This is a genomic window from Sandarakinorhabdus limnophila DSM 17366, assembly GCF_000420765.1.
GTDB lineage: Bacteria > Pseudomonadota > Alphaproteobacteria > Sphingomonadales > Sphingomonadaceae > Sandarakinorhabdus > Sandarakinorhabdus limnophila.
In genome coordinates this window covers 55,603-113,273 of the sequence record NZ_ATVO01000010.1, presented here as the reverse complement: position 1 = coordinate 113,273, position 57,671 = coordinate 55,603, and the positions used below count along the sequence as shown (strand labels likewise).

Below are 57,671 nucleotides of genomic sequence, written 5' to 3'. Positions count from 1 at the left end.
GGCCACCGACGGCTATGTCGCGGTGCACGAGGCCGGTGTGGGTGCCCAAGCGATGGCCGCACTCCAGCAGCTGGAGGACCAGAACCGCCTGCCGATCCGGGTCTATGCCCTGCTCTCGCTGCGCGATCCGCCGTTGATGCGGCAGTGGATCGCCAGGGGGCCTGACCGGGACAGCGACAGCATGCTCGTCACGCGCGCGGTCAAGGCCTATTACGACGGCGCACTGGGATCGCGTGGGGCGCGGCTGCTGGACGACTATGCCGACAAGCCGGGCCACCGCGGGATCAGCGGAAGCGGTTATGGCTTTGACCGTGATCTGGCAAAGGCGGCGATGAAGGCCGGCTTCCAGCTGGGGATCCATGCCATCGGCGATGCGGGCAACCGCGAAGTGCTCGATTTCCTTGAGGCGGAGTGCAAGGCCGATCCCAACACCGCACAGGGCCGCCACCGGATCGAACATGCCCAGGTCATCTCGCCCGAAGACCAGCCGCGCTTTGCCCGGCTGGGCGTGATAGCCTCGATGGAGCCGCCCCATGCGGTGGAGGACAAGAGCTGGGCCGAAGATCGTCTGGGCCCGCAGCGCATCCTTGGCGCCTATGCCTGGCGCTCGCTGCGCACAGGCGGCGCGCGATTGACCTTCAATGCCGACAATCCGGGCTCCGACCACAGCATCTTCTATGGCCTCCATGCCGCGATCACCCGCCAGGACAAGCAGCTTCAGCCCCCCGGCGGATGGTATCCGGCAGAGCGGCTGACGGTCGAAGAAGCGATCCGGGGCTATACCAGTTGGTCGGCCTATGCCGCCTTCCGCGAAGACCAGACGGGGATCATTGCCAAGGGCCGATGGGCTGATCTGACAGTGATGGATATTGATCCCTTCGCCCTTGCCGCGACCGCTCCGGAAAAAATCCTGGCTGGCAGGATTCGGGCGACCATCGTCAGCGGCAAGGTGGTTTATCAGCGATAGGCCGATGGCCGCTGTTGTAAGGCAAAGTTCTGCAGTCCGAGCAGGACTTCAAATTTTCATGATGAGGCAGCAGCAACGAACGCAGCACTCGATCCCGACTGCACCCACGGTGCGTCCGGCGCGAAACGGGCCGACAAGCCTGTATCGCAAGGATTGATAGGCCTCGGAGCCCGCCGCGGCGTTGGTGCCGGCCACGGTTTGCGCCTGACTGGCTTCTGCCGCAGACTGACTGAACATCAGGGCGACGCCAAGAAAGCGGATCACCGGCAGCAGCGGCATGTTGTTGTCCCCGAGCCCAAGAATTTTCTGCTGCATGCCAGCAGGCAGCGAAAACGCAACGCGTCTATCCGTCAGCCATAATAACTTCGGGTCCGCCGGCAGATCAGCCCGCCAGCGCGATGGCATCAATCTCGATCCGGTAGCCGTGATGCAGTACCGGTACGGGAACGACTGTTCGGGCCGGCCGATGTTCGCCCATGGCTTGCGCATAGAGCGCATTGAAGACCGGCCAATCGGCGATATCCGTCACATAGACCGTGACCTTGACGATGGCTTGGCGCGATGCGCCGGCCGCCGCCAGCGCTGCAAACAGATTGGCCAGCGCCTGGTTCGCCTGTGTGGCGAAATAGGCCTCTGGCGCGTGGGTGCCACAGGGGAGAACCGGCAATTGGCCCGAGATGAACACGAAGCCACCGGCAGTGACCGCGTGGGAATAATGGCCGCCGGGCGGCGCGGCATCAGCCGGATTCACGCAGCGGATTTGCGGTTCACCAGCCACTGAATCGCTCCCAAGTGTCGACGATGGCGGGTGACCCTGCCACCACTTTATAGCAGCCATGCTGGGCCGCCGTGGCGCAGGCGTGATTGGGCAGGATGCGCAGGCGATCACCAACGCTGAACGTCGGCAGGCCGGTGGTGGCGCCCGGCCGCACGCCGATCACGCCATGTTCCTGGTTGGCCTGCAACACGATCACATCGCCCAGCACCTGGCCATCAAGGCTGCACACCAGGCCATAGCCCTGATCGATGGCCTGGCCCGCCGTGCCGCGATCGCGGGACAGCGCCATCCAGCCGGCATCGACAATCACCAGGCCACGTTCGGGATAGGTGCCGATGACCGTAGTCAGCACCGACAGGGCGATGTCTTCAAGCGGGCAGACGCCGACCCCGTGCATCACCAGATCGCCGAACATGAAGACGCCGGCGCGAAATTCGGTGATGCCATCAAGATTGCGCACGGCATTGCCGGTGGGGGTCGATCCGATGCTGACGATGCGGCAGGCATGGCCGGCCTGTTCCAGTAGGCGCGCAGCCGTTGCGGCGCGTGCGGCTTCCTGATCAGCGAAATGCGCCAGTTCGGCCGGATCAGACAGGGCATAGGAGCCGCCGGCATGGGTAATCACGCCGGCAAAATTTGGGCCCAGTGCAGCGGCGATGGCGATGAGGGCCGCGCCATCATCGAAGCCGACGCCGGCGCGGTGGCCATCAACATCCAGCTCGATCAGGGTCGGCAATTCGCCGCCAGGCGCAGCCGCACAGATCGCAGCGGCCATGGCGACATGGTCGGTGACGACGGTGAGATTGATGCCCTGTTCGCGCAGCGCCTGCACCGGCGCGATCTTCTGCGGTGACAGGCCGACGGCGTAGAGAATGTCGGTGAAGCCAGCCGCGCCGAACAGTTCCGCCTCCTTCAGGGTGGAAACGGTGATGGGGTGGCGGGCGCCTTTGAACAGCATCTCGGCGACTGCGATGCTCTTGGCGGTTTTCAGATGCGGGCGGAACAGCACGCCGGGGGCGACGCCGGCGATATGGCCCTGCATGCGCGCCATGTTGCGGGCGGCAATGGCGCGATCCAGCACCAGCGCCGGGGTGTTTATGGTGGACAGGGTGGCCATCAGACCATCGCCATCAGGCTGGCATTGCCGCCAGCCGCGGTGACGTTGATCGACGTCGATACTTCCTCCACCAGCCAGTCGCGGCGATAGCGGCCGCTTGCATCGACGAGCTGCACGATGGGGATCGGCCCGGCCATTGCGGCGAGCCGCGGCAGCAGTCCGGGCGTTACGGCTTCGACCAGCGCGGCGGCGCAATCGGCGGTTGCGGGCAAATCCGGCAGCCAGGTCAGCCGCTGGCTGACCAGTGCTGGCACGCTGGCAAAGGCGGATGGCGGCCCGCCCGGCCAGACGATGGCGGCGCTGTTGCCGCCTGCGAGCGCTGCGCCGACCTGAACGGCAAGGCCGGCTTCGGTGGCGGGTATCAGCAGCACAAGCCCGCGGGGGTGGAGGGCATAAAGGTTGGTTTCGCCGACCGGTCCGGGCAGTTCCAACTTGAGGCCGGTCAAGGCGCCGGCGATGGCCTCGCGCACCAATGCGGCGCTGGCGTCGAGGCTGGAGGCCTCCAGCCATTCCGCCCAGGCGACCGCAGCCGGGTCGGGCGCGTGGCCACCTGCAAGTCCGGTGTTGGGTTCCGACTGCACCAGCCGTCCGATATAGATCGGCCCACCAGCCTTGGGACCGCTGCCCGACAGGCCGCGCCCGCCAAAGGGCTGCACGCCCACCACCGCGCCAATGATGTTGCGGTTGATATAGATGTTGCCGGCGGCGGCCTTGGCTGTGACGGCTTCGATGGTTTCATCCAGCCGCGTGTGCAGGCCGAAGGTGAGGCCATAGCCGGTGGCGTTGATGGCATCGACCAGCGCGGCCATGGCGTCGCGCGGGAAACGGACGACATGCAAGACAGGCCCGAACACTTCGCGGCCGATCTGGGCGATGCTGTCGATCTCGATGATGGTGGGTGGCACGAAGCTGCCGTGGGCGGCCTCGGCGGGCAGGGGCAGCTGGTGGATGCGGCAACCAAGGCCACGCATGCGTTCGATATGGGCGGTGATGGTGGCCTGCGCTTCGGCGGTGATCACCGGCCCGATATCGATGCGCAGCCGATCAGGATTGCCCAACCGCAGCTCAATGAGCGCACCCTTGAGCATGGCCAATTGCTTGTCGGCAATATCCTCCTGAAGGCACAGGATGCGCAACGCCGAACAGCGCTGGCCGGCAGAATCGAACGCCGACGCGATCACATCGGCGGTGACCTGTTCGGATAGGGCAGAACTGTCGACGATCATCGCGTTTTGGCCGCCGGTTTCGGCGATCAGCGGGATCGGGTGATCGCCATGGCGGGCCAGTTCGGCCTGTATCAGCTTGGCCACTTCGGTGGAGCCGGTGAACATCACGCCGGCAATTTCCGGCCGCGCGACCAATGCTGCGCCGATACTGCCGTCGCCGGGCATAAACAGCAGCGCCTCGGCTGGCACGCCGGCCGCGTGCAGGATGCGCACGGCTTCGGCGGCGATCAGCGGGGTTTCTTCGGCCGGCTTGGCGATAACACCGTTGCCCGCCACCAGCGCCGCGGCGACTTGGCCGATGAAGATGGCCAGCGGGAAATTCCACGGGCTGATGCACAGCACCGGGCCGAGCGGGTTGTGGGTGGTGTCGAGCGTCTGGCGGGCCTGATCGGCATAGTAGCGCAGGAAATCCACCGCTTCGCGCACTTCGGCAATGGCGTTGGCGGCGGATTTGCCGGCTTCGCGAATGATCAGCCCCATCAGCAGCGGCATGTCGTCTTCCAGCCGGTCAGCCGCCGCGTCCAGCATCGCCGCGCGCTGGGTGACCGGAACGGCGGACCATGACGGGACTGCCTGCGCGGCAGATTGGGCAGCCCGATCAACATCGGCCAGTGTTGCAAATGCGACCGTGCCAACGGTATCGCTGCGGCCAGCCGGGTTGCACACCGGCACGTGGCTGGCGCTGGAAATATGCCCCGGAATCAGCGGCGCTGCCGTCCAGTCCCGCTGCACGCTTTCCTGCAGGCGCGCGGCAAGCGCGGCCAGTGCCGGCTCGCTAGCGAGATCGATCCCGCTCGAATTGCACCGCTGGCCATAAATGGCGGCGGGCAGGGCGATGACCGGGTGCGGGCTGCCGCCCAGTGCGCGGGCTTCCTCGACCGGATCGGCAATCAGTTCCTCAATGGAGACAGCCTCATCCCAGATGCGGTGGACGAAGCTGCTGTTGGCGCCGTTTTCCAGCAGGCGCCGCACCAGATAGGCCAGCAATGTTTCGTGGGTGCCCACCGGCGCATAGATGCGGCACGGGCGGTTCAGCTTGTCCGGCCCCACCACCTCTTCATACAGCGCCTCACCCATGCCGTGCAGGCACTGGAATTCGTAACTGCCCACGGCAAAATCCGGGCCGGCCATTGTGTGAATGGCGGCCAGCGTGTGGGCATTGTGGGTGGCGAACTGCGGGAACACCGCATCGCGGGCGCCGAGCAGTTTGGCGGCGCAGGCAAGGTAAGACACATCGGTGTGCAGCTTGCGCGTAAACACCGGGAAATCGCTGAGGCCATCCACCTGGGCGCGCTTGATCTCGCTGTCCCAATAAGCGCCTTTCACCAGCCGCACCATGATCCGCCGGCCGCTGCGGCGGGCCAGATCGATCAGCCAGTCGATCACCAACGGGCAGCGCTTGCCATAGGCCTGTACCACGAAACCCAGGCCGTCCCAGCCCTTCAGCACCGGCGACAACGCCAGCGCTTCCAGCAGATCGAGCGACAGTTCCAGCCGGTCGGCTTCTTCGGCATCGATGTTGAAGCCGATGCCATAGCCCTTGGCAAACTCGGCCAGCGCCGCCACGCGCGGCAGTAGTTCGGCCACCACGCGGTCAAGTTGCGCGCGGGCATAGCGCGGGTGCAGGGCCGACAATTTGATCGAGATGCCGGGGCCATCATACAGGCCGCGCCCGGCTGCCGCCGCGCCGATGGCGTGGATGGCGTGCTCATAATCGGCGAAATAGCGGTTCGCATCGGCCATGGTGGTCGCGGCTTCGCCCAGCATGTCATAACTGTAGGCAAAGCCCTGCGCTTCCAGCCGGCGGGCGCGTTTCAGCGCTTCCTCGATGGTTTCGCCGGTAACGAACTGATCGCCCATCATCTGCATCGCCATGTCGATGCCGCGGCGGATCACCGGTTCGCCGGCGCGCGCGATGAGCCGGGTGAGAACCGCGCCCAGCCCGGTTTCGGCAAAGCTCGCTGTCAGCTTGCCGGTCACCATCAGGCCCCAAGTGGCGGCGTTGACAAACAGCGTCTTGCCGTCGCCCAGATGCGCCTGCCAGTCGCCGCCGGCGATCTTGTCGCGGATCAGCGCGTCGCGGGTTTCATTGTCCGGAATGCGCAGCAGGGCTTCGGCCAGGCACATCAACGCCACGCCTTCCTGGCTGGACAGCGAATATTCCTTCACCAGGCCTTCCACGCCGCCCTGCTGGCCCTTGGCACGCAAGGCTGTGACGAGCGCGCGAGCCGTGGCGGCCACGCTCGGGCGCAAGGCGGCCGGCAGTTCGGCCAGCGGCAGCAGGGCCGCGACCGCCTCGGGCTCCGGCGTGCGGCAGGCGGCGGATATGCGTTGCCGTAACGGCGTGGCGGGAGACAGGGCAGGGGCGAAGGCAGCAAAGGGGGCAGGGCCAGTCATGGCCGCGATATCCCCCAAAGCCGCCCGGCGCACAACAGCGGGTTTGCCTCAACCCCTGGCCGGCCCCAGCGCCACGTCGAGCTCCTTCACGATGGCATCGATGGCGGCGCGCAGTTCGGCGTACCGCTCCGTGGGATGGTTGCCGATCTTGCCATCGAAATCCGCCGTTTGGCTGGCCAGATAGCGCACATGCGTGTCGAGCCCGGGCGGGCTGTAACGCACGGGCGGCGTGAGCAGGCGGGCGGCAATGCGGTTCAGCGCGGCCAGCTTCGCCGGATCAGTCGTGTCCTTCAGCGCGGCGCGCAGGCGGGTGGCGGCTGCGCCGGTATCGGCCGCCAGTTTCCCGACGCGCAGATTATGCTGATATTGCGCCTCCAGATCGGCGTTGGTGACGCCGCTGGCCAGCACGCGCGGATCGGCCACCACGGTCAGCGGCTGGCGCGTCGTCGTGCTGCCGGCCGTCATCACCACTGTATAGTCGCCTGGCGGTACCAGCGGGCCGCGATCATTGCCGCGGCGCAGATCCCAGATCAGGCGGTGCATGCCGGGCGTGGCATCCAGCTTGGTCTGCCACACCGGCCGGTAACGATAGCCCCGCGCCGCCCGCGCGGCCGGGCTGTCGCTGGAGAAGCGGCGCAGTTCCGTACCGCTGGCATCCACGATGCTCAAGGAAACCGCCGTTGTCCCGGCTGGCAGCACATAATCGATCATCGCGCCGGGCGGGCGATATTCGGGGCCTTGGCCGGGATCGGTGCCATAATCGGCCGATGGCGACACGCGCACGGCGGTGACCGGCTTCAGCAGCTGCGGCGCGGTGATCGTCGTTCCCTGCAACTGGCGCAGCACATCGATATTGTCGAGAATGTAGAAACCGCGCCCCTGCGTCGACAGCACCAGATCGCCGTGCGCCAGGCGGATATCGGTTATGGGGGTGGCCGGCAGATCGATCTGGAAGCTCTGCCAATGCGCGCCGCGGTCGAACGAGACATGCATGCCGAATTCGGTGCCGGCGTAGAGCAGCCCCGGCCGCACCGGGTCTTCGCGCACCACGCGCACCGGTTCATCGGCGGCAATGCCCGTGGTGATCCTCACCCACGTCTTGCCATAATCATCGGTGCGATAGGCGTGGGGGCTGAAATCGCCGAGCAGATAACGGTGATAGGCCACATAGGCCGTGCCGGCAGAGCGCACGCCGGGATCGATATTCTGCACCCGCCCGCCCGGCGGCAGGCCCTTGGGCGTGACGTTCACCCAGGTCTTGCCGCCATCGCGGGTGACGTGGATCAGGCCATCGTTCGACCCGGCCCAGATCAAGCCCGGCTGCACCGCGCTTTCGCGGATGGCATAGACGGTGGAATAAACTTCCTCGCCGGTCGCATCGATGGTGATCGGATCGCCCGACGCCATCCGGCCTTCCGGCGGATTGGCGGTGAGATCAGGGCTGATCACCTCCCAATTGACGCCGCCGTCCTTCGACCGGTGCACGTGCTGGGAGCCGTAATAGACGGTGTTGGGCTCAACCGGGGACACTTCCAGCGGCGCGACGCGCTGGAAGCGGAAGCGCAGATCCTTGGGGTTCGCCCCATAGAGCGATTCGCTCCCGATCCAGTATTGCTGCTCGTTGCGGTTGGTGCGCAGATCGAGCCGGCTGAACTGGCCCTTGCAGCCGGCCCACACCATCAGCGGATCATCGATCTTGGGGATGATCGGCCCGGTTTCGCAGCCCGGCCCTTCCATATAGGCTTGGCCGTTGCCCGTCGGCTGCGACGGCAGGATAACCGTCGAATTGTCCTGCTGCGCGCCATAGAGGCGATAGGGAAACTGGTTGTCCACTGCGACCTGATAGATTTCAGCCGTCGGCTGGTTGGATTGCACCGTCCAGGTGCGGCCGCCATCGCGCGAGACATTGGCGCCGCCATCATTGGCCTGCACGATCAGATTGCTGTTCTTCGGGTTGATCCACACATCGTGGTTGTCGCCGTGCGGGGTGGGCTCGTCCTTGAACGTCTTGCCGCCATCGGTGGAGCGGAACCAATCCTCGTTGCCGACAAACACTTGTTCGGCATTGTTCGGGTCCACGCCCAGCGTCGTGTAGTAAAATGGCCGCGTCGTCAGCTTGCCGTCGCCATTAACCAGCGCCCATGTAAGGCCGCGATCCTCGGAACGATAAAGGCCGGCGCCCGGCTTGGCTTCGATCAAAGCATAGAGCCGGTTCGGCGCGGCGGCGGACACGCCGATATTGGCTCTGCCGAACAAGCCAGTGGGCAGGCCGCCGGCCAGCTTTGTCCACGTATCGCCGCCGTCCACGGACTTGTAGAGGCCACCATCCTTGCTGCCCGAGGTGATGGTCCACGGCCGGCGGATGCCGTGCCACATGGCGGCATAAAGGGTTTTCGGATCGTCGGACGCCATCTCCAGATCGGCGGCGCCCAGCGTCTCGTTGATGAAAAGAACCTTGGTCCACGTCTTGCCGCCGTCGCGGGTGCGATAGACGCCGCGATCCTTTCCATAGGCAAAGGGGTTGCCGGTGCTGGCCACGAACACTTCATCAGGGTTGGCCGGGTTGATGCGGATGGTCGAAATCTGGCCAACGTCGCGCAGGCCCATGAACGCCCACGTCTTGGCGCCGTCCACCGATTTCCAGATGCCGCGCCCGATCGAGACGTTGCTGCGGATCTTCGACGAGCCGCTGCCGGCATAGACGATCTGGGGATTGCTGTCGGCCACCGCCACCGCGCCCATGGAGGCGACACCGATCTGGCCATCGCTGGTGTTGGTCCAGCTATTGCCCGAATCCGTGGATTTCCACACGCCGCCGCCGGTGGTGCCCATGTAGAAGGTGTCGGGCTGCGAGGGCACACCGGCGACCGCTGTCACCCGCCCGCCGCGCCACGGGCCCACCTGGCGATAATGCAGCCCCGACCATTGTGCGGGATCCTGTACCTGCGCGGCAACAGGTGCGGGCAGGGCGGCAAGGCTGGCCAGAAGAACGGCCCGGAACAATAACTGCTTCATCTTCATCCCCTGCTCCCTGCCGAACGCCGCAATGGTCCGGCCGCGTGTGTGCTTCTGACTCAAGCCGATGCGGCGGGGATTGGCAAGCGCGGGCGCTTTGGGCCAATCGCCTGTTGCCCTGCCGTTGCCAGACGTCATAGTCAGCGCTGGAAAATCGGGCCACTGATCTTGATTTGTTGATGTCCAAAGGTCCATCAAACATCGTGTGTGGCTTGGAACCCAAGGAAAGACACGCTGGCATGCCGTCCAGTCCCAATCCCAATCCCGGGGCCGAGGTGCTGGAAGTGCGGCCCCTGCAGCGCGCCGGCATGAAGGCGGATTTTTCCTGGACAACAGGGGCAAGCTCTCCTCCGATCTCTATCGTGAACTGACAGGCAAGGCATGACCATCCAGATCCATCCGACCACGCCGTTCGCCGGGCAAAAGCCGGGCACATCGGGCTTGCGCAAGAAAGTGCGGATGTTTGCCCAACCGAATTACGCGGAAAACTTCATTCAATCGGTGTTCGACGTGGTGGACCGCACCGAAGGCGCAACGCTGGTGATCGGCGGCGACGGGCGTTTTCATAACCGCGTGGTGATCGCCCAGGCTATCCGCATGGCGGCTGCCAATGGCTATGGCCGGGTGCTGGTCGGGCGGGGCGGTATCCTGTCCACACCGGCCGCCAGCCATGTCATCCGCAAATATGGCGCCAGCGGCGGCCTGATCCTTTCGGCCAGCCACAATCCGGCCGGGCCAGATGAGGATTTCGGCATCAAGTACAACATCGCCAACGGTGGCCCGGCGCCGGAAGCGGTGACCGAAGCCATCTTTGCCCGCACGCAGACGATTGACCGCTGGCTGTCCGTGCCCGGTGATGTCGATCTGGATCGCATCGGCACCAGTCACGTTGGTGGCATGGCAGTGGAGGTCATCGATCCGGTCGCCGATTATGCCGCGCTGATGGAAAGCCTGTTCGATTTCGCCGCGATCCGCGGCAAGGTCTCTGCCGGCTTCACCATGGCTTTTGACGCGATGAGTGCGGTGACCGGGCCTTATGCGACCGAGATTTTCGAGCGCCGGCTGGGCTTTGCAAAGGGTACTGTGCGCAATGGCACGCCGCTGGAGGATTTTGGCGGCCATCACCCCGATCCCAACCTTGTCCACGCGCACGAGCTGTATGAAGCGATGATGGCGCCGGATGCGCCGGATTTCGGCGCAGCTTCGGATGGCGACGGCGATCGCAACCTGATCATCGGCCGTCACCGCTTCATCACCCCGTCGGATTCGCTGGCGATGCTGGCCGCCAACGCCCATTTGGCACCCGGCTATGCCGCGGGCTTGAAGGGCATTGCCCGTTCCATGCCGACCAGCGCCGCGGCCGACCTTGTGGCCAAGGCGCTGGGCATCCCGTGCTTCGAAACCCCCACGGGCTGGAAATTCTTCGGCAACCTGCTCGATGCCGGCATGGTGACGATCTGCGGCGAGGAAAGCGCCGGCACCGGATCGGATCATGTTCGTGAGAAGGACGGGCTGTGGGCGGTGCTGCTCTGGCTCAACATCCTGGCCGTGAGCGGCATCAGTGTCGACGCGCTGGCGCGTGAACATTGGGCGCGCTTTGGTCGCAACTATTATGCCCGCCACGATTATGAAGCGGTGGAAAGCGAAAGTGCCAACGCCCTGATCGCCGAACTCACCCAGGCTTTGCCCAGCTTGCCAGGCCGCACTGTCGGCCCGCTCACCGTCGCGGAGGCGGATAGCTTCAGTTACACCGATCCGGTCGATGGCTCGGTCAGCGCCAACCAGGGCCTGCGCGTGCTGTTTGTGTGCGGATCGCGCATCGTGTTCCGCCTATCCGGCACCGGCACCGAGGGTGCGACCTTGCGGGTCTATCTGGAAGCCTATCAACCGCCCGATGGCGCCATCGATCGCGAAACGCCCGCGATGCTGGCCGATCTGATCGCGGCAGCAGAGACACTCGCCGGCATCACCCGCCACACGGGACGAGCCCGGCCCGACGTGGTGACATGACGCCCTGTTTCGCGGCTGGCCGCGCCCACGATTGTTACCGGCCCAATTGGGAATCGAATCCGGCGGCCGGCCTGTGGTTCGATCCGGCGAAGTTCCTTTTCGATCCCCATGCTGTCGAACTGGGTCGCCGCTTCGTGCAGGACCCGCAGCTGGCGCAGGACGGCGTGGACACCCCCGGCATCGTGCTGCCAGCCATTGTCCCCGGCCGGCTGCCCCGCGTGCGCCGCCGATCTGCGCGCCTTGCTGGACAGCCTGTTCGCCTCCACCGGCACCATCATGCTCACCGCCGGTGATGAATTCGGCCGCAGCCAGGGCGGCAACAACAATGGCCATGCGCAGGACAATCAGGCCAACTGGATCGATTGGGCAGGCCGCGACCGAGCGTTGGAGGGTCGTGTTGACGGCGCATAGGCTGGCTGGCGCTGAGCCTTTGCCAAAGCCCGGCTTGGCGCAGCCAAGCTAATGATTGCCGCAAACCCCGTGTTTCGGCCGGCTCCGGTGGTTTGCCGCACCGAAATCACCTGTTACCAGTGCTGTAACTCCCCTGGCGGACGGAAGGGATCGACCATGCACAATATCAGCCAGGGATTTTGCCCGGCATGACGGCATTGCCCGATCTTTCCATCGAATTCGTGCAGGCTCTGCTGCCCTTCATTGCGGTCGGCTTCCTGGCGCAGCTGATTGATGGCGCGCTGGGCATGGCCTTTGGCCTGATCACCAATCTGATGCTGGTTGGCATGGTGGGGCTGGCGCCGGCGCGGGCTTCGGCCAATGTGCATCTGGTCGAATGTTTCACCACGGCGGCTTCGGCGATCAGCCACATCATCTATCGCAATGTCGATTGGGGTCTGCTGGCGCGGCTGGCGATACCGGGCATGATCGGCGGGGCGGCCGGCGCCTATGTTCTCTCCAATATTGATGCCAGTCTCGCGCGGCCGTTCGTGATGGCCTATCTGGCCGGCATTGGCGTCTATCTGCTGTGGCGGGCTTGGCGGCTGGACCATGGGCCGCCCCGCCGCGCGCCGCGCCTGGTGCCACCATTGGGCCTCGTGGGCGGTTTTCTGGATGCGGCGGGCGGCGGCGGTTGGGGGCCGATCGTCACGTCTAACCTGTTGATTCAGGGCGCTTCGCCGCGCACCACCATCGGCACGGTGAACACCGCCGAATTCTTGGTGACGATGGCGATTTCGGTCAGCTTTGTCACCCAACTGGGGCCGGAGGCCTTTTCCACGGCCGTGATCGGCCTGGTGATTGGCGGGCTGCTGGCCGCACCGCTGGGCGCCATCATTGCCAGCCGGGTCCCCGCGGGCCGCTTGCTGGTCTTGGTGGGCCTGATGCTGGTGGCCAGCAGCATCTACAGCCTGTGGCTGGCGCTGGCCTGAAAAGGCCGGCATCCGTGGAAACCCCGGCTGGCGCATTGAAGCGATCGCCGCTGTAATATGCCCGTTACTCTGTTTGAGGAGATGGGTATGAACCTGCACCACGATGCTCTGGTTCTGGTTGTTGACGGCCAGAAATATCTGCTGCTCCGCAACAGCGGAGATTTTCGCAATCCAGTTCTGAAAGTGGAAGCAAGCGCCGAACGCAGCGGTGCGCCGACCCGCGATCTGGGCAGCGATCAGCCGGGCCGGGCCTTTTCCAGTGCAAGCGGAACGCCAAGCGCGATGGAACAGACCGATTGGCACCAGCAAGCCGAGGATCGTTTTGCAGCCGAAGCTGCCGGCTTGCTTGCCCGCCGTGCAGGGGGTGACGACGGGGCCGAAATCGTGATCGTGGCACCGCCGCGCACGCTGGCTGAACTGCGCCGCCACTACAGTCGGGAGGTGAGCGCCCGCATCGTCGCCGAAATCGACAAGGATCTGACCGGCCACCCGGTCGACGAGATTGCGGCCATCATTATCCGTTGAGCTTTCGCCAAAGCCGATTGCCTCTTGTTGCCCGGGTGCTAACACGGCGGCAAAAGGGAGACTGAATATGCGTTCTGTGTGGATGATGGCTGCCAGCCTGTCGGCGATGTTGGCTGGGCAGGGCCTTGCGGTAGAAGCGGCGAAGCCGACCACGCCGCCTGGGGTGGAAGCCTATTTCACCGGCCTGAAATGGCGCAACATCGGACCGGCGCGCGGTGGCCGTTCCATTTCGGCCATCGGCAGCGTCAAACGTCCTAACGAATACTGGTTTGCCGCAGCCGGCGGCGGCCTGTGGAAGACGACCGACGGCGGCACCAGCTGGCAGCCGATGACCGACGGCAAGACCGACACCGCGGCCTTTGGCGGGGTGGCGGTGTGTGAGGCCAATCCCGATATCGTTTATGCAACCACCGGCGAAAGCCAGCTGCGCGGCAATGTGCTGCCCGGCAATGGTGTGTGGAAAACCGCAGACGGCGGCAAGACTTGGGCGAAGATCGGTCTGGCCGATGTGCACAACTTCAGCCGCGTGCGGATTGCCCCCAAGGATTGCGACACCGTGTTTGTCGGCGGCTTTGGCCATTATGGCGCTGACAATCCCGATCGCGGCGTGTTTCGCACAAAGGACGGCGGCAAGACGTGGAGCAAGGTGCTGTATCGTGATGCCAAGACCGGCGCCGTGGACATCAGCATCGATCCTTCGAACCCCGATGTGGTATATGCAGCGCTGTGGGAAGCCTGGCGCAAGCCGTGGGGCATGTCGTCGGGCGGGCCGGGCAGCGGCCTTTTCAAGAGCCTTGATGGCGGCACCAGTTGGGCCGAGATCAGCCGGGCGCCCGGCCTGCCGAAGGACGGCCTGCTCGGCAAGATCGGGGTGAGCGTGTCACCGGTCGATCCCAACCGCGTGTACGCCATCATCGAGAATGAGGCGGCCGGCGGCGTCTATGCCAGCAATGATGGCGGCAAGACCTGGGAAAAGCGCAACGACAGCCGCGATCTGCGCCAGCGCGCCTTCTACTATACCCGCATCGTGGCGGACCCGAAGGACAAGGAGCGCGTCTATGTGCTCAACGTCAATTTCCACCGCTCCGATGACGGCGGCAAGACCTTCCCCAAGAAGATCCGCGTGCCGCACGGCGACAACCATGATCTGTGGATCGCGGCTGACGACAACAACCGCATGGTGCAGGCCAATGATGGCGGCGCCAATGTGTCCGTGAACGGCGGCACCAGTTGGACAAAGCAGAATTTCCCGACGGCGCAGATTTACCGTCTCAGCCTGACCGCCCACAAACCTTATTATGCCTGCGGCGGCCAGCAGGACAATTCGACCATCTGCGTGCCGTCGCGCGGCTGGGGCAACCAGAATGTGCTGGGCGGCCTCTATGGTATCGCCGTGGGTGGCGGCGAGAGCGGCTATGTGGCGCCCGATCCGCGCAATCCCGATATCTATTATGCCGGCAGCTATGGCGGCCTGCTCACCCGTTACGACCATCGCACCGGACAGAGCCGCACCATCACCGTTCGGCCGGACAATCCCATGGGCGCGTCGGCCAGCGACATTGCCGAGCGCTTCCAGTGGACCTTCCCGATCCTGTTCGATCCGCATGATGCCGGCACGCTCTATGTCACCTCGCAGCATGTCTGGAAGAGCCGCAATGAAGGTCAGAGCTGGGAAAAGATCAGCCCGGATCTGACCGCGCATGATCCTGCCACGCTGGGCCCATCGGGCGGTCCGATCACGCGCGATCAGACTGGGGTGGAAACCTATGCCACCGTGTTTGCGCTCGCCCCGTCGCGGCTGGAGAAGGGCGTGATCTGGGCCGGGTCTGACGATGGTCTGGTGCACATCACCCGCGATGGCGGCGCCAACTGGGCCAACATCACCCCGCCCAAGCTCCCGAAATTCACCAAGATCACCACCGTGGAAGACAGCCCCCACAGCCCCGGTACCGCCTATGTGGTTGGCCATCGCTTCCTGTTGGATGATTTCAAGCCCATCGCCTGGAAGACCAGCGATTATGGCAAGACGTGGGTGGAAATTGCCACCGGCCTGCCTGCCGACGAAATGGCGCGATCGATCCGGGAGGATGTAAAGCGCCCCGGCCTGCTCTATCTCGGCACCGAACGCGGGGTGTGGGCCAGCTTTGATGGCGGCAGCGCCTGGCACAAACTGCAGGCCAATCTGCCCGTGGTGCAGGTTTCGGATTTGGCGGTGACCGATCATGATCTGGTGATCTCCACGCACGGCCGCAGTTTCTGGGTGATGGATAACATCGACGTGCTGCGCCAGGTGCAGGCCGCTGCCACGCCGGAAACCCGGCTGTTTGCGCCGGCGCCGGCGGTGCGCGCAGTCGATGCCGGCGTTGCCATCGATTATTATCTGAAGGCCGCGCCCAAATCGCTGGGTATCGCGATCTACGGGCCTGATGGCGCCTTGATCCAACGCTTCGAAGGCAAGACCGAAGACCCCAAGAAGGACGAGAAGCCAGCCGGCGGCGATGATGAGGACGGCGGCGACGCGCCCAAGGGGCCGCCGACAGCCGCGATGCAGCCGGGCATGAACCGCTTCACCTGGAACATGCGCCATCCCGGCTTCACCGATTTCGACGGCATGATCCTGTGGACCAGCCGCAACCGCGGTGTGCTGGCGCTGCCCGGTGCCTACAAGGCGCAGCTGATTACCGATGGCAAGCAACAGGAGCAAGGCTTTGCCATCACGCGCGATCCGCGCGTGACGGGCGTGAGCGACGCTGATCTGAAGGCGCGCTATGATCTGGCCCAGGCCGTCACCGCCAAGGTGACAGAGGCCAACAAGGCCGTGCTGCTGGTGCGCAGCTTGCGGGCACAGGCCGAAGCGCAGGCCAAGGCCAAACCGCTGCCGGCACCGGTAACCGCGCTGCTGGCGAAGCTGGCGGCGGTGGAAGCCGAGATCTACCAGGTGACGAACCAGAGCCGGCAGGACCCGCTGAACTATCCTATCAAGCTGAACGACAAGCTGGCCGGCCTGATCGGCGTGATCGACAGCGCAGATGCGGCGCCCACCGATGGCGCGCAGGCGGTGTTTGCCGATCTGTCGGGCCAGCTGGCGCGGCAGTTGCAGGCGCTGGAAACGGCATTGACCGAATTGCCATCCGTCAATGCCGCACTGCAGGCCGCAGGGCTTAAGCCGCTGGACCGGGTGAAGTAGTCGGCGGGGTATTGCCTACTGAGGCGGAGGTCGCACACTGGCCGCCGTACCTTACCCTTGCTTTCCGTCATCGTTAGGCTCTGGCTTAACTGAACGCTCCGAAAATGGCATGGGTGACAAGTCTTGGAGCCGGTATCTGATCTGCGGCTGAGAAATTACAGCTTGGCAGCCGGTTCTGGTTGCCAAGCTGGGTCAGCCGGCGGCTACCACCGCTTGCTCGATGGCGCCAAAAATGCTGCGGTGCTGCTCGTCTAGCATCTCGATGCGTACCACGTCGCCGGGGCTAAGCCATGGCGTTGCCGGTGAGCCCGACAGGATGGTTTCGATCATGCGCTGTTCGGCAATGCAGGCATAGCCAAGGCCACCGTACGCGCAGGGCTTGCCGGGGCCGCCATCGGCATCGCGGTTGGAAACCGTGCCCGAACCGATGATGCTGCCGGCACCGATGGCCCGCGTTTTGGCGAGATGGGCGATTAGCGTGCCGAAATCGAAGGTCATGTCGACATGTGTTTCAACGCGACCGAACGGCTGGCCGTTGAGATCAATGCTGAGCGTGCCGATCAGCTTGCCATCCTGCCAGTGTTCACCCAGCGCCGCCGGCGTCACCAGCACGGGCGACAAGGCCGAAGCGGGTTTGGACTGAACGAAGCCGAAGCCCTTGGCCAGTTCATCGGGGATCAGGCCACGCAGCGAAATATCGTTGACCAGGCCGACCAGGCGAATGGCCTCCAGCGCTTCCTCGCGGCTGGCGCCCTGGCGCACGTCACCGGTGACGACAACGACTTCGGCTTCGAGATCGAGGCCCCAAGCGGGATCGTGGAAGGCGATGGGTTCGCGCGGGCACAGGAACTGGTCGCTGCCGCCCTGATACATCAAAGGATCCTGCCAGAAGCTCGCCGGCAGTTCGGCACCGCGTGCCCGGCGGACCAGTTCGACATGGTTCACATAGGCCGATCCGTCGGCCCATTGGAACGCGCGTGGCAAGGGTGCCGCGGCGGCGCGTTCGTGGAACCGCGCATGCGGAACCGCGTCGTGCGCCAGTGACAGCGCCACCCCTTCCAGCACCAGGGCCGCATGATCCCAATCATCCAGCACCGATTGCAGCGTGGGATACATGGGCGGCGGTGCGGCGCACCAAGCCAGATCATCAGTGACAACGACGAGGCGGCCATCGCGGCCGGATTTCAAGGAGGCAAGCTTCATACCCCGAGGCTGAACCCGTTTGTCGCGGCTTGCAAGCCTTGGCGGAGCGACCACTGGCGGTTAAAGCAGGGCAACAAGAGGAGTTTCAATCATGGCCACCACCGCTGCCACTGATGTTCAGCATTTTGCGCCCAAGTGGCCGAAGTTCGATTGGGAAGACCCGCTGCTGCTGGCCAGCCAGTTGACCGAAGAAGAGACAATGGTGCGCGATGCGTCGCGCGCCTTCTGCGATGCCGAACTGATGCCGGTGGTGAAACTCGCCAACCGCAACGAGACGTTCGATCCGGCGCTGATGAAGAAATTCGGCGCTGCCGGCCTGCTCGGCCCCACCATCAAGGGTTATGGCTGCGCCGGTACTTCGTACGTGGCCTATGGCCTGATCGCGCGCGAGGTGGAGCGGGTGGATTCGGCCTATCGTTCGGCCATGAGTGTGCAGTCGTCCCTCGTGATGTATCCGATCTATGCCTATGGCTCCGAAGCCCAGCGTGAGCGCTATCTTCCGGGCCTGGCCAGCGGCGAACTCATCGGTTGCTTCGGCCTGACCGAGCCTGACGCCGGTTCCGATCCGGCCGGCATGAAGACCCGCGCCAGGAAGGTGCAGGGCGGCTGGCTGCTTTCTGGCGCCAAGATGTGGATCACCAACTCCCCGCTCGCCGATGTCGCGGTGGTGTGGGCCAAGTGCGAGGACGACAAGATCCGCGGCTTCATCGTCGAACGCGGCGATGCTGGCTTTTCCACGCCCAAGATCGAAGGCAAATTCTCCCTGCGGGCCGGTGTCACGGGCGAGATCGTGCTGGCCGATGTGCATCTGCCCGAAGAGCGCATCCTGAAAGGCGTCGAAGGGCTCGCCGGCCCGTTCGGTTGCCTCAACAACGCGCGCTTCGGCATTGCCTGGGGCGCGATGGGGGCCGCCGAATGGTGCTGGCACGCCGCCCGGCAATACACGCTGGATCGCAAGCAGTTCGGTCGGCCGCTGGCAGCAACGCAGCTGATCCAGAAGAAGCTGGCCGACATGCAGACCGAGATCACGCTGGGCCTGTGTGCGGCGCTGGCCGGTGGCCGCCTGATGGATGAAAAGCGCCTGGCACCGGAAGCCATCTCGCTGCTGAAGCGCAACAACTGCGGCAAGGCGCTCGATATCGCCCGGGTGGCGCGCGACATGCACGGCGGCAACGGCGTTTCCGACGAATATGGTGTGATCCGCCACGTGATGAACCTGGAAGCCGTGAACACCTATGAAGGCACGCACGACGTCCACGCGCTTATTCTGGGCCGCGCCCAGACGGGGCTGCAGGCTTTCTTCTAAACCCGGATTGGCAGTGCCGTCGTGCTCTTCACTTCATCGAGGATGATGGAGGAGCGCGCGGTTGCCACTTCCGGCGCGGCCAGGATGCGGTGGGACAGCAACTGGTTGAAGCTGGCCAGATCGCGGGTGGCGACCTTCAGGATCAGGTCGGCCTCCCCGGTCAGCTTGTGGCACTCCATCACTTCATCCAGTTCCATGATGCGGGCACGGAAAGCCTCGGCCGCTTCCGGTGAGTGGCTCTTCATGGTGAGCAGCACATAGGCCATCAGGCCAACGCCGACAGCCGCCGGATCGAGTACGGCGTGGAAACCGCGCACATGGCCAGCCTTTTTCAGTGCAGCCATCCGGCGCGAGCATTGCGAGGCGGACAGGTGGATGGCTTCGCCCATTTCCACCGGGCCAATGTCGCCACGTTGCTGCCAAAGGGCGAGGATCTTGAGGTCGAAGGCATCAAACATGAACGGATAGTGCGGGCTTTTCTCCGTTAGCGCAAGGCTTGTGCGCCGATCTATCCTGCATGACGCCAACATGCACAGACATTGGCGATGGTTTGCGCTACTATAACGGGCGTAATTTTTCATGGGGAGCCGCATTGGCCGATCTGCTCGAAAATCCGCTAGGCCTCAACGGCTTTGAGTTCATCGAATTCTGTGCGCCCACCAAGGGCGTACTGGAACCGGTGTTTGCCGCCATGGGCTTTGCCCAGGTCGCCCGTCACCGTTCCAAGGATGTGCAACTGTGGCGGCAGGGCGGCATCAACCTGATCGCCAATTACGAAAAGCACAGCCCGGCCTGGTATTTCGCCGCCGAACATGGCGCTTCGGCCTGCGGCATGGGCTGGCGGGTGAAGGATGCGGCGAAAGCCTATGCCGAAGCCCTGGAGCGCGGCGCCGAGCCTGTGGAAAGCCGCACCGGGCCGATGGAATTGCGCCTGCCGGGCTTTCGCGGCATTGGTGGGTCGATCATTTATCTCATCGACCGGTACGGCGATGATCTTTCCATCTATGACATTGATTTCGTGTATGAAGACGGCGTTGAGCGCAATCCCGTTGGCGCCGGGCTGCAGGTGATCGATCACCTCACCCACAATGTCTATTGCGGCCGCATGGCGCACTGGGCGGCGTTTTATGAGCGGATCGCTGGTTTCCGCGAGATCCGCTGGTTCGACATCAAGGGTGAATATACCGGCCTGACCAGTAAGGCGATGACCGCGCCTGATGGCAAGATCCGCATTCCGCTGAACGAAGAGGGCAGGGGCGGTGGCGGCCAGATCGAGGAATTCCTGCGCGCCTACAATGGCGAGGGCATCCAGCACATCGCCTTTGCCTGTGATGATCTGCTCGGCGTTTGGGATCGGCTGAAGGCCATCGGCACCCCGTTCATGACGCCGCCGCCTGCGACTTACTATGAGATGCTGGCCGAACGCCTGCCCTGCCATGGCGAACCGGTCGCGGAATTGCAGAGCCGCGGCATCCTGCTGGATGGCACCACGGATTGCTCAAAACGCCTGCTGCTCCAGATCTTTTCCGAGACGATGGTCGGCCCGATGTTCTTCGAGTTCATCGAGCGCAAGGGTGATGAAGGCTTTGGCGAAGGCAATTTCAAGGCGTTGTTCGAAAGCATGGAGCGCAACCAGGTGCGGCGAGGTGTGCTGCAGGTGGAGCCAGCCCAATGACGCCGACCCTCAAGCGCATCCACCATGTCGCCTATCGCTGCCGCGACGCCGCCGAAACCGTGGCCTGGTATGAAAAGACGCTGGGCATGACCTACACCACGGCCTTTGCCGAGGATCATGTGCCGTCCACCGGCGCCTATGATCCCTATATGCACGTTTTCCTTGATTGCGGCGGCGGCAATGTGCTGGCCTTTTTCGAACTGCCGAACCAGCCGGAGATTGGCAAGGACCCCAACACGCCGGCCTGGGTGCAGCACATCGCATTCGAATTGGAGAATGAGGCCGAACTGCTCAGCGCCAAGGAGCATCTGGAGGGGCAGGGCATCGATGTTCTGGGGCCAACCTGGCACGGCATCTTCAAATCGATCTATTTCTTCGATCCCAACGGGCATCGCCTTGAACTGGCCTGCAACATCGGTACCGCGGAACAATATGCCGAACTAAAGGCAGTTGCCCCGGCGATGCTGGCCGAATGGCGCGAAACAAAGCAGGCGCCCAAACATGCCGCTTGGTTGCATCAGCCGCCCGGCGACGACTGAGACACGAACCGGCATTGCAAGGCCGCGCGCAACACGCCAGATAGGCGGCGTATTGCTGCCGGTGCAGTGGAGTAGATCATGAAGATTGCCGTTGTCGGTCTGGGCTATGTCGGCTTGTCGAACGCCGTGCTGCTGGCGCAGAACCATGACGTGACGGCGGTGGACGTGAGCGCGGCGCGGGTCGATCTGGTCAACAACCGCAAGAGCCCGATCGTCGATGCCGAGCTGGAGGATTTCCTCGCCTACAAGCCGCTGCAGCTGGCGGCGACGACCGATCTGGCCGCCGCCGCCCGCGATGCCGAACTGGTGGTGATCGCCACGCCCACCGATTACGATCCCCACACCAATCATTTCGACACGTCGTCGGTGGAAAATGTGGCGCGCGCTGTGCTGGCGGCCAATCCGGCGGCGTCGGTGGTGGTGAAATCCACCATCCCGGTGGGTTTCATCACCCGTCTGCGCCGCAATCTGGGCAGCGACAATGTGTTTTTCTCTCCGGAATTCCTGCGCGAAGGCCGGGCGCTGAACGACAATCTCTACCCATCGCGCATCATCGTGGGCGACACCGGCCTGCGCGGGCGGCAGTTTGCCGATCTGATGCTGGAAGGCGCGGCCAAAAAGGACGTGGCGGTGCTGCTCACCGATCCGGCCGAAGCCGAAGCCATCAAGCTGTTCGCCAACACATATCTCGCCATGCGCGTCGCCTTCTTCAACGAGCTGGACAGCTATGCCATGGCCGCCGGCATGGACGCGCGCCAGATCATTGAAGGCACCGGCCTCGATCCGCGCATCGGGCTGCATTACAACAATCCATCGTTCGGTTATGGCGGCTATTGCCTGCCCAAGGATACTAAGCAGTTGCTGGCTAATTATGGCGCGGTGCCGCAGAATCTGATCGCTGCGATCGTCGATGCCAACCGCACTCGCAAGGATTTCCTGGCGCAGCGCATCTTTGATCGCAAGCCGCGCACTGTGGGCGTCTATCGGCTGGTGATGAAGGCCAACAGTGACAATTTCCGCCAATCCTCGATCCAGGGCATCATGAAGCGCATCAAGGCGCGCGGCATCCCGGTGATCCTCTACGAACCGGCGCTGGCCGAAGATCAGTTCTTCGGATCACGCGTGGTGCGCGATCTTGATGCTTTCAAGGCGGAGGCCGACTTGATCCTGGCTAATCGGATGAGCCCTGATCTGGCCGACGTGGAAAGCAAGCTGTTCACCCGCGATTTGTTCGGGGCGGATTGAGTTTGGCCGAACAGGCCAGTTTGCGCGGGCCGGATTGTGCCACCACACAGCGCGTGACGCCGCTGGTCTTCCCCCCTGCTGCACGGCTTCGATCTATTCGGCATAATACGCGACATTGTTATAGAGCGCCGGCACACCCTTGCAGCCACAGCCAACCCCGGTGGAAACCAGCCCAACCGGCGGGTAAGCGGCCCGCCGCTTTCGTCCTGGCAGCTGTCCTTCTGGGCGCTGGTGCGGGCGCCCAGGCAGAGCACGTAGGTATTGGCGGCGTCGGTCTCCTTCCCATTGAGCGGCAGCTTGAAATAGATTTGGATCTGTTACGTTTAGCTGCCGTGGAGCGCCGGCGTGCCCCGAACGATGCGGGAGCCTTCGTCTTAAGGTGCGGGCGCCGTTTCGAGACGATGCGCGGGCGTCTCCCCCGAAAACTCCCCGATTCTTGCGCGCCGCTATCAGCCAAATCAATCAATGTCGTTAATGAATGGTGATTTTCAGTGCCGCGTGACGATCAAACAAAGGCGCGCATGGGCCAAATGACCACCACCAAGGGGTTGCTGGTAGGCCTGCGCTTTGCGAGTGTAGCGCAAGATCAGGTGGGCAGGAGTGAACATGACAATCGCAGTGGCGCTGCCGGCCGAGGCACAGGAATTTCTGGCGGCCCATCCTGATACGCAGTTTGTCGATATCATCTTCACCGGCCTGTCGGGCACGGCGCGCGGCAAGCGCATCCGGGTGCATGAACTGGCGGCGCTTTATGGTGCCGGGCGGCCGTTGCCGGTGTCGATCCTGGTCGCCGATGTGACGGGGCAGGATTGTTTCGATACCGGGCTGGTTTGGGAAAATGGCGACAGCGATCGCTTTGCCCGTCCGGCGCCTGGCACGTTGGTGCCCACCGCGCCGGGGCAGGCTGCGGTCATCACCTCGTTGTTCGAAGCTGATGGCAGCGTGTGTGAGATTGATTGCCGGGCGGCTTTGGCCCGCGTGGTGGCGCGTTGCCAAGCTGATGGCCTTACCCCGGTGGTGGCCTGCGAGCTGGAATTCTATCTCGTCGATCGCAGCCGCGCCGATGGCCAGCCGCCGCAGCCGGCGCGGATGGGCGGGGCGCGGCCGGCCACCCACGGCACCTATGGCCTGGAAGAACTGGATGATGCCGGGCCGTTCCTGGCCGATCTGTGGGCGGCCGCCGATGCCGCCGGCTTGCCTTTGGAAACCGCGATTTCCGAATATGCGCCGGGGCAGATGGAGCTGACCCTGAGATATCGCGCCGATCCGTTGCGCGTGGCGGACGATGTGGTGCTCTACAAGCGGCTGGTGAAGCAGGTGGCCCGCCGCCACGACATGCTGGCGACGTTCATGGCCAAGCCGTTTGCCGATGCCGCCGGCAATGGCCTGCACCTGCATGTGTCCATTAATGATGCGGCCGGTGCCAATATCTTCGCCAGTCCGCACGGCAGCCCCAATGCGCCGCTGCTGCATGCCATCGGTGGGCTGAAGGCGGCGCTGGCCGAAAGCTTTGCGATCTTTGCGCCCAACGCCAACAGCTATCGCCGGTTCAAGGCGGGCAGTTTCGCGCCCGTCGCGGCGAGCTGGGGCATGGACAATCGCACCACCAGTTTCCGCATCACCGCCGGGCCGGATGCCGCCCGCCATATCGAACATCGCATCGCCGGGGCCGACGCCAATCCCTATCTGGCGCTCGCCGCATTGCTGGCCGGTGTGCATCACGGGTTGACCCAGCAGATCGATCCCGGCCCGCCGGTGATCGGCGATGGCTATGCGGCGGCCGAGGCGCAGCCGGCGCTGCCGGGCGACTGGTTTGCCGCCGTGCGCGCGCTGGAAGCCGGGCGCATCCTGCCCGAATATCTGGGTGCTGCCACGCTTGCCATGTTTGCCAGCGTCAAGCGCACCGAGCAGGAGCGGTACATGGCGGTGGTGCCGGCGCTCGATTACGATTGGGTGCTGGCGAATGCCTGACTCTGGGCCTGATCTGAGCCGCCGCAGCTTTGGTGGGCTGGCGGCGGCGCTGGTGCTGGATGGCTGTTCGCGCGCCTTCCCCAAGGGGGCCAATGGCGAGGAGCAGCGGCTGAACTTCTACAATTGGGATACCTATATCGGCGAGACGACGCTGGGCGATTTCAGCAAAGCCACCGGCGTCGACGTGCGCATGAGCCATTATGCCAATAACGACGAACTGTTTGCGCGGCTGCGGGCCGGCAATCCCGGTTTCGATGTGATCGTGCCCTCCAACGAGTTCGTCACACGGCTGCAGATTTCGGGGATGCTCAGCCCGCTCGATCACGCACGCATTCCCAACCGGGCCAATCTGGCGCCGGAATTCGTCGATGTGCCTTATGATCCGGGCCGGCGCTGGTCGATGCCCTACACCTGGCTGGCGCTGGGCATCGGTTACCGCAAAAGCCAAGTGGATGGCGTGCCTGATAGCTGGAAATGGGTGCTCGATTCAGATCGCTATTCGGGCCGCATCGGGCTGCTGGCGGAAGGCGATGATCTGATCCGGCTGGGGGCAAAATATCTCGGCCACTCCGTCAACGCCGTGACGCCGGCGATCATGGAGCAGGTGACGCAGATGCTGATCCGCCAGAAGCGTCACGTGAAATTGTTCCACCATGACGAAGGCCAGGATCTGCTGGCCAGCGGCGAGATTGATCTGGTGGTGGAATATAATGGCGACATCGCGCAGGTGATGGCCGACGATGATGATCTGGCGTTCGTGATCCCGCGCGAAGGCACGTTGATCAATTCGGATTGTCTGTGCGTGCCAACCGGCGCGCCGCGGCCGGACAATGCCCATCGTTTCATCAATTATCTGCTGGATGCGCAGGTGGGCGCTGATATCGCCAACAGCATCCGTTTCCCCACGCCCAATGCGGCGGCGCTGGCGCTGATGCCGGAGGAATATCGCACCAACCAGGTGATCTTCCCCAGCGGCCCGGCCATGGCGAAGAGCGGATATGGCCGTTTCCAGGGCATCGGCCATATCCGCGCCGTGGAAGAGGCGATCACGCGGGTGATGGCGGCATGATGTTGCAACGGCCTTCCCAGGCGCCTGGCGTGTTTGCCGCCGTGGGTGTGCCGCCGGTGGTGTGGCTGTTCGCGCTGTTCCTGGCGCCGCTGGCGGTGATCTGGACGTATAGTTTCGGCGAGAACCGCACGCTGGTTGATATCGCCATCACCGGCAGTTGGGGCAATTACGCCCGCGCGCTGAAGCCGCTGTATCTGGCGATATTGCTGAAATCCATGGGCTTTGCCGCGCTCACCACCGTGCTGTGTTTCATCCTGGGCCTGCCGGTTGCGCTGGCCATCACCTTTGCCAGCCGGCGCGCCAAGCTGTTGCTGCTGGTGGCGATCATGTTGCCGTTCTGGACGAACCTCTTGATCCGCACCTATGCGCTGATGGCCATCCTTCGCACCGAAGGACTGATCAACAGCGGGCTTGGTGCCCTGTGGGGCATCGTGCCGGGTCTGCCGCCGTTCGAGCCGTTGCCGCTGATCAACAACAATTTCGCCGTGGTCATCGGCCTTGTCTATGTCCACCTGCCGTTCATGGTGCTGCCGCTTTATGCCGCGCTGGATCGGCTGGATCGCTCGTTGATCGAGGCCAGCCTGGATCTGGGCGCCGGCCATCTCGCCACGCTGTGGCGGGTGGTGGTGCCGCTGGCGCTGCCCGGCATCGTTTCGGGCATCATCATCACCTTCATTCCGGCGCTGGGCGCCTATCTCACCCCCGATCTGCTCGGCGGCACCAACAGCCAGATGATCGCCAACGTGATCGAGCGCCAGTTCCGTTCCGCCAATGATTGGCCGTTCGGCGCGGCGCTGTCGTTCCTGCTGATGTATCTCACCTTTGCGGCGCTGATGGTGCAGGCGATCATCAGCCGCCGCAGCGCCGAACGCGAGGCTGCGCGATGAAGGGCCCGCTTGATTATCTGGCGCGTTGGCCGCTGCGGCTGTGGCTGGCGATGGTCGGCGCGTTTCTCTATCTGCCGCTGCTGGCGCTGGTGGTGTTTTCCTTCAACGACAGCCGGCGCATCACCGTTTGGCGCGGCTTCTCGCTGCGCTGGTATGCCGAATTGTTCGACGATGGCGAACTGGTGGCGGCGTTCGGCAATTCGCTGGTGATTGCAGCTAGCTCCACCCTGATCAGCCTGATCCTCGGCACACTGGCCGCCCTGCTGCTGTGGCGCTTTCGCTTTGCCGGCAAGGCCCCGCTGGAGGCGCTGTTGGGCCTGCCGATCGTGGTGCCGGAAATCTGCCTGGGCGTGGCCTTCCTGGTGTTCTTCACCGCCATCGTGCCATGGCCCACCGAACTGCCGTGGCCGTTGAACCTCGGCGCCATCATCATCGCGCATGCCACGTTTTCGTTCAGTTTCGTGGCGCTGGTGGTGCGGGCGCGGCTGGCCAGTTTCGATGGCGCCCTGGCCGAAGCCGCCCGCGATTTGGGCGCCGGCGAATGGCTGATCTTCCGCGATATCATGGTGCCGCACATGGTGCCGGGGCTGGTGGCGGGCGCGCTGCTGGCCTTCACCCTCAGCCTCGATGATTTCGTCATCACCTTCTTCACCTCCGGGCCGGACACGATCACCTTCCCGATCAAGGTTTATTCGATGGTGCGTTTCTCGGTCACCCCGGCGGTCAATGCCGCCTCCACCCTGCTCATCCTGCTCACCGCTGGCCTCACTGCGCTGGCCTTGTGGTTGCAGGGGGCGGATATCGCCAAGCAGGCCGCATGACCAAGGGATCGCCCATCATCCGCTTCGAAGGCGTCACCAAGCGGTACGGCAAAGTGGTGGCGGTGGACGCTGTCGACCTGGAGGTGCGGGAGGGCGAGTTTTTCGCGCTGCTGGGCCCATCGGGCTGCGGCAAGACCACCTTGCTGCGCATGCTGGCCGGGTTCGAAGTGCCATCGGAAGGCCGCATCCTGATCGACGGTCAGGATGTGACGCAGGTTGGGCCCAACAAGCGCCCGGTCAACATGGTGTTCCAGAATTACGCCGTGTTCCCGCATATGAGCGTGGCCGACAATGTGGGTTATGGCCTGAAGGTGGATGGCGTGCCCAGCGGCGAGCGCACGATGCGCGTGGAAGAGGCGCTGGCGCTGGTCAAGCTTGACGGGCTGGGCAGCCGCCGGCCCGATCAATTGTCGGGCGGGCAGCGGCAGCGGGTGGCGCTGGCGCGGGCATTGGTGAAACGGCCGCGCGTGCTGCTGCTGGATGAGCCATTGTCGGCGCTGGATGCGAAACTGCGCGAGGCGATGCGCACCGAATTGTGCCAGTTGCAGGCGCAGGTGGGCATCACCTTCGTGATGGTGACACATGATCAGGACGAGGCGCTGGCGCTGGCCGATCGCTGCGCCGTGATGAACCGTGGCCTGTTGCAGCAGGTGGCCAGCCCGTCTGACCTGTATGAGTTCCCCGCCAGCCGCTTTGTCGCCGATTTCATCGGTTCGGTGAACATGCTGGAAGGGCGACTTGTGGTGGACGAGCCCGATCACGCCGAAGTGGCGGTGGCGGGCATCGCACAGCCGATATTCCTTGATCACGGCGTGACCGGTGCGGCCGGCACCACTTTGTGGCTGGCGCTGCGCCCGGAAAAGATCGAGCTGCACAAGGCCACGCCAGCGCCGCCGGCTCTGGGCGACGCACCCGCCGGTCGAAACGCCGTGGCCGGCACCATCACCCACGTCGCCTATCTCGGCAGCGAGAGCCTGTATGAAGTGAAGCTGCCTGATGGCCAGAAACTGAAGGCGCTGCGTTCCAACCTGACGCGCTGGGATCAGGAAGATTTCGCGCTGGGCGAACAGGTCTGGCTGGCCTGGCATGCCTGTTCGCCCGCGGTGCTGCTGTCATGAGCCGGCCGGTTTTGGGCATCATCTGCTGCACGCGGCAAGTGGGCGTGGAGCCAGCGCAGGCGGTGATGAGCCGTTATGTGACGGCGGCCATGCGCCATGCCGATTGTGCCGCGCTGCTGGTGCCAGCGATGCCCGATCTGATGACGGCGGAAGAGGTGATCGACCGGCTGGACGGCGTGCTGCTCACCGGCAGCCCGTCGAACGTGCAGCCCATGCTTTATGGCGAGGCGCATGGGGGCGATCCGCCGTTCGACCCCGGCCGCGATGCGATGATGGCGGCGCTGGTGCAGGCCGTGCTGGCGCGGGGCAAGCCGCTGTTCGGCATCTGCCGCGGGCTGCAGGAAATCAACGTCGCGCTGGGCGGTACGCTGTCCCGCGAGTTGCGGGATCACCACGCGCCCGACGAGGTCGGTTTCGTGGAGATGTTCGATCATCGCCATGATGTAGCGCTCACCCCCGGCGGCTTGCTGGCGCGCGCGCACGGGCGGATGGCGCTGCATGTCAACAGCGTCCACTACCAGGGCATTGCCCGGCTGGGTGACGGCCTCGCTGTCGAAGCTGTGGCGTCCGACGGCATGGTGGAGGCGGTGTCCGCCCGCATCGGCGCTGCCCCCGTACTGGCTGTGCAATGGCACCCGGAATGGACGGCCGACAGCGATGCTGATGCCGCCACCTTCTTTCATATTCTTGGGCGCGCCCTGCGCGGCCAGCACCCGGAGACGATGCCATGACCCGCAATTACGACATCGCCGAACTCAAGCGGCTGGATGTCGCCCATCACCTGCCGCCGCAACAGGATTGGCAGGCGGTGGAGGATATGGGCGGCAGCCGCATCATCGTGCGCGGTGAAGGCTGCACCATCATCGACGGTGACGGCGTGCGCCTGCTCGATGGCATGGCCGGGCTGTGGTGCGTGAATGTTGGCTATGGCCGCACCGAACTGGCCGAAGCCGCCTATAATCAAATGCTTGAGCTGCCCTATTACAACAGCTTCTTCAAGACGGTGGCGCCGCCGACGGTGGAACTGGCGGCGAAACTGTCAGGGCTGCTGGGCGGCCATTTTTCCCACATCTTCTTCAATTCATCCGGCAGCGAGGCGATCGATACGCTGATCCGCACCGCGCGGCATTATTGGCAGGTGAAGGGCGAGCCGCAGCGACAGGTGATCATCAGCCGCGTCAACGGCTATCACGGCTCCACCATCGCCGGCATGAGCCTGGGCGGCATGGCGCCGATGCACGCGCAAGGTGGCCCGCTGTTGCCCGGCTTCGTGCACGTGATGCAGCCCTACAAGTTCGCAGACGGTTTTGATGAGAGCGAGGACGCGTTCGCCGCCCGCGCCGCGAAGGCGGTGGAAGATGCCATCCTCGCCGCCGGGCCGGAGAATGTCGCGGCCTTCATTGGCGAACCGGTGCAGGGCGCCGGCGGTGTCATCATCCCGCCCGCCGGCTACTGGCCGCGCGTTGAAGCCATCTGCCGCAAATATGGCATCTTGCTCTGCTGTGACGAGGTGATCTGCGGGTTCGGCCGGCTCGGCCAATGGTTTGGGCATCAGCATTATGGCATCACGCCCGATCTGGTGACGATGGCGAAGGGGCTTTCGTCCGGTTATCTCCCGATTTCGGCGGTGGGTGTCGCCGATTTCATCGTGGCGGCGATCAAGTCCAACCCGGATGATTTCGTCCACGGCTACACGTATTCGGGCCACCCGACGGCCGCAGCGGTGGCACTGAAGAACCTGGAGATCATCGAGCGCGAGGATCTCGTCCGCCGCACCCGGGAAGACACCGGGCCTTATTTGGCGCAGCGGCTGGCCGAACTGTCCAAGCATCCGCTGGTGGGCGAAGCGCGCAGCCTGGGCCTGATCGGTGCGGTGGAAATCGTCGCGGAACCCGGCACCAATCGGCGTTTTGGCGGGGGCGGCAAGGCCGGAATCGTGGTACGGGATATCTGTATCGCCAAGGGCTTGATGGTGCGCGGCGTGAAGGATTCGATCGTGATGAGCCCGCCGCTGATCATCACCCATGCCGAGATCGATCGGATGATCGGCATCATCGCCGCCGCGCTGGACGAGGCTGAACCGGTGTTGCGCGCACTGTAGAGGAACGGACATGGCCGATATTGGTGACTGGGTTCGCGACAACGGCATTTCCGAAGTGGAATGCCTGGTGCCCGACATGAACGGCGTGCTGCGTGGCAAGGTGTTCCCGGCCGCCAAGCTGGTGCAGTTTTCCCGCAACAACGCGCTGCGCCTGCCATCGTCGATCTTCTCGCTGACGATCACCGGCGAATATGCCGATGTCGATGAACATGTGGAGGCGTTTACCGATCCCGACATGGTGTTGCGCCTTGATCCCACGACGCTGTGCGTGGCGCCGGGCTTCAAGACACCCACCGCCTATGTTTTCGCCGATGCGCATCACGCCGATGGCACGCCGTGGGCCTCCTCGCCGCGGCATCTGCTGAAACGGGTGGTGGCCTTGTGTGAAGAACGCGGCTGGAAGCCGTTGATGGCGCCGGAACTGGAATTCTATCTCACTGCGCCCAATCCCGATCCCGATATCCCGCTCACCCCACCGGCGGGCCGTTCGGGCCGCGCCGAAACCTCGTCGCAGCCTTATGGCCTGGAAGCCATCACCGAGCATGAAGACCTGATCGAGGCGATCTACGAATATGCCGAGGCCGCCGAGCTGAACCTCGACACGATGATCCACGAAGCCGGCACTGCCCAGCTGGAGATCAACTTCGTGCACGGCGATCCGGTGCGGGTGGCCGATCAGGTGATGCTGTTCAAACGCATCGTGCGGCAGGTGGCACTGAAACACGGCGTTTATGCCACCTTCATGGCCAAGCCGATGGAACATCAGCCGGGCAGCGCCATGCACCTGCACACATCGGTGGTGGATGTGACTGATGGCCATAATCTGTTTGCCAACGCCAATGGCAGCGATGCGCCGCTGTTCCGCCATTTCGTTGGCGGGCTGCAGGGCTATCTGCCGGCGCTGGCGCCGATGTTCGCGCCGAATGTCAACAGTTTCCGCCGTATGCGGCCGGATCATGGCGCGCCGATCAACGTGCAATGGGGCAGCGACAACCGCAGCTGCGGCCTGCGCGTGCCGATCACCGATCGCCACAACCGCCGCGTTGAAAACCGCCTGCCCGGCGCCGATGCCAACCCCTATCTGGCCATGGCCGCCACGCTGGTTGCCGGCTATCTGGGCATGACCGAGGAACTGGAACCGTCGCCCAAAACCTCGGGCAACGCCTATAATTTCGAACGCACCCTGCCGCGCAGCCTGGAAGAAGCGCTGGAACGCTTCAACGATTGTGATCCGGTGCGGGCGCTGCTGGGTGACTATTTCTTCCGCAGCTTCACCTCCATCAAGGCCGCGGAGCTGGAGGCCTTCCAGGGCGTGATCAGCAGTTGGGAACGTGACCATTTGCTGCTCAAGGTGTGAACGACAGCCTCGCCTTCGACCAGAGTTGGTATGCCGCGACGGCCCACGCCGCGCCGGCCCACGCTGCGCTGGCTAGCGATTGCCAAGCCGATGTCGCCATCATCGGCGGCGGTGCCACCGGGCTTTCGGCGGCGCTGCACCTGGCCCAGCAAGGCGCCAGCGTCATGCTGCTGGAAGCGGGCCGCATCGGCCACGGCGCATCGGGCCGCAACGGCGGGCAGATCATTCCGGGCCTGCGGCTGGGCGCTGCCGATCTGGTGGCGCGTTTCGGCGCGGAGCAGGGCGGCGCGCTGTTCCACCTCGCCCTGTCGGCCCGCGATCTGGTGGTCGATCTGGTGGCGCGGCACGGCATTGCTTGCGATCTGGAGCTCACCGGCCACCTCACTACCGCCGTGCGCCCAAGCGACCTCGATGATTTCGCCCACGAGGCCGACGCAGCGGCAAAGCTCGGCTATCACGGCCTGTCGGTTCTGGATGCGCCGGCGGCACAAGCGGCCGTGGCCAGCCCCAGCCACGGCGGGCTGCTCGATGCCGGCGGCGGCCATTTCCACACGCTGAATCACACGCTCGGCCTCGCCCGTGCGGCGGCTGTGGCCGGCGCGCAGCTGCATGAACACAGCGCGGTAACGCGGCTGGAGCGGCGGGCAGGGGGCGTGGTGCTGCACACTTCGGCGGGCCGTGTCACCGCCGCCCAGGCCATCGTCGCCGGCGATGCGCTACTCGGGCCGCTCAACGCCCGTGTGCACAGCCGCATCATGCCGGTGGCCAATTATATCGTCACCACTGACGTGCTGCCCGATGGCGGCGCCGGCCTGATCCCCGGCAACCAGGCGGTGAGCGACAGCCGCTTTGTCGTCAATTATTTCCGCCGCACCCCTGATGGCCGGCTGATGTTCGGCGGCGGCGAACGTTATAGCCCGCGTCCGCCGGCCGACATGGCAGCTTTCGTGCGGCCGTTCCTGGAACGCAGCTTCCCGATGCTGGCCGGCGTTGGCATCGCTCACGCCTGGGGCGGCCTCGTCTCCATCACCCGCAGCCGCCTTCCCGACATCGGCCGCGATGGCCCCGTGCTATGGGCGCACGGCTATTCCGGGCAGGGCGCGGTGCTCTCCACCCTGGGCGGCGCCCTGCTCGCCGAAGCCGCGCTGGGCGACGAATCTCGCTTCACCCCGTTCGCTGCCGTGGCCCCCTCGGGCTTCCCCGGCGGCGCGCTGTTGCGCGGCCCGCTGCACGTGCTCGGCATGCTCTGGTACGCCTTGCGCGATCGCACCGGGTGACGTCGGATTGGCAATGGAAATGGTGGACGCACCAAGGTTCGAACCTGGGATCCGCTGACCTCAAGCTCGATCATGCGTTGGTTACAGGGGCGGCAGATCGATCCTGGCTGCCTGGACGCATGACGACAACATCTTGAGGCCGCACGCGAAACGGGGCGGTCACATCCCAGCCCTGTTGCCATCACATCAACCATCAGCCATCAATGCCAAGGGTTCTGCTTCTGAACGGTAACAATCAGGGGTGCACGCCAATCAGCGCCACGTTTTCAGGCTGGGCGCTTATAAAAAATCACGGACGCAGCAGGGTAAAATGGCCGAAAACAAATTCGACATCATCGTATACGGGGCCACCAGCTTCGTCGGCCAGATCATTACGCGCTATATGCACGAGCAGTTCGCCGATGGATCGATCGTTTGGGCAATCGCCGGGCGGTCACGCAGCAAGCTGCAGCAGCTCAGCGATACAATCGGGCTGTCGGGGGTCGAGCTTATTGTGGCCGACGCGGCTGACGAAAACGCGTTGCTGCAAATGTGTGCCCGCACCAAGGTCGTGATGTCCACCGTCGGGCCGTACGCGCTTTATGGTGACCTGCTGGTGAAGTTGTGCGCCACGACCGGCACCCATTATTGCGACCTCACGGGCGAACCGCAGTGGATCCGCAAGATGCAGTCACGCCATGCGGCCGATGCAAAGGCCAGCGGCGCGCGGATCGTGCATTGCTGCGGTTTCGACAGCATCCCCTCCGATCTGGGCGTCCATTTCTTGCAACGCCATGCGTTGGAACGGTTCGGCCAACCCTGCGATCGGATCAACATGCGTGTTGTCAGCATCAAGGGCGGCGCGTCGGGCGGCACGATCGCGAGCATGATCAACATGGTCAAGGAAGCGGTTGGCGACGCAGATCTGCGGCGCGAGCTGAAAGACCCCTATAGCCTTTGCCCGCCTGGCCATGGCTTCTCGGTCACACAGCCGGATGTGAAGATCGCCTATGATGATGTCTACGGCGGCTGGGTTGCCCCCTTCGTCATGGCGGGCATCAACACGCGGGTGGTGCATCGGTCCAACGCCTTGAGCAACAAAAGCTATGGTGCTGCATTCCAGTACGAGGAAGCGGTGGTGACGGGTCAGGGCGCGAAAGGCAAGCGGATGGCCCGAACGGCAACTTGGGGCGTGAATGCCCTTATGGTCGGTTTGGCTGTGCCGCCTGTGCGTTGGCTGCTTCAGACCATGGTACTGCCAAAGCCGGGTGAAGGACCCAGCGAACAGGCGCAATTGGAGGGCGGCTTTGATCTTGTTTTCCTCGGGTCGACCGCAAAGGGCGACACGATAGGGTGCCGGGTCACAGGGGACCGCGATCCCGGCTACGGATCAACTGCCAAGATGTTGTCCCAAGCCGCCGCTTGCCTTGCCAAAGACGTGCCTGCCGAGGTGGCGGGTGGCTTCTGGACGCCAGCGACGATTATTGGGGATAGGCTGATCGAACGGCTGCAGGCGCATGCCGGACTTACGTTCGAGCTGTTGCCCTAGGCGGGCAGATCGCCCTCAGTGAGGGCCGATCACTTGCGCCGGCGGTTGTAGCGCGGTTCGGTGATGCCGATCCGGCGACACGCATCGGCACCAGTTCTGCCCAGTGCCAGCCCGATCTCCGCTGCACGCAGCCTGCCGACGATCGCCTCTGGCGTGTGTTTCCTCGCCATCCCATTCCTTGTTCGTGGCCGAGCCTTTTCCAGATTTTGGCCCAATCAAAACGGGGCAGGGCAGGATCACGCACGAAAAAATCGGTTCACTGCGACCAAGTCAGAGCGAGCAAATCTGCTGGTAAGCAGCCAAGGGTTTGTGAGAGCGCCATTATCACCCTCAGAGAGGGGTTCTCCTGTCCTCTTTCAATCCCGCTTAAATATCGGACATCCACACCTACGCGGCATCCAAGCTCCTCTTGCGTAACTCGCAGCGCCTTTCGTCGCGAACGCACGTTTGCGCCCAATACGGCGGACCAGTCTCTTTCTTTGGACACCCCCAACAGCGCGCCCTGTTGCCGACTGTAAAACAAAGAACTATAATGACCATTAAGGCTGAAATTCGTTAGCATTGAGTTAAAAAAAGGGCATTATCAACATGACGAAACGTTTGGATAAGACTTCAATCCGACTTTATGCCGTCATTGCGCTGACGAGCGTACTGGGTACGGGCGTACCTTTATCCGCGCAGCAGATGCCTCTGCCGAGCGACCAGCCAGCGTCAACCTCGCGATCGTCGTCGCAACAAGTGGTTATTCCATCGAACACTGAAGTGATCCTTCGAATGAGCGACGAACTCTCGTCAAAGGGTGACCAAATCAAGGTTGGCCACACATTCAGACTGACTGTCGCATACGATGTCCGGATTAACGGCGTAACTGCTATTCCTAGCGGCACGCCCGCGATTGGAGAAGTGACCATGCGGACTGGTAAGGGCGTATTCGGAAAGTCTGGAAAAATGGAAATTGCGCTTCGGCGTATCGACCTTAATGGGCAGATCATCCCCATTGACGGAAAATTTCGTCAGGAAGGGGAAGGAAACACTGTTGCAGCGCTCGGCGCTGTATTCTTTGCCGCGGGCTTGATGTTCGTTACAGGCAAGAGTGCTGTGATTCCGAGGGGTAGGGAATTGACGGGTTATACGCAGTCGGCTGTCACCGTGCAGTAAAATAATATTGGCTAGAATGGCATCCGAAACAAAGGTCACGTGCCTATGGCGCGAAAACAAAAAATAAAATCGGATATAGTAAGGAATCTCGGATACCATCTCAGCGGAATGATGGGGGGCAAGGTGGGGTTCGGCTTTGGCAGCTATTTGAAGGGGGTGGTGGCGCGACTGCAGTCGCGCCACCTTGCTTGATACATTCGCTTTGTGCGCCAACCGCGCAATGCTCAATGTCCGTCAAATATCCCTTCTACCGGGCTGTAAGCCAATACGGCATGCCAATCACCCCGGGCCAAGCCTGACGTGAACTCTCACTGCCTCGCCGATCGTCAAAACTTGGGGTGGATAATCTCCCCAAGTCCTCTTCACCAAGGTTGAAAATGTCCCAGTCGCACGCATTCGGGCCCCGGCCTTTGCGCTTTCAGTTGAGTTTTGGCGTTGTCACGCTTCTGATGTTTTCGCTCTTCGCCGTGGCGCCACTGCTGGGCATCCTTGTGTACAGCTATCAGGAAAATGAACGCTCGGCGCTCGCCAACCTAGAGCGGCAGGTCAACCGCAACATGGCTGAAACACAGCAGGCATCAGTCGAACTGATTGATTCCGTTGCCCGCAACATGGCGATTGTCGCCGCGGTTACTGCTGCCAATCCCCGGCAATTCCGCGCAGACAGCGCCAACAACCTGCTGTGGCATGCCCTGATCGACGCAGACCATATCGACGCCATCTACACAAGTTTCGAGGATGGCTATCACCGGGTGGTCTCGCGGATCGACGCCGACAGACGCCGATCGGACCCGTTGATCCCCGGCAATGCAAACTGGCACGCCGGTTATATCGACGCCTATGCCCCCGGTGCCGCCCGCGTCCGCCACCGAACATTCTATGCAGCCTGGGGTGAAGGTACGGGCAACGCCTATACCGAGCCAACCAAACTCGATCTGCGCCAATTGCCCCACTACATGGCAGCCAAGGCAACTGGCCGGTTTGCCCTTGGCGAGCCGGCCATCAATCCCGACACAGGCTCTCTGGTCATGTCACTTGGCACGCCGGTTTTTTCAGGCGGCGCCTTCGTCGGCTTTGTGGGCACAAACATCACGCTCGCCAACATCTCCGCCTATCTCGACGAACATCGGCTGAGCGCCAACAGCATCACCCTGATCTATGATCAATCGGGCCGGCTTATCGCCGCGTCCCACCGTGACCTTATGGTGCCCCGCAACGCCGCGAAGGAGGCGCTGCCAAGCCTGAACGACATCGCTGATCCCACGCTTACGCAGGCCATCGGCCTCAGAGACCAAGCCGTTCAACATCCCCATTTGTTCACTGATAAATCCGGTCAGCAGTTCATCGTTGCTGGCAAGCCATTCCCGTCACAGTTCGGCAAGGACTGGGAGATACTGACGATCTCTCCGACGGACGATTTCATTGGCGGGTTAAAGGAAACCAATCGTGACATTGCTGCCATCATTATCCTGATCATTGCGATTGAGCTGTTGTTGATCGGCCTGGTGAGCCGCAACATTTCCCGCCGGGTTTCCGCGATTACGGGGGAGTTCAAGGACATCGGCCAGTTCAATCTCTCCAGCACGGTGCCTTTGCGATCCATTGTGCGCGAAATCGCCAGTCTCAATCTGTCCATCGAGTCCATGAAGGCGAGCCTGCGTTCCTTTGGTCACTATGTGCCCAAGGATCTGGTGCGAAGCCTGCTAGCCGACGGCCAAGAGGCAACACTTGGCGGCGAACGCCGCCGCCTCAGTCTCCATTTTTCCGACATCGCAAACTTCACGGCGATTTCGGAGGGGCTCTCGCCAGAAGATCTGGTGGAGGCCATGAAAGAATATTTCGAGCTCATGACCAGCGCCATCATTGATGAGGGCGGCACTGTCGACAAGTTCATGGGCGACGGCATCATGGCCTTGTACAACGCGCCATCGGCGCTGCCGGATCATGCCGTTCGCGCCTGCCAGTCTGCCCTTAATGCCCAGCACCGCCTGTCGCAGTTCGCCGGGCAGCGGGTTGAGTTTCGCGCGCGGATCGGACTTGGCATTGGCGACGTCGTCGTCGGCAATATGGGCACGCAGGAGCGCTTTGCCTACACCGCGCTGGGTGATGCCGTGAACCTCGCCAGCCGGCTGGAGGGACTGAACAAGGTTTATGGCACGTCGATCATGGCATCCGAAGAACTGCGCGATGAAACCGGCAATATCTTTGAATGGCGCCGCCTCGACCGGGTTGCCGTAAAAGGCCGGCAGCAGGGAACTGTCGTTTATGAACTTCTGGGGCGCACTGGAGAAGTGGACGCCAGCAGGCTTCAGGCGCGCGATGCCTATGAACAGGGCCTTGCCTGCCTTTGGGCCGGCTCCGTTGAGGCAGCGAGCCAGCATTTTCAGGCGGCAGCGGCCCTGCGCCCGGGAGACCTTGCAGCCGACACGCTCCTGGAACGCGCCGAGCGTTATACTCTTGCCCCGCCAGAGGCCGGCTGGAGCGGTACTGAGGTGATGCAGCAGAAATAGTGGCGAGCAATGGCTGGGTTGATCCGCGTCGTGTTTGCCGGTGCCTCCAACTGCTGGGAAGGCGGAACCCTTAAGCGCAATTTGACCTGAGAATGTCAGTATTCAGAGTGTTTGTGCCCTCGCATGCCCATTGTTGTCCCCGCGAAGCCAAACTCGGAAACGCGTTCTCCAGCGGATCAAGCACGTCTCGCTTGATCTGACCTGACTTGCCCCCTGCTTCTCCAACCACGCGCAGCCTCGCACAATGTCCCTGATAAGGGCTAGATGTGCAGGCGCGCCGGCAGAGGTACCGCGACCGCCAGCGATCCGTAGCAATCGGAGGGGCTGAGCATACCAATGAAGAGGCGGGCCGACAAAGGCCAGCACCTAGACGAATACTGCCGGGAGATGCTGCGGCACTGGCCAAAAGCGATGCTACTGGCTGGCTGTAACTAACTGGGCGAGGCGACGGCTAGGCATTACGCCATTGCCTGCATCCACGGGCTATCCTAGAAAATATGCGCACTAATTGTCAGCTTCACCGTGATGACTTGCTTTCAGATGGCAGGGTTGTGCATGAGCTCAAAGCCCGCTTTTGGCGCTATAAAATATGGTTTCTACTCCGTTTCAGCCCAGCTCGTACCTTTCTTTCTGTTGTAAAATAAACGAATAATAGAAATTTTGCAAAGATCAAAATCTTCCCATTCGGAAGTATCCCCGTCATCATAGACAACTTTTAAATCCCAATTACAGGATTTATCTGACCGCGAAAAACGGATAGTGACGGTTTCTTCATTTGCCAATTCATCTTCACCGAGAACGTCTTCTTCCCAGGTCGACGCCTTGCCTGGTGAAACGTAAACTTCAGATATTTTGTAGCCAGTGCGGTTTTCTAATGAGAAGTTCTGCTTGCCATCAGCCAACCCTGGCGAAGGCAGAATCGCTGCCACGCCAAAAATGCAAAACATGATAAGTTTGGCAATGCGCATTTATCTCTCCATTGGCCTGCCCTAACCGTAGAGGCGCCGGCTGTAGAAGATGCTCCCATATCCTCCGGCACCACATCGCTAGGCCTACATCCCGCAAGCTCCCCGCCGATGACGTCCACGATATGCTCATCCGCTAGTATTTAATTTGCCATAGCTCTTCCCACTCGTCAAACCCGAGGACGCGAAGAAGCGCTGCGCTGCAGATCGCCGCGCTTTTCGATGCGCAGCTGCCAAACGTGGCAATGTTGCCCGGTGCGTTACCCAGAGCGCCCGATCTTGTTGATATGCCCAATGGCGCATCCAAGTGCTCGACTGCGGTTCAGTAACCATACTCTGGACCCTCTGGCCTCTCTGGCCTCTCTCCTTAACATATGCACTGAAAGTAATCAGATAACTCAGGCTGGTCTGTATAGGAAAAGGGGTCAGAGAGACCAGAGGGTCCAAATTTGGGCGGTTCGGCGTGCAAAGAGGATTTCGATCGATTTGGGGACGGCGACATGGGCGGCGTCGGTGCTGGGCGACGCAGCAGCAGCCCAACCTCGGACGAGTGTAATCGCGTCTCAGCGCTTGAATATCAGCAGGGCTACCGTGTTTGCTGCCCAGCGCCGCGAGCGTCGGGTCCACGCGGATCGCCTCCAGCGCAAACTTGGCCTTGAAGTCCGCGCTGTGGCGCTATCTCGTGGGCTTCATTCCCGTCCATCCCTCTGATCGGGAGCAGCCGAACACCGTGTCCGGTTTTCCGGGACCACCTCATTCATCCAGCGGGGATTACGGCCGGGTGATGCCGAGCTGGTCCAGCGTCCCATTGGCGGGAGAGGTGCGACTGCTCGAAGATCCAGATGACCTCAAGCTTACCGGATGCGGGATATCGGCTTGTAAGGCAGTGCCGCTCGTGGCTATGTTGGCTATGGCTAGCCTCTTACGTTCTATCAGCTTCAAGATTTTTGGCATGGCCGTGCTGCTGCTCGTAATGCTGGCGGCAGCCTCGGTCTGGTCGGCATCGTCGAGCCAGTCCGTGCAGCGCCAGTTGGAGACATTGAGCCGTTCGCTCTTTCCGCTGGTCGGCGCGCTGAACGACCTGCGCGATATCACCCGTCAGCAGGGGGTGACCGCGAAATTTAGCACCACAACGCCTGATGCCACCGCAGTTGCGGCCTGCGAAGTGGACGCCCGTTCCGAGGCCAGCGCTGGTAAGATTGTCGGCTTCCGGGCTGAAGCGGCCCGGGCGCTGGGAGCGCGCATCTCAGCTCTTGAACGCGACCGGATGAAGCTGCAGCGGCTGGAGCCGATGATCGCCGAGCTGCGGTTCCAGCATCTCCGCTTGTCGCGCCTCACGCTGGCGGCCTGCCGGCTTGAAGCCACCCCAGTGGAACTAGCTTACGTTCAGGCGCAGGCCGATGACGTGATGCGCCTGTCGGCCGCCGTTGATACAGAGGTGAAAGCCTATGTGACCGAGATCGGCCTTGCCGTCACCGCCAATCAGGAACAGGCCATGCGCGCCAATATCCTGATGATCGCGGTTGCCACGCTGCTCGGCATGCCACTGGCCTGGTTGGTAGCCCGCGGCCTGACCCGCCCCATTTTGCGCCTTCAGGCCGGTGCCCGGGCGGTCCGCGATGGCCAGCTAGATCAGGCTAACGTCACAGTCACCACGCGGGATGAGATCGGTGATGTTTCCCGCGCCTTCAACGCCATGGTGATCGAACTGAAGGAAAAGGACCGCATCAAGGAGACCTTTGGCCAGTTCATCGATCCGCGGGTTGTCTCTGGGCTAATCGAGGGCGGCGCAAGCGCAACCGGCGGTGAAAAAAAGCTTGCCACCATCTACTTTTCCGATTTGGTCGGCTTCACTGGGCTTGGCGAGCGGCTGGCCCCCAGCAGCGTTGTTGCCTTGCTCAATGCCTTTTTCAGCGATATGACCGGTCCAATTCGCGAGCATAACGGGATCGTCGACAAGTATATCGGCGATGCGATCATGGCCTTCTGGGCGCCGCCCTTTGCCGATCCGGCTACCCAAGCCCGCGCCGCCTGCACTGCGCTGCTGGCCCAGCGGGCGCTGTTGCATGCCTTTCAGGCCCGCGTGCCCGATATAGTAGGCCTGCGCCGTGATGTGCCGCGCATTGATTTCCGCGCCGCGCTGGCGACCGGTGAGGTGGTGGTAGGCAGCGTGGGGCCAAACAACGCCCGCAGTTTCACGGTGATCGGCGATGCGGTAAATTTCTGTTCGCGGCTTGAAGCGACCAACAAAATTTACGGCACGAAGATGCTGATCGATGGCGCCACCGCCGACATGGCCGGCGTGACCATTGCCACCCGCGAGATCGACACCATCATGGTGAGCGGCAAGAGCGAGCCGATGGTGATCCATCAGCTGGCGGGCTTTGCCGATAGCCTGCCGGCCGACCGGGCCGATCTGTTCGGCTTCTATGCCGAGGCGCTTGCCCATTATCGCGCCGGTAACTGGAGCGCGGCCGAAGCCGGCTTTGCCCGCGCTCTGGCGCTGCTGCCCGATGATGGCCCCTCTATCGCCCTGCTGGCCCGTTGCCGGCAGCTAATGGCCGCACCGCCGGCCAGTTGGGACGGTGTGTGGCGGCTGGCCACCAAATGACCGCTCAGCCGCCGCGAAGGGAGCTGTTTCGCTCGGGATGGCCCCGCAACAAGAGGATCAGAAAGCCGATGCCGCGGGATACGCTCTTCATTCTGCCGATGAGCTTTGTTTCAGAGGGCCAGAACCAGTTCTGCCCGGAGTGCTCGGAACTGTGGGGGCGGCCAGCGCCCTGCCGTGCAGGTCTATGTGATGCTGACTGAAAAAAACGATTGACGAACGCATCTGGTCGGCCGTTCACGAAAAACGTGCCATGTCCTGTATTGTGCAATGGAGAAGTTGAAGAATGGACAAGGTTGATTGGCGGTCGCTGGCTGCCGCGCTCACGTCCATGCCGGAGGACGAAGTCAAGCGCCTGCTGGATGTCGAGATGGCGACGCGCCGTCGCGTCGGGATCGTGCGGCGTCTGCACCAGCGGTACACCATGCTGCGTAGCGCGCGGGAACGTGCCGAACTGATGGCGAGGCTGGGCGTATGACGGACGCAGTCAATCCCGACCACTACAAGGTCGGCGGCATCGAGACGATTGACTACCTACAGGCCAAGCTGACGCCAGAGGAGTTTGCCGGCTACTGCCTTGAGGGAATGTAAGAAAACCCGTTGATGCCCCTCCCGAACATCATCTCAGGCAAAACCCAGCGCTGCACAGCCAAGTGCAAGGCGCGCGGGGATCAGTGCCGCAACCCAGCCGCGTTCGGAATGGCTGTTTGCCGATACCATGGCGCACGCAAGCCGGGCACGATCAGGCGAGGCGCCAGCCACCCGCAGTATAGGCATGGCGGGGAAACGCTAGCGGCCAAGGCCGAGCGCAGTAGGAGACTTGCGGAACTGCGGAAACTTGAGGCACTGTCATTCGCGTTGGGGTTGGCCGTTGGGCCGCGATGGCGTGGGCGGAAACCAAACAGCCTCCTGCAAACCCGGCGCGATCCAATCCATTAAAGCGTCCGGTAGTACCCGACACCGACTTTGTCGCGTATGGTGTTGACTCCACAACAGGCAGCTTATTCTAGCCCTTCAGATCATATTGTATTAATTCGCTAATTGAGGAGCCAACAGGGTGAGCTCAAACACGGTGGAGGAGGAGATCGGCTTGCGTCTCTTTGCCCACTCAGTTGCCGGCCGCGATAACGAGCACTGGGAGCCATTGTCAGTTCACTTGGCCGCAGTTGGTTCGCGTGCGGCCGATTTTGCGTCTCATTTTGGCGCGGCGTCCATGGCTCATGTCATGGGTGCCATGCATGATATCGGCAAGTGTTCAGCCGCATATCAAGCCTATATTCGCCAGCCGGTTGGCGCCGGCGCAGCGAGAGGGCCCGATCACAGCACCGCCGGCGCCAAAGAGGTTGTGCAACTTTTCGGCAATGGGCCTATCGGGCGCCTGATGGCGTATGGCATTGCTGCCCACCATGGCGGTTTGATGGATGGTGCGGATCTTTCCGGCCGGTTGGACAAACAGGTCGAAGATTATACCGGCTGGCAAGAGGAAGCTGGCTCCTTGCCGTTACTGGCGCAACTCCTGTCGATGCCAATTGGCCGTGGTGTAAATGGGATCGACAGGTCATTCAGTCTCGCTTTCCTGGGACGGATGGCATTTTCCTGCTTGGTGGATGCGGACTTCCTAGAAACCGAACGCTTCTACGCCGAAGCGCATGGGAGTGAACCACCCCGCCGGGGAGGTGTTATCATGGCACAGCATCGCGACACGCTTCGCGCCTTCCTCAAGGATCATCGTCGCGTTGATACGGAGCTCAATCGACTGCGCTCGGCCATTCTTGATCACGCGAATGCCAAGGCCGCGCTCTCACCGGGATTGTTCACCCTGACCGTGCCGACCGGGGGCGGGAAGACCCTCACTTCGTTGAGTTTTGCCTTGGAGCACGCTGCTGCCCATGGGTTGCGGCGTGTGGTTTATGTCATCCCGTTCACGTCGATTATCGAACAAACCGCGGCTGTTTTTCGCGATAAGGTGGGATTGGGCGCGGGTGCTGTTCTGGAGCATCACTCCAGTTTTGACTGGGACCAGAATCCACCATCAACTGGCAATGACACCGAAGCAGAGGGTGTCCAGGGCCTCGCCAAACTGAGGCGCGATGCCGAAAACTGGGACGCCCCGGTCGTTGTCACGACGGCGGTCCAATTCTTTGAAAGTCTGTTTGCCGCGCGCCCGTCACGATGCCGTAAGCTCCATAATCTGGCGAAAAGCGTGATCGTCCTGGACGAGGTTCAATCTATCCCGGTTCATCTTCTTCGACCATGCATGGCGGCCATGGACGAGTTGGCCAAGAACTATGGAGCAACGGTCATACTCTGCACTGCCACGCAGCCTGCCTTGCGCCGTGATGACAAGGCGTTGCCGCAGAGCGAGCAGATGAAGCGCACCGGAGAGCGAGAGGGGTTGGACATACCGCCCGAACGCGAATTGGCGCTCGAACCTGTCGAGTTGTACCAGAAGCTGAAGCGCGTCAGGGTGGAGTGGCTGCGCCAGCCCATTGATGATGATGTAATCGTGGCTCGGTTCGCCGAGCAGCGCCAGATGCTCTGCATCGTCAATAGCCGCGCCCATGCGCGGGAGCTGTTTGCCAAGCTGCGCGCCGAGGGGTTTGAGGGATGTCGCCATCTCACCACCTTGATGTGCGCCCTGCATCGACGAGAGGTCCTGGCTAAAGTGCGTGAGGACTTGGCGGCTGGACGACCGGTGCGCCTTGTGTCGACCAGTTTAATCGAAGCCGGCGTCGACGTGGATTTTCCAGAAGTGTGGCGTGCGGCAGCCGGCTTGGCCAGCATTGCTCAAGCGGCCGGGCGCTGCAATCGCGAGGGTCGACAGGCTGGCCTCGGCCGCGTGGTCGTGTTCGAGACCGCTGGTCGTAAGACACCTCCTACGATTGAAGCTTTTTATGGACCTGCGCGCGAGGTGATGCGACGCGACATTGACGACGTGTTGGGGTTGGACGCTATTCGCGACTATCACGAAGCCCTGTACTGGCAGCAAGGCTATGAAGCCCTGGATGCCGCGCGACTGCCTGAAGGCGAGAAGTTTGCTGTTGTCCCTGCTCTACGGCACACAGCCCGGACGGCCGACTTTCCTTACGCCCGCATTGCCTCGGCATTTCGATTGATCGACGAGACGATGGATCCGGTCATCATTCCATACGATGACATCGCCAGGGATGCTGTTCGGGCTTTGACATTTTCGCCGGTGCCGCCCGCGGGTGTGCAACGCCGCTTGCAGCAGTATGTAGTGTCAGTCCCCCCCCATGTCCGTGATGCGCTGTTGGCAAACGGGCAAGCGCAAGTGATCCGTCCGGCCGATTATGGTGACCGGTTTATCGTCCTGTTGGAGGGCCACCCAGGAACAGTGCCTACAACATACGACCCAGATATTGGCTTAAAAATGGACGATTTTTCTTCAATCCGGTCGCCAGAGAACAACATATTCTGTTGACTGGGCAATGGTTCCGACGTCTTTTTGACGAACCGGGGAAACCCTGTTGTGCATTCACTGAACCAGAGGATGGGTTGTGGCTGTTCGTTTGCATGTTTGGGGCGAGCGTGCCTGTTTCACCAGGCCCGAGATGAAGGTGGAGCGCGTTAGCTACGACGTTATCACCCCCTCGGCAGCGCGCGGCATTCTGGAGGCGATCCACTGGAAACCCGCCGTCCGTTGGCATGTCGATCGCATCCATATCCTGAAGCCCATTCGCTTTCAGTCCATCCGGCGTAACGAGGTGGGTGCGAAGGTGAATGTAAGCGCTGCTTCGGCCGCCATGAAACGTGGCGATACCGAAGGCCTTGGCCTGTTGGTTGATGAAAACCGACAACAGCGAGCCGCCTTGATCCTGGTCGATGTCGCCTATGTCATCGAGGCCCATTTCTCGATGACGGATCGGGCCGGGCCGGATGATAGCCCGGCCAAGCACGCCGCGATGTTCCAGCGCCGGGCAGCGCAGGGGCAGTGCTTTCATCGTCCGTGCCTTGGCACCCGTGAGTTCGCGGCGGAGTTTGCGTTGCTCGCCGAAGGCGATCCGTTGCCAGCGAGTAAACTCCCCGCTGGTCGTCGCGATGCTGACCTTGGCTGGATGTTGCACGACATCGATTTCACGGACGGACGAAACGAGTCCCGGTTTTTCCGGGCGGAGATGCGCAATGGCGTGATCGATGTGCCGCCGTTCTGGGCGGACGACGTTGCTCGATGAGCGTTCTTCACGCCTTGGATGCCTATTACCGGCGCCTCGACGAACGCGGAGAGGTGGCTGCCCCTGGGTGGAGCCCTGAAAAATTTGGTTGGTGTATTGTCCTCGACCCCGCGGGTCAGGTTGTTGACGTGCAGGATTTGCGCGACGTTTCGGGGAAGAAGCCGGCCCCCAAGCAATATCGTGTGCCAGCTTCGTTTCCGCGGCCGGGCACGACGCCACGTGCATTTTTTTTATGGGACAATACAAAATTTTCACTTGGCGTTACGCGGACTGAAGAAAAGAATAAATGGCAATACACTAATGTTCATTGGAACGCATTTCGTTCCTTGCATATTGATCGTCTTTTCGATTCTAATGATGTAGGACTTACTTCACTTCGACGTTTTATCGAGGGTTGGCGCCCCGAGTATTTTGGTAGATCTCCTTTTCATACCGATATGCTCGATGCCAACGTGATGTTCCGGCTTGATGGCGATCTGTGTTTTTTGCACGAACGCGCCGCCGCCAAAGCGTTGATAGAAGCAGAGGATCCCCAGGAACCATTGGCGGCAGTTTCCTGCCTCGTCACCGGGGAAGTCGGTCCCCCTGCGCGCCTTCATCCCACGATCAAGGGCGTTGAAGGTGCCCAGTCGTCGGGCGCCGTGTTGGTTTCATTTAACGACCCTGCGTTTAGGTCATATGGTAAGGAGCAGGGGGAGAATGCACCCACGACGGAAGGGGCGGCTTTTCGCTATGGCGCTGTCCTCAATCACCTGCTTACGCGGGATGGGCCGAACCGGTTGAAGCGTCCTGTCGGTGATGCAACCGTTGTGTTTTGGGCGGATGCCAGCAACGCCGCTGCGGAGAATGCTGCGGATGCCCTGTTTGCGCAATGGCTCGACAGCGATGTATCCGATGAAGACCAGGCGCTGAAGATGCGCCAGCAGTTGGAGGCAGTTGCCAAGGGCAAGCCGCTCGGCGATTTGCACGCTGACATTGTCTACGGCACGCGGTTCCATGTTCTTGGCCTTTCCCCCAACGCGTCCCGTTTGTCTGTTCGGTTCTGGATGACTGACACACTGGACGCTTTCGCCCAGCGTCTTGCGTACCACCACCGGGATCTGGCCATTGAGCCGTTGCCGAGGGGCTGGGGCGCTGCCCCATCGGTCAACCGTCTTCTAGTCAACACCACGGCCTTGCAGCGTGAATACAAAAATATCCCGCCGCTCTTGGCCGGGGAAATGATGCGGGCAGTGCTCACAGGCGGGCGTTATCCGTTCAGCCTGTTTAGCGCCGCCCTGATCCGCCTGCGCGCAGGTGATGACCCCGCCTCAGGTTGGCATGCGGCCGTGATCCGGGCGGTGCTGGTCCGCCTTGGCCGCCGAAATCCCGAGCTTCCCGAACAAGGAGAGACGCCGATGAGTTTGAAGAGGGACCACGCCAATGCGGGCTACCAATTGGGCCGGCTGTTCGCCGTTTATGAGCTTGCCCAGCGGGCTGCCCTAGGCCGGGTGAATGCCTCCATTCGCGATCGCTATTTTGCGGCGGCGTCCGCCACGCCGGCGAGCGTCTTCCCGCTCGTTGTCCGCGGTGCGCAGAACCACTTGGCGAAAGTGCGCAAGAACAGGCCTGGCTGGGCGGCGCTCATTGAGCGGGAGCTGGAAGAGATCAATGGCCGCTTCGATCCGCGGCCCGAGGGAACGCTGCCGCGCTCGCTAAGACTGCAGGACCAGGGCGAGTTCGTGGTCGGATACTACCACCAGCGAAGCGCCAAGCTGAGCAGTGACAAGGGCGAGATTATTTCGTCCGATGACCTGAATGAAACCACTGGCAACCACGAGGCCGAATGATGAGCACCCCCGTTTGCAACCGCTATGAATTTGTCCTGTATTTCGACGTTGCCAATGGGAACCCCAACGGCGACCCGGACGCGGGGAACATGCCGCGTCTCGATCCGGAAACGAACCTCGGGCTCGTGTCTGACGTGGCGTTGAAGCGTAAGATCCGCAACTTTGTTGCGACGGCCAAGGGCGATCTGCCTAGCTTCGAGATCTACATGAGCGAGGGCGCCACGCTCAACAACCAGCACAAGAAGGCGTGGGGCGCGGTTCTGCCCGAGGTGACCAAGGACGAGGATTTCAAGAAGCTGCCCAAGGACCAGCAGAAGTCCCGGGAACTGACCGCCTGGATGTGCGGCAATTTCTGGGACATCCGCACCTTTGGGGCCGTGATGACGACCGGCGTCAATGCCGGCCAAGTGCGCGGACCGGTGCAGTTGACGTTCGCGCGTTCGGTTGAGCCCATCCTCCCGCTGGAAATCTCGATCACCCGTATGGCCGCGACCACTGAGAAGGACGCTGATGAAAAGGGTGGACGGACGATGGGCCGCAAGCACATCGTTCCCTACGGCCTTTATCGAGCCCATGGTTTCATCTCGGCGCCGTTGGCGAGCCACGCGACGAAGGGCACCGGGTTCTCCGAGGACGACCTCGAATTGCTCTGGCAATCCCTCGAAATGATGTTCGAGCATGACCGTTCGGCCGCTCGCGGTGAGATGGCCACGCGCAAGCTGATCGTGTTCCGTCATGAGAGTGCGCTTGGCAATGCCCAGGCCCAGTCGTTGTTCGAGCGGGTCAAGACCTGGCGCGTTCATGAAGGGGCGCGTCAGCCGGTCGGCAGTCATGCCACTGACAATTGGCCGCCGGCGCGAAAGTGGGCCGATTATGCGGTCACCATCGATCGCGAGGGGCTGCACGCCGGTGTCGAGATCATCGAACGCTGCTGAGCCTAAGGCTATGAAGCTGCCACCGGATCCAACTGCGGAGGATGCGCTGGTTCCGGTGTCGGCCTTACAACATTACCTCTTTTGCCCACGGCAATGCGCCTTGATCCATATCGAGCAAGTGTGGACGGAAGATGGGGCCACAGCGGAAGGCCGGTTGGTTCATCAACGGGTCGATGGCGGTCGTCCGGATCGGCGTGGTGGAATCCGGACTGTGCGCGGGCTAGTTTTGCGTTCGCTTGAATACGGATTGGCGGGCAAGGCCGATGCCGTCGAGTTTCATGGCACTACGCCTTGTCCGGTTGAATACAAGCGCGGCCGCCCCAAGAACCATCGGGCTGATGAGGTCCAGTTGTGTGCGCAGGCCCTGTGCCTCGAGGAGATGTTTGGCGTGCCTGTGCTCGAGGGTGCGCTGTTTTATGGCGTGACCCGAAAGCGCATCTTAGTGGTGTTTGATACGGAGCTTCGGGGTCTGACAGTGCAGATGGCGGCTGCGTGTCGGAAAATGATCGCATTCGGCAAGACGCCACCGCCACAGGCCAAGCCTGCATGCCAGCGCTGTTCGCTGGCCGAGACGTGTTCGCCGACGCGACTGGAGAAGCCACCATCCGTGCAGAATTGGCTGTTGAGCCAAATCGGTTCCGCGTCCGAACAGCCGCTCATGTAGTTTGGGGTCGCCAAGCCGTGCGTCGTCATCTCAACACGATATATGTGACCAGTGAGAATGCTTGGCTCCGCAAGGATGGCGCCAACATTGTTATCGAGGTTAATGGCGCTGAGCGAGGCCGGGTTCCGATGCACTTGGTTGAGGGGGTTGTGTCTTTTGGTCGTCCCGGTGCGTCTCCGGCATTGATGGAGGCCTGTGCCCAGGCGGGCATTGCGCTGTCATTTCTGAGCCCTCAGGGCAAGTTCCTTGCACGCGTGGAAGGGCCGCGCACGGGAAATGTCCTGCTGCGGCGCGCGCAATATCGCGCTGCGGATAATCCCCAGATCGCTGTGCCGGTGGTTCGGGGGATCGTGACCGCCAAGGCGGCTAACCAGCGCACAGTGTTGCAACGCGCCTTGCGTGATCATGGGGACACCATGCCGTCGGCATCGCGCTCAGCGCTTGAGCAAGCTGAAAATCATCTTGGTTATGTGGCCCGGCGGGCCGCCTTGATCAGCGACCTCGACACGCTGCGGGGTCATGAAGGCGATGCCGCGAAACTCTATTTCAGCGCCTTTGATGGCATGATCCAGCGCAACAGGGACGTCTTTTCCTTCCAAGGCCGCTCTCGCCGGCCGCCGCTAGACCGGGTCAATGCCTTGCTCTCGTTCCTCTATGCCATGCTGGGGCATGACTGCCGCTCGGCGTTGGAAGGCGTCGGTCTTGATCCCCAAGTTGGGCTTTTCCATGCGGATCGGCCTGGCCGTGCGAGTTTGGCGCTTGATCTCATGGAGGAACTGCGCCCCGTGATGGCAGATCGGATGGCATTGTCCCTGGTGAACCGCGGCCAAGTGCAGGCGTCGGACTTCCTGATTGATGAAGGCGGCGCGGTATCATTGACCGAAGATGGCCGAAAGACGGTATTGGTGGCGTGGCAGGAGCGCAAGAAGCGGGTATTGCGCCATCCGTTTCTGGGAGAAACCATGCCCTTGGGTCTCGTGCCCCATATCCAGGCGCTGTTGCTTTCGCGGCATCTGCGTGGCGATCTTGATGGTTACCCACCGTTTTTGTGGAAATAACGGATGCTCATGCTCGTCACGTATGATGTGAACACCGAAGACGCGGCAGGGCGCCGGCGCTTACGTAGGATCGCCAACGCATGCAAAGATTTCGGTCAGCGCGTGCAGAATTCGGTTTTTGAATGTGAGGTTGATCCTGCGCAGTGGACCAAGCTTCGCGCTCGCTTGATGGATAAGATTGACGCTGAGCGGGACTCCCTTCGCTTTTATCGGTTGGGGGCTGAAGGGCAGCGGCGGGTTGAGCATGTCGGCGCTAAGATGCCGATGGACTTGGCTGGCCCGTTGTTGTTTTGATGATAGCGGGTCTCCCGCGAACCTAAGGCTGTTGGTTAAATCCCGTGATGTTCGCGCTGTTGAATAGTGATGGCAAAACAACGCACTATCGTTTCTTGGTATCGGTTGGTTGACAGAAACCCGTCTGGGTCAAGGCGGTTCGCGCAGCAGGCTGGATTTACTGTTCATTCTCATTGTCTTAAACGCCACCTGTCGCCCCCATGCGGGGGCGTGGATCGAAACGACACCAGTGAGCGCAGCCGGCAGTTCTTGAACGTCGCCCCCATGCGGGGGCGTGGATCGAAACCAGTCGCCCACCGGCTTGCCTTCGGTCAGCATCGTCGCCCCCATGCGGGGGCGTGGATCGAAACTACTGGCTCTTCGCCGACGGGCGCCGCGAGCCTGTCGCCCCCATGCGGGGGCGTGGATCGAAACGTGGCAGAGCATGGCAGCGCATCCGGCGCGAGGTGGTCGCCCCCATGCGGGGGCGTGGATCGAAACATGATGAACGACGCAACCGTGGGCGTGCTGCGCAAGTCGCCCCCATGCGGGGGCGTGGATCGAAACATCATGGCGTCAAGCGCGGCATTCAGCGAGTCCAGTCGCCCCCATGCGGGGGCGTGGATCGAAACGTGTAGTGGATTGTGTGGTGTGGTGTCAGATTAACGTCGCCCCCATGCGGGGGCGTGGATCGAAACCGGCACGAGATCAACAAGGAATACGCATGACCCGGTCGCCCCCATGCGGGGGCGTGGATCGAAACAAGGGCCACTCCATGTACAACGAGTTGCACGGCCTGTCGCCCCCATGCGGGGGCGTGGATCGAAACTTGTCCAGCACGTCCGCGATGGTGTCGTGCAGCAGTCGCCCCCATGCGGGGGCGTGGATCGAAACGTGTATCAGCAACGCAGGAGGGAGACCCGCACCCGTCGCCCCCATGCGGGGGCGTGGATCGAAACGTGATCGATCTCAAATACGGCATGGGCGTCCGCGGTCGCCCCCATGCGGGGGCGTGGATCGAAACAGCGAGGCGCTACGCAAACACCGCCGACCCGTCTGTCGCCCCCATGCGGGGGCGTGGATCGAAACTTCCACGAGAAGCGCAACAACGTGATGTTGTTGGAGTCGCCCCCATACGGGGGCGCGGATCGAAACGACGACGAGGTGCAGGCGACGACCGTGGCCGCCAGTCGCCCCCATACGGGGGCGTGGATCGAAACGAGGGGATGCACTACCTGTCCACCCGCAACGCCAGTCGCCCCAATGCGGGGGCGTGGGTCAAAACCCAAATTACGGGTCGCTCATCAGGAGGTATCTGGCAGCCCCTTCCTGCAGACAATACCATCTTATTGTGCTGCCGCGAGGACAGATTGGGTGGGTAAGTCCGTAAGACAAGACTGGCGCGGCTCGCGACACAGGTCACTGACCCTGCGCAATTACGCAAAAACAAACACCGAGCTCTAATCCCTGCTCGATGAAATCAAAGGATCACGTCAAAATGACTGCGGCGGCGCGACACTTGAAGGCGTTGCCGCGGATTATCTGCAAAGCGAACTGGAGCGGGTAGAGCGGACCCTAGCTCCGGATCAGGGCAGAGCGGGCCAATCTGGCATCGTCTCTGGCAGCAAGTTGCGTAGGGCTACGGGTGCAAGAACCTCGACGTGACGGCCCCAAGTCATCAAGTGCCACGCCATCTCGAGCAGGCCGCCAGCATGGAAGCGCACGATCAGGCTTCCATCGTCGCAAGCTTCAAGGGCTTGGCTCTGATGGAACTGAAACTGCCGAGCGATGGGTGCCGCTTCAGCGCTGAAACGCCAGACGACATCGACAGGTGCTTCTTCGTAAACACCAAACGAGTGCGCGACGAATTGTGCGAGGTTGAATTCAGGATCACGGTCGAAGCTTTCCGGTAGCAGGCGTAGCTTCGAGATCTGGGGTAGCGAAAAGAACCGGACGCCCGGATTATCCGAACCCGGCTCAGCAGCTTCATCCTTGAGTGCAACGAGATAGTGGCGATGACCATATAAAAAGCCCAATGGGCGCACCGTGCGAATATCGTCCTTGCCGTTCATCCGACCCCTGTAAGAGAAGGACACCTTTCGGCACGACTTTATGGCGGTTCGCATGGTGGCAAACAACGACGAGGCGATCGCAGGCCGTGGGCCGGGCCGCATTGCAATGCCCTCGGCCTCCGCAAGCGCGCCTAGATCGGGATCGATCTTGCGCATGAGTTCTGCAGCCAGCGTCGCGCGGATTTTTGAAGCTACCCCTCGCAGCTCGTCTGCCTGATCAAGCAGGTTCTCCCGCACTAATATCGATGCAGCATTGTCGAGTGAGGTAAGGTCATCCGCGGTGATGCCGCCTAGCGGCTGCGTGACGTTGCCAGCCAGCCGCCAACGTTTGGCACGATCATTTGACGGAACTTGGTCGGCCTGCGGGAATGCAGCGATCACGGCGTCGCGCATCCGGATCGCGGTGCGCCGACTGACTTCGAAGCGTTCTTCGATGTCACTCAATGTCATTCCACCGCGCGCCGCCTGCATCTCGAGCGCTAGCTGGATCAATCGGTCTGCACGACCGTAGCGCAAAGACATAAAATTCCCCGGCAATCGCGTTACATTTTGTGCAGAAATGCCGAGCCCGGAGCAAGCAGGAATGGGATTGCCAGAATGCCTGTTCTCGTTTTGAGCATGCCAAAAGGGGACATGGTAAATATGTTCCTAAGCCATCCAGAGAAATGTTCGTGAAATGTTCTGTTACGATATGACCCCAATTGGCACGGATTACCGGTACTTGATTACCCGTCGGCGGGCGATTTTTTCAAGGTTGCGCTGGCAACCGTAGTGTCTTGGGCGCGCGTGCCGTAACCCGGTCGAGGTTATAGCGCTTTTTCTCAAGCATTTCGGGAGTTTGGCTTTCCGGTGTCGGGATCCGCACCGTCCGCAGGGCGCCCGTGCCTAAAGTTCACGCCCTACTTTACACCACTAAAGTTCAAGCTGACTGCCCGCCTTTTCGTTTTGCGGCTTGGTCTGTCGGTTTGCCGGCGAGGTCAAAATGAATTCAGTCGATATGTTATTGGCGGCTATGCGTTCGCTGGCCGAAGCAATGATCTCCCTGCGCGGTCACGTCAGCTTCAACCATGACCAGAACGCTGCGCTGGAACGGGTCTGCGAACTGATTGTGCTGATTGAGATAGGCGACGACACGAGGGCAGCCCCTTAGCGGGTGTCAGCCATGCGCGATGCTGCTCGGCAGTAAAACCGCGCCTCTTAAAGCGCTCTATCGACATGCAGCCGCCAGGACCCATAGAGAGCCTTCCATTTGGGCCCATGCAGAGCCACTATGGTCAGTCTTCGATATGCCTGACCGGCCCTGCGCGCAGCCAGCGCCGGTAGGGCCCGCTGTATAGGCAGATGATCCGCACCCGCTGGCCGCGTAGCGGGGCGAGCCAGCCGCGCTTGTTGGGAGGCACGTCGTACTGAAGCGACTGGCCAACTCGGTGCAGCGTGTAGTTGCGGGCATCGCCCTCGAACTCGATGTAGCCATGGGCTTTGCACAGCGCGTCCAGTTCCTCGCGCAGGCGCCGCTTCTTACGCGTCCACGTTGGCTGGGCGTTGAACAGCCTCAGTTTGGCGCTCACGAGATCGTCAACCCGGTCTGGGCGCATGGCGTGCGCCGGGATCACTGACCCGCCCCTCGCGGGCATCTCCATTAGCCACTGCATCTCGCCGCCCTTGACCCCTGACGATCTCCCGCGATATGTTTGCCCTGCATCAAGAGAGGGTTCAACCCTCGCCAACCTGCCTGCTCGGGTAAGGTGGCATTCGCTAAGGCGAGATGTGGCGGGTAACGCAAGCCAACGAGCCTGTTTTCCTGCAACGTCGTGTCGAGCCCTTCTTGCGGTGCGTTTCGCAAGGAGAAGGCCCATGTCACTTACTCGTCGTTCGTTCCTGCTGGGTGCAGGAACCATCATCACCGCCTCATTTGTCAAAGAGGTGGCGACCGCCGTCGCCGACACCCGCAGCCCGTGGCTGATCACGCCGCCCCAGGCTGCAAAGGCGATCTACTACGAGCCTGTCGAAGATCATTGGCGGCTCCATCTGGGCCAGCCAGCCTTCGAGATCCCCAAGCCGCATCTGCTGATCGACAACCTGCGCTGGCATGGCCATGTGCTCGACACGCAGGAGCAGATCGACGTCCTTTGCGACGAAGAAGGCTGGACCGAGGAAGAGCTGTTTCGGCCGATGGATGGCTACTCGTGGGAAGACCAGTGGGAGCACAACCTGTCGCCCGAAGCCCAAGCCTACACGTTCCTGCAGAAGCACGACCTCTTCCCTGCAGACGGCAAGGGGCGGCGTGAGGGGCAGGTGATCTTCGAGTCTTTCCCCAACCCGATGAGTTCAGCGCGCTGGGTTGAGGTGTACGATCCGCTGTCGCTGTCGCTGCTGCAGGCGCGCCTGAACGAGCTCAGCCTGAACACGGAGGTGCGGGCATATGCGTGATCATCGCTTTGGTAGACGCCCCGCCAGCGTATTGGAGGCCGTCCATGGTTAAAGTCACGTTGCCTAATGGCATCTGCTATCACAGGCCGCCGTACACCCGGAAGGAGCAGCGAGAAATGTCGCTCCGCATGAACGGCGGCGTTGTCAGCTTCAGTAGGCTGAGCCCGCGCCCGCAAGCCGCATCGTCACCAGAGCCGGCAGGGCTTCAGGCTCCACCGAAAGGTCCATCCGAATGATCCGGTTCGCACTGCCAAAGTGGCTGTCGTCCAAGCCGGCTTCGGCCGGCGTGTCCGTCAAAGAGTTACCAGACACTGTCGATGACCCATCAGACGAACCGCTCGTGCTCGAACCGCCAGAACAAAAGGCCGGGGTGAGCCCGACCACTGATCGGGCGCTGGTCAGGGCAATTATCGAGGCTTCCGTAGATCAGGCAAGCGGACCTTCCAGCGGACAGGCGGCTTATCATATGCGGCAGATCCTGAAGCACGGTCTGACCGAAGACCTGACCACTTTTGTCGACTTCATGTGGGCGCAGACGGGCCAAGAACCGACCGAAGCGTCGATCCGCGAGATGCTGCCGCACGTGCGCAGGTTCTGTGGAGAAGGTATCAAGGCCGAGGGCGGGAGCAACCTGATGAACTTCGGTCGGCGCTACATGACCGATGAGCGGTGCGAGCAGTTGCTGTGTTCGGTGCAGACGAACTAAGATTTGGCTATCTAATGCCTGTGCCCCATCCCTGCCACCTAAAGAGCAGATCAATATGCAGGAAGGAAGCGTGGGTCCCATATCTGGGATAAGGGGGGTACCCCCGGGGTGGGGTCTGACTGGGCAGGGATTTGAAGGGGGTGGGGGGCGGCCGAGCTAGCCACCGTCTGCTTCGCGGTTCGTTTGCCGAGAACAGGGATCGACCCAAGCGTGACACCTTAGTGAAACCTTTGGAGCAGCGGGAGTGCCTGCAAGGCTAGAAAAATCCAGCTAAGTTCTTAATAATATTGGTGGACGCACCAGGGCTCGAACCTGGGACCCGCTGATTAAGAGTCAGCTGCTCTACCGACTGAGCTATACGTCCAAACGCTCTTGAAGCGTGTGATCGGGCGGCGAAACCGTCCGGTCGGGAGCGGGCGAGTAGCAGGGGGGTGGGGGGTTGTAAACCGGTTTTTTTGGGTTTGCTCAATCGAACCGGGGGCGGTTGGCGCGGGCGATGCCCATCACCACGCCCAACAGGATCATCACCGTCATCATCGCACTGCCGCCCCAGCTGATCAGCGGCAGCGGGATACCCACAACCGGTGCCAGACCCATCACCATCATCATGTTGATGGCCAGATAGAAGAACAGGGTGGCAGTGAGGCCAAGGCTGAGCAGGCGCTGGAACTGACTGCGGGCCGAAATGGCGGTGCGGATGCCCCAGGCCAGCACCAGGCCGTAGAGAATGATGACGAACAGCCCGCCCATCAGGCCCCATTCTTCGGCCATGGTGGCGAAGGCAAAATCGGTGTGGAGTTCGGGCAGATAATCGAGGTGGCTCTGGGTGCCGTTCAGGAAGCCCTTGCCGGAAAGGCCGCCCGAACCGATGGCGATCTTGCTTTGGGTGATGTGATAGCCCGCGCCGCGCGGATCGCTTTCGGGATCGAGGAAGATCAGCACGCGTTTGCGCTGGTAATCATGCAGCATGGACCATGCCACCGGCAGCATCGCCGCCACCGCCGCGGCCGCCGTGCCGAACAGCCACAGGCGCACACCGGCCAGGAACAGCACCACAACGCCACCAAACAGGATCGACAAGGCCGTGCCCAGATCAGGCTGCAGCATTACCAGGCCCACCGGCATGGCGATCAGCGCCAGCGCCGGGATCAGCACATCCGGCCGGCTTTCATAGCCCTTGGGCACATATTGATAGTAGCGCGCCAGCACCAGCACGATGGCCAGCTTCATCATTTCCGATGGCTGGAACTGCATGATGCCCAGATTAAGCCAGCGCTGGCTGCCGCCGCGCACGGCGCCGGCCACTTCCACGCCCACCAGCGCCACCAGCAGCGTGATATAGATCGGCCAGGCCCAGCCCAGCCAGCGTTCGGGCGGCACCAGCGCCAGCGCCAGCGCGCCGATCAGCAGGATGGCAAAGCGCACCCCCTGTTTCAGCGCCCACGGGTCAAGCGAGCCGCCAGCGGCCGAATAGAGCACGACCAGGCCAAAGCCGGCGATGGCGCAGATGATCAGCACCATGCCCCACGGCAGGCGGGCCAGTTCGCGGCGCCAGGGTCCGTTGAGCAG

The 57,671-nt window shown here is 62.4% G+C and carries 48 protein-coding genes, 1 tRNA gene, 1 pseudogene, 1 CRISPR repeat array and 1 riboswitch (2 of these 52 only partly in view); of the genes and pseudogenes, 36 read left to right on the top strand and 14 right to left on the bottom strand.

What is annotated here, in order from left to right; translation table 11 throughout:
- Positions 1 to 967, top strand: the 3' portion of a protein-coding gene (locus G566_RS14485; RefSeq protein ID WP_169522868.1) for an amidohydrolase. Its footprint begins 779 nt before the window's first position; the window shows 967 of its 1,746 coding nt (coding positions 780–1,746); its start codon lies beyond the left edge, outside the window; it ends in the stop codon at positions 965 to 967.
- Between the two features lie 48 nt (positions 968 to 1,015).
- Here G566_RS14485 and G566_RS0112850 read toward each other — a convergent pair whose 3' ends face one another.
- The 5 genes from G566_RS0112850 to G566_RS0112830 form a co-directional block, all read right to left on the bottom strand.
- On the bottom strand, positions 1,016 to 1,282 hold the full coding sequence (locus tag G566_RS0112850; protein WP_022681076.1) for a hypothetical protein: 267 nt from the start codon (positions 1,280 to 1,282) through the stop codon (positions 1,016 to 1,018).
- A 67-nt stretch (positions 1,283 to 1,349) separates the two neighbouring features.
- Entirely contained in the window at positions 1,350 to 1,745 is a 396-nt protein-coding gene (locus tag G566_RS0112845) for a RidA family protein (protein ID WP_022681075.1), read from the bottom strand.
- The gene (locus tag G566_RS0112840) at positions 1,735 to 2,862 is read right to left on the bottom strand and encodes an alanine racemase (RefSeq protein ID WP_022681074.1); all 1,128 of its coding nucleotides are present in this window, start codon (positions 2,860 to 2,862) and stop codon (positions 1,735 to 1,737) included. The genes G566_RS0112845 and G566_RS0112840 overlap by 11 nt, the downstream gene beginning before the upstream one ends.
- Entirely contained in the window at positions 2,862 to 6,485 is a 3,624-nt protein-coding gene (gene putA, locus G566_RS0112835; RefSeq protein ID WP_022681073.1) for a bifunctional proline dehydrogenase/L-glutamate gamma-semialdehyde dehydrogenase PutA, read from the bottom strand. The genes G566_RS0112840 and putA overlap by 1 nt, the downstream gene beginning before the upstream one ends.
- 48 nt (positions 6,486 to 6,533) lie before the next feature.
- On the bottom strand, positions 6,534 to 9,506 hold the full coding sequence (locus G566_RS0112830; protein ID WP_022681072.1) for a VPS10 domain-containing protein: 2,973 nt from the start codon (positions 9,504 to 9,506) through the stop codon (positions 6,534 to 6,536).
- Positions 9,507 to 9,881: 375 nt separating this feature from the next.
- Between G566_RS0112830 and G566_RS0112825 the strand changes: the two genes are divergently transcribed.
- From G566_RS0112825 to G566_RS14480, 6 genes and pseudogenes are all read left to right on the top strand, one after another.
- Complete coding sequence (locus G566_RS0112825; RefSeq protein ID WP_022681071.1) at positions 9,882 to 11,510, top strand: alpha-D-glucose phosphate-specific phosphoglucomutase; 1,629 nt, start codon at positions 9,882 to 9,884, stop codon at positions 11,508 to 11,510.
- Entirely contained in the window at positions 11,507 to 11,803 is a 297-nt protein-coding gene (locus G566_RS15615) for an early set domain-containing protein (RefSeq protein WP_022681070.1), read from the top strand. The genes G566_RS0112825 and G566_RS15615 overlap by 4 nt, the downstream gene beginning before the upstream one ends.
- Positions 11,733 to 11,909: pseudogene (locus tag G566_RS15705) on the top strand (glycogen debranching enzyme); the annotation flags it as partial. The gene G566_RS15615 and the pseudogene G566_RS15705, both read left to right, overlap by 71 nt.
- 200 nt (positions 11,910 to 12,109) lie before the next feature.
- A complete protein-coding gene (locus tag G566_RS0112810; protein ID WP_022681068.1) occupies positions 12,110 to 12,892 on the top strand; it encodes a sulfite exporter TauE/SafE family protein in 783 nt (260 codons plus the stop codon).
- An 87-nt stretch (positions 12,893 to 12,979) separates the two neighbouring features.
- Positions 12,980 to 13,417, top strand: a complete 438-nt coding sequence (locus tag G566_RS0112805; RefSeq protein ID WP_022681067.1) for a host attachment family protein — start codon at positions 12,980 to 12,982, stop codon at positions 13,415 to 13,417.
- Between the two features lie 67 nt (positions 13,418 to 13,484).
- A complete protein-coding gene (locus tag G566_RS14480; RefSeq protein WP_243442457.1) occupies positions 13,485 to 16,604 on the top strand; it encodes a WD40/YVTN/BNR-like repeat-containing protein in 3,120 nt (1,039 codons plus the stop codon).
- Between the two features lie 192 nt (positions 16,605 to 16,796).
- On the opposite strand, the gene G566_RS0112795 is transcribed toward G566_RS14480, so the two are convergent.
- Complete coding sequence (locus tag G566_RS0112795; RefSeq protein ID WP_022681065.1) at positions 16,797 to 17,807, bottom strand: fumarylacetoacetate hydrolase family protein; 1,011 nt, start codon at positions 17,805 to 17,807, stop codon at positions 16,797 to 16,799.
- 91 nt (positions 17,808 to 17,898) lie between these two features.
- Here G566_RS0112795 and G566_RS0112790 point away from each other — a divergent pair, with 91 nt between their 5' ends.
- Positions 17,899 to 19,113, top strand: coding sequence for an acyl-CoA dehydrogenase (locus tag G566_RS0112790; RefSeq protein ID WP_022681064.1), 1,215 nt, complete (start codon positions 17,899 to 17,901; stop codon positions 19,111 to 19,113).
- On the opposite strand, the gene G566_RS0112785 is transcribed toward G566_RS0112790, so the two are convergent.
- The gene (locus tag G566_RS0112785; RefSeq protein WP_022681063.1) at positions 19,110 to 19,571 is read right to left on the bottom strand and encodes an Lrp/AsnC family transcriptional regulator; all 462 of its coding nucleotides are present in this window, start codon (positions 19,569 to 19,571) and stop codon (positions 19,110 to 19,112) included. The two genes, G566_RS0112790 and G566_RS0112785, sit on opposite strands and share 4 nt — an antisense overlap.
- A 134-nt stretch (positions 19,572 to 19,705) precedes the next feature.
- Between G566_RS0112785 and hppD the strand changes: the two genes are divergently transcribed.
- From hppD to G566_RS0112720, 13 genes are all read left to right on the top strand, one after another.
- The gene (gene hppD / locus G566_RS0112780; protein WP_022681062.1) at positions 19,706 to 20,788 is read left to right on the top strand and encodes a 4-hydroxyphenylpyruvate dioxygenase; all 1,083 of its coding nucleotides are present in this window, start codon (positions 19,706 to 19,708) and stop codon (positions 20,786 to 20,788) included.
- A complete protein-coding gene (locus G566_RS0112775) occupies positions 20,785 to 21,327 on the top strand; it encodes a VOC family protein (protein ID WP_022681061.1) in 543 nt (180 codons plus the stop codon). Before hppD ends, G566_RS0112775 begins: the two co-directional genes overlap by 4 nt.
- A gap of 78 nt (positions 21,328 to 21,405) precedes the next feature.
- Positions 21,406 to 22,572: a nucleotide sugar dehydrogenase gene (locus G566_RS0112770; protein WP_022681060.1), complete on the top strand. Its 1,167-nt coding sequence runs from the start codon at positions 21,406 to 21,408 to the stop codon at positions 22,570 to 22,572.
- Positions 22,573 to 23,178: 606 nt separating this feature from the next.
- Entirely contained in the window at positions 23,179 to 24,543 is a 1,365-nt protein-coding gene (locus G566_RS0112765) for a glutamine synthetase family protein (protein WP_029131655.1), read from the top strand.
- Positions 24,536 to 25,612, top strand: coding sequence for an ABC transporter substrate-binding protein (locus G566_RS0112760; RefSeq protein ID WP_022681058.1), 1,077 nt, complete (start codon positions 24,536 to 24,538; stop codon positions 25,610 to 25,612). Before G566_RS0112765 ends, G566_RS0112760 begins: the two co-directional genes overlap by 8 nt.
- Entirely contained in the window at positions 25,609 to 26,499 is an 891-nt protein-coding gene (locus G566_RS0112755; protein ID WP_022681057.1) for an ABC transporter permease, read from the top strand. The genes G566_RS0112760 and G566_RS0112755 overlap by 4 nt, the downstream gene beginning before the upstream one ends.
- Positions 26,496 to 27,320 carry an ABC transporter permease gene (locus G566_RS0112750; protein WP_022681056.1) on the top strand — a complete coding sequence of 275 codons (825 nt, stop codon included), beginning with the start codon at positions 26,496 to 26,498 and terminating at the stop codon, positions 27,318 to 27,320. Before G566_RS0112755 ends, G566_RS0112750 begins: the two co-directional genes overlap by 4 nt.
- Complete coding sequence (locus G566_RS0112745; RefSeq protein WP_022681055.1) at positions 27,317 to 28,438, top strand: ABC transporter ATP-binding protein; 1,122 nt, start codon at positions 27,317 to 27,319, stop codon at positions 28,436 to 28,438. Before G566_RS0112750 ends, G566_RS0112745 begins: the two co-directional genes overlap by 4 nt.
- Complete coding sequence (locus G566_RS0112740) at positions 28,435 to 29,169, top strand: gamma-glutamyl-gamma-aminobutyrate hydrolase family protein (RefSeq protein WP_022681054.1); 735 nt, start codon at positions 28,435 to 28,437, stop codon at positions 29,167 to 29,169. The genes G566_RS0112745 and G566_RS0112740 overlap by 4 nt, the downstream gene beginning before the upstream one ends.
- Positions 29,166 to 30,539, top strand: coding sequence for an aminotransferase (locus G566_RS0112735; RefSeq protein WP_022681053.1), 1,374 nt, complete (start codon positions 29,166 to 29,168; stop codon positions 30,537 to 30,539). Before G566_RS0112740 ends, G566_RS0112735 begins: the two co-directional genes overlap by 4 nt.
- 10 nt (positions 30,540 to 30,549) lie before the next feature.
- Positions 30,550 to 31,896, top strand: a complete 1,347-nt coding sequence (locus G566_RS0112730; protein WP_022681052.1) for a glutamine synthetase family protein — start codon at positions 30,550 to 30,552, stop codon at positions 31,894 to 31,896.
- A complete protein-coding gene (locus G566_RS0112725; RefSeq protein ID WP_022681051.1) occupies positions 31,893 to 33,173 on the top strand; it encodes an NAD(P)/FAD-dependent oxidoreductase in 1,281 nt (426 codons plus the stop codon). The genes G566_RS0112730 and G566_RS0112725 overlap by 4 nt, the downstream gene beginning before the upstream one ends.
- 310 nt (positions 33,174 to 33,483) lie before the next feature.
- Entirely contained in the window at positions 33,484 to 34,701 is a 1,218-nt protein-coding gene (locus G566_RS0112720; protein ID WP_022681050.1) for a saccharopine dehydrogenase family protein, read from the top strand.
- Between the two features lie 29 nt (positions 34,702 to 34,730).
- Here G566_RS0112720 and G566_RS15530 read toward each other — a convergent pair whose 3' ends face one another.
- Both G566_RS15530 and G566_RS15200 read right to left on the bottom strand, forming a co-directional pair.
- Positions 34,731 to 34,871: a hypothetical protein gene (locus tag G566_RS15530; RefSeq protein ID WP_156874529.1), complete on the bottom strand. Its 141-nt coding sequence runs from the start codon at positions 34,869 to 34,871 to the stop codon at positions 34,731 to 34,733.
- A gap of 86 nt (positions 34,872 to 34,957) precedes the next feature.
- A complete protein-coding gene (locus G566_RS15200) occupies positions 34,958 to 35,263 on the bottom strand; it encodes a helix-turn-helix domain-containing protein (protein ID WP_084706873.1) in 306 nt (101 codons plus the stop codon).
- A 26-nt stretch (positions 35,264 to 35,289) separates the two neighbouring features.
- Between G566_RS15200 and G566_RS14475 the strand changes: the two genes are divergently transcribed.
- Positions 35,290 to 35,859 (top strand): hypothetical protein, encoded by a 570-nt coding sequence (locus tag G566_RS14475; RefSeq protein WP_022681049.1) that lies wholly within the window; start codon positions 35,290 to 35,292, stop codon positions 35,857 to 35,859.
- A 410-nt stretch (positions 35,860 to 36,269) separates the two neighbouring features.
- The gene (locus G566_RS0112705; protein WP_169522865.1) at positions 36,270 to 38,369 is read left to right on the top strand and encodes an adenylate/guanylate cyclase domain-containing protein; all 2,100 of its coding nucleotides are present in this window, start codon (positions 36,270 to 36,272) and stop codon (positions 38,367 to 38,369) included.
- Between the two features lie 596 nt (positions 38,370 to 38,965).
- Here G566_RS0112705 and G566_RS15195 read toward each other — a convergent pair.
- Complete coding sequence (locus G566_RS15195) at positions 38,966 to 39,337, bottom strand: argininosuccinate lyase (RefSeq protein ID WP_207789933.1); 372 nt, start codon at positions 39,335 to 39,337, stop codon at positions 38,966 to 38,968.
- 907 nt (positions 39,338 to 40,244) lie between these two features.
- Here G566_RS15195 and G566_RS14470 point away from each other — a divergent pair.
- From G566_RS14470 to cas2, 10 genes are all read left to right on the top strand, one after another.
- Entirely contained in the window at positions 40,245 to 41,945 is a 1,701-nt protein-coding gene (locus G566_RS14470) for an adenylate/guanylate cyclase domain-containing protein (protein ID WP_169522863.1), read from the top strand.
- 283 nt (positions 41,946 to 42,228) lie between these two features.
- Complete coding sequence (locus G566_RS0112695) at positions 42,229 to 42,420, top strand: hypothetical protein (protein WP_022681046.1); 192 nt, start codon at positions 42,229 to 42,231, stop codon at positions 42,418 to 42,420.
- Positions 42,417 to 42,533: a DUF3310 domain-containing protein gene (locus G566_RS15190; protein WP_022681045.1), complete on the top strand. Its 117-nt coding sequence runs from the start codon at positions 42,417 to 42,419 to the stop codon at positions 42,531 to 42,533. Before G566_RS0112695 ends, G566_RS15190 begins: the two co-directional genes overlap by 4 nt.
- Before the next feature lie 466 nt (positions 42,534 to 42,999).
- A complete protein-coding gene (locus G566_RS0112680; RefSeq protein ID WP_243442456.1) occupies positions 43,000 to 45,384 on the top strand; it encodes a CRISPR-associated endonuclease Cas3'' in 2,385 nt (794 codons plus the stop codon).
- 76 nt (positions 45,385 to 45,460) lie between these two features.
- Positions 45,461 to 46,135 carry a type I-C CRISPR-associated protein Cas5c gene (gene cas5c, locus G566_RS0112675; protein WP_029131651.1) on the top strand — a complete coding sequence of 225 codons (675 nt, stop codon included), beginning with the start codon at positions 45,461 to 45,463 and terminating at the stop codon, positions 46,133 to 46,135.
- Complete coding sequence (gene cas8c / locus G566_RS0112670) at positions 46,132 to 47,964, top strand: type I-C CRISPR-associated protein Cas8c/Csd1 (RefSeq protein WP_022681041.1); 1,833 nt, start codon at positions 46,132 to 46,134, stop codon at positions 47,962 to 47,964. Before cas5c ends, cas8c begins: the two co-directional genes overlap by 4 nt.
- The gene (gene cas7c / locus G566_RS0112665) at positions 47,961 to 48,899 is read left to right on the top strand and encodes a type I-C CRISPR-associated protein Cas7/Csd2 (protein ID WP_243442455.1); all 939 of its coding nucleotides are present in this window, start codon (positions 47,961 to 47,963) and stop codon (positions 48,897 to 48,899) included. Before cas8c ends, cas7c begins: the two co-directional genes overlap by 4 nt.
- A 10-nt stretch (positions 48,900 to 48,909) precedes the next feature.
- Positions 48,910 to 49,563, top strand: coding sequence for a CRISPR-associated protein Cas4 (gene cas4 / locus G566_RS0112660; RefSeq protein ID WP_022681039.1), 654 nt, complete (start codon positions 48,910 to 48,912; stop codon positions 49,561 to 49,563).
- Positions 49,564 to 49,580: 17 nt separating this feature from the next.
- A complete protein-coding gene (gene cas1c, locus G566_RS0112655) occupies positions 49,581 to 50,621 on the top strand; it encodes a type I-C CRISPR-associated endonuclease Cas1c (RefSeq protein ID WP_022681038.1) in 1,041 nt (346 codons plus the stop codon).
- Positions 50,622 to 50,624: 3 nt separating this feature from the next.
- Positions 50,625 to 50,915: a CRISPR-associated endonuclease Cas2 gene (cas2, locus tag G566_RS0112650; RefSeq protein WP_022681037.1), complete on the top strand. Its 291-nt coding sequence runs from the start codon at positions 50,625 to 50,627 to the stop codon at positions 50,913 to 50,915.
- A 191-nt stretch (positions 50,916 to 51,106) separates the two neighbouring features.
- Positions 51,107 to 52,179: direct repeats of the CRISPR family, unit length 31 nt; unit sequence GTCGCCCCCATGCGGGGGCGTGGATCGAAAC.
- Between the two features lie 301 nt (positions 52,180 to 52,480).
- Here cas2 and G566_RS0112645 read toward each other — a convergent pair.
- The gene (locus G566_RS0112645) at positions 52,481 to 53,488 is read right to left on the bottom strand and encodes a helix-turn-helix transcriptional regulator (RefSeq protein WP_022681036.1); all 1,008 of its coding nucleotides are present in this window, start codon (positions 53,486 to 53,488) and stop codon (positions 52,481 to 52,483) included.
- Between the two features lie 460 nt (positions 53,489 to 53,948).
- Between G566_RS0112645 and G566_RS15525 the strand changes: the two genes are divergently transcribed.
- Positions 53,949 to 54,116 carry a hypothetical protein gene (locus G566_RS15525; protein ID WP_022681035.1) on the top strand — a complete coding sequence of 56 codons (168 nt, stop codon included), beginning with the start codon at positions 53,949 to 53,951 and terminating at the stop codon, positions 54,114 to 54,116.
- Between the two features lie 124 nt (positions 54,117 to 54,240).
- Here the strand turns inward: G566_RS15525 and G566_RS0112635 are convergent, their stop codons facing one another.
- Positions 54,241 to 54,579 (bottom strand): hypothetical protein, encoded by a 339-nt coding sequence (locus tag G566_RS0112635; protein ID WP_156874528.1) that lies wholly within the window; start codon positions 54,577 to 54,579, stop codon positions 54,241 to 54,243.
- A gap of 80 nt (positions 54,580 to 54,659) precedes the next feature.
- A riboswitch (SAM-I-IV-variant riboswitch) is annotated at positions 54,660 to 54,763 on the top strand.
- A gap of 57 nt (positions 54,764 to 54,820) precedes the next feature.
- Here G566_RS0112635 and G566_RS0112630 point away from each other — a divergent pair.
- Together G566_RS0112630 and G566_RS0112625 are read left to right on the top strand one after the other, a co-directional pair.
- Positions 54,821 to 55,396 (top strand): hypothetical protein, encoded by a 576-nt coding sequence (locus G566_RS0112630; protein WP_022681033.1) that lies wholly within the window; start codon positions 54,821 to 54,823, stop codon positions 55,394 to 55,396.
- 232 nt (positions 55,397 to 55,628) lie between these two features.
- The gene (locus G566_RS0112625) at positions 55,629 to 56,102 is read left to right on the top strand and encodes a hypothetical protein (protein WP_022681032.1); all 474 of its coding nucleotides are present in this window, start codon (positions 55,629 to 55,631) and stop codon (positions 56,100 to 56,102) included.
- A 288-nt stretch (positions 56,103 to 56,390) separates the two neighbouring features.
- Here the strand turns inward: G566_RS0112625 and G566_RS0112620 are convergent.
- Both G566_RS0112620 and rodA read right to left on the bottom strand, forming a co-directional pair.
- A tRNA-Lys gene (locus G566_RS0112620) sits at positions 56,391 to 56,466 on the bottom strand.
- A 101-nt stretch (positions 56,467 to 56,567) separates the two neighbouring features.
- On the bottom strand, positions 56,568 to 57,671 hold the 3' portion of the coding sequence (rodA, locus tag G566_RS0112615; RefSeq protein WP_022681031.1) for a rod shape-determining protein RodA. It continues 6 nt past the right edge of the window; only the last 1,104 of its 1,110 coding nucleotides appear in the window; its start codon lies beyond the right edge, outside the window; it ends in the stop codon at positions 56,568 to 56,570.

Bases quoted from the DNA above. Each gene is read 5' to 3' on its own strand.
- G566_RS0112765 (WP_029131655.1), top strand. From the start codon at position 23,179: ATGACAATCGCAGTGGCGCTGCCGGCCGAGGCACAGGAATTTCTGGCG.
- G566_RS0112745 (WP_022681055.1), top strand. From the start codon at position 27,317: ATGACCAAGGGATCGCCCATCATCCGCTTCGAAGGCGTCACCAAGCGG.
- G566_RS0112625 (WP_022681032.1), top strand. From the start codon at position 55,629: ATGATCCGGTTCGCACTGCCAAAGTGGCTGTCGTCCAAGCCGGCTTCG.
- putA (WP_022681073.1), bottom strand. From the start codon at position 6,485: ATGACTGGCCCTGCCCCCTTTGCTGCCTTCGCCCCTGCCCTGTCTCCC.
- G566_RS0112735 (WP_022681053.1), top strand. From the start codon at position 29,166: ATGACCCGCAATTACGACATCGCCGAACTCAAGCGGCTGGATGTCGCC.
- G566_RS0112810 (WP_022681068.1), top strand. From the start codon at position 12,110: ATGACGGCATTGCCCGATCTTTCCATCGAATTCGTGCAGGCTCTGCTG.
- G566_RS0112785 (WP_022681063.1), bottom strand. From the start codon at position 19,571: ATGTTTGATGCCTTCGACCTCAAGATCCTCGCCCTTTGGCAGCAACGT.
- G566_RS15195 (WP_207789933.1), bottom strand. From the start codon at position 39,337: ATGCGCATTGCCAAACTTATCATGTTTTGCATTTTTGGCGTGGCAGCG.
- G566_RS0112840 (WP_022681074.1), bottom strand. From the start codon at position 2,862: ATGGCCACCCTGTCCACCATAAACACCCCGGCGCTGGTGCTGGATCGC.
- G566_RS15200 (WP_084706873.1), bottom strand. From the start codon at position 35,263: ATGCTAACGAATTTCAGCCTTAATGGTCATTATAGTTCTTTGTTTTAC.
- G566_RS0112850 (WP_022681076.1), bottom strand. From the start codon at position 1,282: ATGCAGCAGAAAATTCTTGGGCTCGGGGACAACAACATGCCGCTGCTG.
- G566_RS0112750 (WP_022681056.1), top strand. From the start codon at position 26,496: ATGAAGGGCCCGCTTGATTATCTGGCGCGTTGGCCGCTGCGGCTGTGG.
- G566_RS0112790 (WP_022681064.1), top strand. From the start codon at position 17,899: ATGGCCACCACCGCTGCCACTGATGTTCAGCATTTTGCGCCCAAGTGG.
- G566_RS0112695 (WP_022681046.1), top strand. From the start codon at position 42,229: ATGGACAAGGTTGATTGGCGGTCGCTGGCTGCCGCGCTCACGTCCATG.
- G566_RS0112805 (WP_022681067.1), top strand. From the start codon at position 12,980: ATGAACCTGCACCACGATGCTCTGGTTCTGGTTGTTGACGGCCAGAAA.
- G566_RS0112740 (WP_022681054.1), top strand. From the start codon at position 28,435: ATGAGCCGGCCGGTTTTGGGCATCATCTGCTGCACGCGGCAAGTGGGC.
- G566_RS0112755 (WP_022681057.1), top strand. From the start codon at position 25,609: ATGATGTTGCAACGGCCTTCCCAGGCGCCTGGCGTGTTTGCCGCCGTG.
- G566_RS0112830 (WP_022681072.1), bottom strand. From the start codon at position 9,506: ATGAAGATGAAGCAGTTATTGTTCCGGGCCGTTCTTCTGGCCAGCCTT.
- cas7c (WP_243442455.1), top strand. From the start codon at position 47,961: ATGATGAGCACCCCCGTTTGCAACCGCTATGAATTTGTCCTGTATTTC.
- G566_RS0112795 (WP_022681065.1), bottom strand. From the start codon at position 17,807: ATGAAGCTTGCCTCCTTGAAATCCGGCCGCGATGGCCGCCTCGTCGTT.
- G566_RS15530 (WP_156874529.1), bottom strand. From the start codon at position 34,871: ATGGCGAGGAAACACACGCCAGAGGCGATCGTCGGCAGGCTGCGTGCA.
- G566_RS0112825 (WP_022681071.1), top strand. From the start codon at position 9,882: ATGACCATCCAGATCCATCCGACCACGCCGTTCGCCGGGCAAAAGCCG.
- G566_RS15525 (WP_022681035.1), top strand. From the start codon at position 53,949: ATGAATTCAGTCGATATGTTATTGGCGGCTATGCGTTCGCTGGCCGAA.
- G566_RS0112630 (WP_022681033.1), top strand. From the start codon at position 54,821: ATGTCACTTACTCGTCGTTCGTTCCTGCTGGGTGCAGGAACCATCATC.
- G566_RS0112775 (WP_022681061.1), top strand. From the start codon at position 20,785: ATGACGCCGACCCTCAAGCGCATCCACCATGTCGCCTATCGCTGCCGC.
- G566_RS15615 (WP_022681070.1), top strand. From the start codon at position 11,507: ATGACGCCCTGTTTCGCGGCTGGCCGCGCCCACGATTGTTACCGGCCC.
- G566_RS14475 (WP_022681049.1), top strand. From the start codon at position 35,290: ATGACGAAACGTTTGGATAAGACTTCAATCCGACTTTATGCCGTCATT.
- cas4 (WP_022681039.1), top strand. From the start codon at position 48,910: ATGAAGCTGCCACCGGATCCAACTGCGGAGGATGCGCTGGTTCCGGTG.
- G566_RS0112760 (WP_022681058.1), top strand. From the start codon at position 24,536: ATGCCTGACTCTGGGCCTGATCTGAGCCGCCGCAGCTTTGGTGGGCTG.
- G566_RS0112645 (WP_022681036.1), bottom strand. From the start codon at position 53,488: ATGTCTTTGCGCTACGGTCGTGCAGACCGATTGATCCAGCTAGCGCTC.
- G566_RS0112730 (WP_022681052.1), top strand. From the start codon at position 30,550: ATGGCCGATATTGGTGACTGGGTTCGCGACAACGGCATTTCCGAAGTG.
- G566_RS14480 (WP_243442457.1), top strand. From the start codon at position 13,485: ATGCGTTCTGTGTGGATGATGGCTGCCAGCCTGTCGGCGATGTTGGCT.
- G566_RS0112770 (WP_022681060.1), top strand. From the start codon at position 21,406: ATGAAGATTGCCGTTGTCGGTCTGGGCTATGTCGGCTTGTCGAACGCC.
- G566_RS15190 (WP_022681045.1), top strand. From the start codon at position 42,417: ATGACGGACGCAGTCAATCCCGACCACTACAAGGTCGGCGGCATCGAG.
- cas2 (WP_022681037.1), top strand. From the start codon at position 50,625: ATGCTCATGCTCGTCACGTATGATGTGAACACCGAAGACGCGGCAGGG.
- G566_RS14470 (WP_169522863.1), top strand. From the start codon at position 40,245: ATGGCTAGCCTCTTACGTTCTATCAGCTTCAAGATTTTTGGCATGGCC.
- G566_RS0112720 (WP_022681050.1), top strand. From the start codon at position 33,484: ATGGCCGAAAACAAATTCGACATCATCGTATACGGGGCCACCAGCTTC.
- cas8c (WP_022681041.1), top strand. From the start codon at position 46,132: ATGAGCGTTCTTCACGCCTTGGATGCCTATTACCGGCGCCTCGACGAA.